Here is a 55898-nt window from a genome sequence, read left to right on the forward strand (position 1 = left end):
CGGACAGCGCGGTGGTGTCGCCCGCCGCGAGGTCGGCGTCGACGGGCGCGTCGACGGCCTCGAAGATGTACTCGTCCGCGTCTTCGTGGACGCAGGACAACGTCGCGTAGTCCGTGCCGATCGTGTCTCGGACGACGCTCAGCAGCGCCTCGATCTGATCGGCGAACGGCCGGTCGGGATCCGCGATCACTTCGTAGGCGTCCTGCAGCGCTCGTTCGCGGTCTCGGAACTGTGCCGTCCGGCGCGTGCGCTCGGTGTCGACACGTATCGAGACCGTCAGTCCCGTTTCGGAGGGATACGCACGACCGTCGAGGCGGGCGGCGAGCGACTCGGCAACGACCTCGAACGAGGCCGGTTCCTGCGTCCGCATCGCTCGCTCGTACTCGTCGCGGCGCGCTGAGCCGATCGCGTCGGGCACGGCCTCCCAGACGACCGTCCCGAGCACCTCCGCCTCGGGCCGCTCGAGCAACCGCTCGGTCCGTTCGTTGCAGAACGTCAGCCGCCACTCCTCGTCGACTGCGAAAACGGCGTCGGTGATGCGCCCGTAGACCGCTCTCGCGGCGTCACCGTCCTGCGGCCCGGGCGAGTCCGGTCGCTCGGCCATTTGCTACGGTCACGGGCTTGAAGCTGATAAGCTACCCGTCGCTCACGTCCCGCCAGTCCGGCGCCGTCGAGTACGTCGCGTCGGAGAGGTCGTCGAACGCCGAATAAACGACCTCGTTCAACGCCGGATGAACGTGGACCGGCCCCGCGACGTCGTCGACGGTCCCGTCGGCGCTGTCCATCGCGACGACGACCTCGTGGAGCAACGTTGCGGCCTGCGGGCCGACGATGTGACAGCCCAGAATCTCGCCGTCCGGCGCGGCGATCGCCTTCACGAAGCCATCGTCGGCCTCGAGGATCATCCCCAGCGGCGCGGCCCCGTAGGGCTCGGTCACAGTCTCGTACTCGCGGCCCTCGTCCTCGAGTTCCGCTTCCGTCTGTCCGACGCTCGCGACCCGCGGGCTGGTGAAGATCGCGTGGGGCATGGTCCGGTAGTCGACTTCTCGCCCCGCGTCGTCTCGCGGCGCTGCCGCTCGACTGTCCGAGGCGCGTGGCGCCTCGCTGTCCTCCAGCACGTTCGCGGCGACGACTTCGGACTCGTAGTCGGCCGCGTGCTTGAACGGCTGTGTGCCGAGCACATCGCCGAGCGCCCAGACCCCGTCCGCGGTCGTCTCGAGCCGATCGTCGGTCTCGACGTACCCGTCGTCGTCCGTTTCGACGCCGGTTTTCTCGAGGTCGAGCGTGTCGGTGTTGGGTCGGCGACCGGTCGCCAGCAGGAGGTCGTCACCGGCGAACTCGACTGCGTCGGCGTCGCTTTCGTCGTCCGCAGGGTCGGCGATTACGGTGACGCCGCCGGACTCGCTTCGGTCGACCGACGCCGCTTCGTAGCCGGTGTAGATGTCGCAGTAGGCCTCGAGCGACTCGGTAACGGCGGCGCTCACGTCGGCGTCTTCCCGGGGGACGAGCAGGTCGCTGCGGCCGACGATCGAGACAGTGGTACCGAGCGCGCCGAAGAAGTAGCCCAGTTCGGTACCGATGTAGCCCCCGCCGACGACGACGAGTTCGTCGGGCCGGTCGTCGAGGAAGAGGGCGTCGTCGCTCGTGAGGAAGTCGACGTCCTCGAGGCCGTCGATCGGCGGGATCATCGGCCGGCTCCCGACGGCGATGACGACGGTGTCGCCGCGTACCCGGCCGCCGTCTCCGCTGTCCGCTGTCCCACCGTCCGCACCGTCTCCGGCCGGCTCGACCGCGAGCGTGCGGTCATCGACGAACCGCCCTTCGCCGCGGTAGAGGGTGACGTTCTCGCTGTCTCGGAAGCTCGAGGCCTGATTGTCCGCCTTCTCGAAGACCGTGTCGTGAATCGACGACGTGATCTCGTCGTAGTCGACCGCGGCCAGCTCGGCGCGGACGCCGAACTCGTCGGCCCGTCGCAGTTCGTGGACGATATCCGCCCGGTGGATGAGCGCCTTCGAGGGGACACAGCCCCGCGTCACGCAGGCTCCGCCGAGCGGGCCCGGTTCGATCACGGCCGCCACGAGCCCCTGTCGGGCCGCCGCGGTGGCGACCTGGCTTCCCGATCCGCCGCCGACGACGACGATGTCGTACTCGTCCATACCGGTCTCGACCACGGACGACCGCGTAAAATTGGAGCCTGCTATTCGCACCGAAACGGCTCGTTCCCCGTCCGCCGAAATCGCCGCCGCGGCTGCCCCTCAGAGCCAGTCGTCGCCCGGATCGTCGTCCGTCGCTTCCCTATAGGACTCGACCGCCGCCGCGAGGTTCGCCAGCGCCTCTTCGGGCGTCTGTCCCTGACTCGAGACGCCGGTCACCTCGTCGTCGGCGATGTGGAGCCCGTGCTCGTTCTGTCGCATCGTCACGTTCGCGTCCTCGAGGGCCTCGTACTCCGAGGGGTCGACGTCTGCGTCCGAACTCATACGCGAGGGTTGTCGCGGTCGAGGGAAATACCCACCGACGCCGCTCGAGGGGCCGTCGCGTCGTCGGCCGAGGTCGTGCGATCGATCGCCCGAGTCGGGACGCCGGCGGTGCGTCGAGCGATCGAACCGGCATTCGCGTGTCGAACGTAGAAAAAGCCTTTAACGCCATCGCCCCGTAGACGGTGCAAATGGTACTCGACGATCTCGGGAGTTCTCTGCGGGGCACCCTCGACAAGCTCCGCGGGAAGTCGCGGCTCAGCGAGGAAGACGTCGAGGAGATCGTCAAGGAGATCCAGCGCTCCTTGCTCTCCGCCGACGTCGACGTCTCGCTCGTGATGGAGCTCTCGGACAACATCAAGGAACGCGCACTCGAAGAGGAACCACCCGCCGGCACCCCCGCGCGGGACTTCGTCCTCCGCATCGTCTACGAGGAACTGGTCGATCTCATCGGCGACTCGACCGAGCTGCCCCTCGAGGAACAGACCATCCTGCTCGCCGGGCTGCAGGGGTCCGGGAAGACGACCTCCGCCGCGAAGATGGCCTGGTGGTTCTCGACGAAGGGGCTTCGCCCGGCGGTCATCCAGACCGACACCTTCCGGCCCGGTGCCTACCAGCAAGCCGAAGAGATGGCCGAGCGCGCGGAGGTCGATTTCTACGGGAACCCGGACAACGACGACCCCGTCGAGATCGCCCGCAAGGGCCTCGAGGAGACCAGCGAGGCCGACGTGCACATCGTGGACACGGCCGGTCGCCACGCGCTCGAGGACGACCTGATCGACGAAATCGAGCAGATCGAGGACGTAGTCGACCCCGACACGTCGCTGCTCGTGCTCGACGCCGCGATCGGGCAGGGGGCGAAAGATCAGGCCCAGCAGTTCGACGAGTCGATCGGGATCGACGGCGTCGTCATCACGAAGTTAGACGGGACCGCGAAGGGTGGCGGTGCGCTGACCGCAGTCGACCAGACCGACTCCTCGATCGCCTTCCTCGGGACCGGCGAGGAGGTCCAGGACATCGAGCGCTTCGAGCCAGACGGTTTCATCTCGCGGCTGCTCGGCATGGGCGACCTCTCGCAGCTCGCCGAGCGCGTCGAGCGCGCCATGCAGCAGACCGACATCGAGGAGGAGGACTGGGATCCGGAGGACATGCTACAGGGCCAGTTCACCCTGAACGACATGCAAAAGCAGATGGAGGCGATGAACAACATGGGGCCGCTCGACCAGGTGATGGACATGATCCCCGGCTTCGGCGGCGGGATCAAGGACCAGCTCCCCGACGACGCGATGGACGTCACGCAGGAGCGGATGCGCACCTTCAGCGTGATCATGGACTCGATGACCGACGCCGAAAAGGAGTACCCGAAGGCCATCGGCGCGAGCCAGATCGAGCGCATCGCTCGCGGCTCCGGCACGAGCGAGGAAGAGGTCCGGGAACTGCTCCAGCAGTACAAGATGATGGAACGCACCATCAAGCAGTTCCAGGGCATGGGCTCCGACCAGGAGATGCAGCGCATGATGAAGCAGATGCAACAGGGCGGCGGTGGCGGCGGTGGCATGGGCGGGATGGGTCCGTTCGGGTAACTCCCTCGCCCGTCCGCCCACGCTCTTCGATTCTCTCGCGCTATTTCACGCGGTCGTCACCGATTCGACTGACATTCGCGCTGCCGCTACGTTAATGGATCTCTAGACGAACTCTCGAGTAACAATGAACCGTCGACAGTATCTGACTCGCGCCGGCGCGGCCGGCGCAACGACCGCTCTTCTCGCGGCCGGTGCCGGTTGTCTCGGCGACCTCACCGGATCGGACGGCGGCAACGGCGACGCCGACGTCGGTAGTCGCGCCGGCGTTCGCGCGCTCGACCGCGCCGCCGGCAAACTGAACGAGGCCGCCCAGTCGCTGAACGAACTCTCGCTCGAGGACCCCGAAAACGTCGAGTTCGACCCCTCGGAGCCGCGGACCAAGATTTCGGAGGCGCGCGACCATCTCGAGACCGCCGAGTCCGAACTGGGCGAGGACCGGCAGGCGGATATCGAGACGCTCCGGTCGTACGCCGACGCTCTCGAGGGGCTGGTCGCGGTGACCGCTACCGTCACCGACGAGACGATCGCCGACGACATCGACACCGTCACGACGGCGATCGAGGAACAGGGCGACCTCGAGACGGCGAACGAGACGGTCGACGACCGGTATGCCGAGATCTCGTCGGCCCACGAGCGGTTCGAGCAGGCGGAGACGACGATCGGAGACATCGACGGGGACCGACTCAGCGACCTGACCGGGGTCGATCTCGCGGATCTCGAGGAGGGGGTGAGCGCCCTCGGCACCGCCGTCGGTTCGCTCGAGACGCTCGCGGCGGCCTACGACTCGACGCTCGACACCGAGTCGGGCTACGGCGCGCTCGAGGCAGGGCGGACGAAGTTCGAGAACGGTGAGTACGCGGCGGCCCAGAGCGAGTTCGCCACCGCCGAGTCGACGTTTGCGGATGCACAGACGAATCTCGAGAACGGGACCGGGTCGGCCCCCGAGGGACTCGTCCAGTACTTCGAGACGGCGGCGTGCCAGACCACACATCTGACGACGGCAGCGGGGGCGTTCGCCGACGCCGCGGGGGCCGCAGCCGACGGCGACGCGGTCACCGCCAGAAGTCGGAAAAACGACGGCGAAGACGCCCTCGACGACGTCAATAGCTGTGCGAACTGACCTACTGCACCGCCGTCGCGTCGCGCTCGCGAGCCGCCGTCGGCGGGAGTTCGTCGACGAGGACGACCGCGTCCCCCTCGAGGACCGGAGTGTCGTCGCCGTCTAGCACGGTCGTCTCGATCCGGTACTTCGCCCGGCCGAGGTCCTCGACGACCTCGCAAACGGCGGTAGCGCGCTCGTCGATCGACAGCGGGGCGCGGAAACTGCTCTCCTGGGACAGGTAGATCGTCAGCCCCGGCAGTCTGGCGAGCGCGGCGCTGACGAGTCCGTTCGCGAGGACGCCGTGAACGATCCGCTCGCCGAACCGCGTTTCGGCGGCGTAGCCCGCGTCGAGGTGAACCCGGTTGGTGTCGCCGGTCACCTCCGCGAAGGCCTCGACGTCGTCCTCGGAGAGCGTCTTCGAGAATCGGGCGGTTTCGCCCACTGAGACCGTCGATTCGTCCGCACTGCGGTACTCGAACTCCCAGTCGTCGCGCTCGTACAGCGTGTCGGACCGAACCCGCCGACGCGCTGGTTCGGCCTCGTGGTGATCCGGTCTGTGGGCGAGATGGGGCACGTAGTATGAGAGCTCCGTCGTCGTGAGGATGCCCGCGAGCGTGCCGTGATCGTCGCCGTCCTCGACCACGGGCAGGTGTTCGATTTCGGACGACCGCAACAGTTCGACGGCGTCGACGATCGAGGCGGTCGGCGCGATACTCGTCAACGGAGTCGACATGACCCCCGATAGCTCGAGGTGGCCGAGGTCCCCCCGCTCGCAGAGTTCGGTTGCGAAGTCGCCCTCGGTGACGATGCCGACGGGTTCGCCGTCTCGGACGACGACCACCGAACTCACGCCCTCGCCGCGCATCAGCGTCGCCGCCTCGGTTGCGGTGGCGTCCGGTGCAGCGGTGGCGACGTCCTCGACCATGATCTCAGTGACGGGTATCGTGTCGCGCATTTGATATCCGTACGCCACCGAGGCCTACAATCGTTGGGGTCAGGTTCGACGTTCGGTATCGGTCCCCTTTCAGACCGATCTGAACAGCCGGCAAATGACACGGGCCACGAGAAGAGGCGGCGATGCGGGACCAGACGCCGTGTCAGGCGTCGACCGGCCGGCCGTCCTCGGTCGGCGGCGCGATGTGGTCGACGTACTCCTCGAGAGTCGGCTCGTCGACCCGCACGCGGACCGAGATTTCGCCGAGTTCGTCGGGCTCGCCCACCGAGAAGTTCACGCGATCCTCGAAGGCGGCCTGCTTTTTCAGCGCGAAGGAGAAGGTGTCACCCTCGCGGTTCGCGAAGAACTCCCCACGGGCGGTGTCGAGGATTTCCTGACGGTGGAGCAGATCCGAGAAGTGATCGAGCGCGTGGGCCTCGCCTCTCACCTCGCCGAACTCCTCCGCTATGTCGGCGGTGGGGAAAATGTTCGCTACGGCGTCGATCACGCGGCTCGTGACCTCCGTGTCGTAGACCGGTGCCGTGATCTCGACGTCGACGCGGTAAACCTCGCTCATGGTTCCAGTTCCGGATCCGCGGGTTTCCCGTCGTCGATTCCCTCCCGGATGATCGACCGAATCCGCTCGCGGAACGCCTCGAGCGAGTCGGTGTTCTCGACGACCACGTCGGCCCGCTCCATCGCGTCGTCCATCCCGAAGCCGCGCTCGCGCTCGTCGCGGGCGGCCAGCCCCTCGCCGCCGTCTTCCTCGCTCGCGTCTCGGCCGCGGTCATCGATCCGCTCGGCGCGGAGCTCGAAGGGGGCCTCGATGCTGACCAGCGTAAACGCGTCGCCGAACTCCTCCTCGAAGACGTCGACCTCTACGTCCGAGCGGAGGCCGTCGACCAGCACCGTCTCGTGGTTCTCGAGTCGATCCTCGATCATCGGCAGCGACCGCTGGGCGATCGCCGCCGGGCCGTTCTCCTCGCGCAGCGCCTGCGCGACCGTGCCGTGATCCTTCGCGGGATCGAGGCCGCGATCGGCCGTCTCCTGGCGGACGACGTCGCCCATCGTCACCACCGGGATCCCGTCCTCGCGTGCGACGGTGGCGGCCTCGCCCTTGCCGCTCCCGGGGAGTCCCACCGTTCCGATGACGTGCATCGAGGGAACGTACCGGCGAGACGTGCATAAGCGCTGTTGTTCGCCAGTCGTCCAGCGCCTCCGCCGCGTCGGCTTCGATCGCCGCTCTCCACCCCCTCGAGTCGTCACTCCCGTTCCTGTACAACGGTTTTAGGGCAGTCTTTGCGCCGTTGCAGTCCCGACGATGGAGCCCGTTCGCGACGGCATCGGTGTAATCGTCTCTCTGCGGACGAGATCAGCGCGATTCGCCTGGGTCAGACGAGTCCGCTTATGGGTGTGCTATTCCTCCCTCCTCGTGGCCAAAAGCATCGATCTGGTCGCTCTCGCCAACCTCAAACGTTCGAATTCGAAACGAGTGACTCAAATCCTGACTGATACGCGAAACGGACTCTCGCCGTTATATGCCAGTCCGTTGCGGGCTCGAGTGCCGCACTATGACAGACAAACGAATCACCAGGCGTCGACTCACGGCCGGACTTAGCACCGGACTGATCGCCGCAGTGGCGGGCTGTTCGGGCGGTGGCGGCTCCGAAGACGACTCCTCGAGCGACGGTTCGGACGACTCGAGCGGCGATACCGGCGGCACCGACGGTCTCGAGTCCGACGACTCCGGGAGCAACGAGTCCGACACCGGTGGCATGGGCAACGAGTCCGACACCGGTGGCATGGGCAACGAGTCCACCAACGAGACGAACGAAACCACGACCGATCCGACCACCAACGAGTCGGGCACCGACAACGAGAGCGGCGACGATTCGGAGGTCGAGTTCTGACGCCGGTCACGATCACCGCTCACGCCGTTCAGGGACGCTTCTCTTTTCTCCGCGGCCGGTCGGTATCGGGTACACTGTCTCGCGACGCTCTGCGTTCTGTACTAGTGAGTGGAGCGGGCTGTGGCCCGAAATCCACACCGCTTATGCCGTTCCGTCGTGGATTCGGACTCGAGGGCACGTAGCTCAGTCCGGAAAGAGCGTCGGACTTCTAATCCGACGGTCGTGGGTTCAAATCCCATCGTGCCCGTTCTTCCACAGGACGGTCAGATTCGATAGACAACGTGGGGGTCGGGGTTTATTTCACGCCGTTTGTGAATCGTGTTCGTCATTGCGCTAGACGGGGCTCAATTCTGTCTGGCGATTCCGGATGATACGATGTGATGCTGCGCCATAATACTTCGATCAGCCTGCGAGAACGCGATTGGGAAAATTATCCCCGATGGCTGTGTTGTAGAGGACTAGAGTAATCTCGTCACAGTGAGATTGAACCGCGAAAAACGAATGTTGGACTGCTTATCCGTCGTATTCGTAGGAAGTGATGACGTTATCACTCCCGTCGTACGTTCCAATCACTTGGATCGTTCCTGCACCGGTACAATTCACCTCTGCCGTAGCCCCTGCATTAGCAGCTAAGGAGGGGTCGGTAGATGCGCCGCAATCACTGGCGTTAATACTAAGACTATCAGCCCGTTCTACAGAGTTCACTGTAATAGTGACATTATCACTTGATGTATTCTCACTAAACTGAAGTCCGGCCTGTGCGTTCGCGCTCTGACCCTGACCCATGTCAAGGACGAACGCTGCAATCACGGCCGCAAGAATAACCGTAATTGCAACCATGAGGATTACGCCGATCACGGGCGATACGGCTCTCTCTTCTTCGGTACCTACCAGCTTGCTGCTGTAGTCTTTTAAATCCATTTTGGTATTATGATTATGGTTCGTAATCGTAGGTCGTAATGACGTTCTCACTACCGTCGTACGTCCCGATCACCTGGATCGTCCCTGACTCATTACAGTGGACGGTTTTTGTAGCACCAGCACTGGTACCAAGGGCAGTGACATTATCGCTGGTGCCTTGCTGACAGCCTGCCTGCTGAATGTCCAGCGAATCGGCACGTTCCACTGAGTTAACTGTGACATCCACACTATTTGATCCTTGATCAAACTGAATCCCGGCCTGGGCATTCGCACTCTGACCTTGCCCCATGTCAAGGACGAACGCAGCAATGACAGCCGCGAGAATGACGGTAATCGCAACCATCAGTATCACGCCAATAACGGGTGACACTGCGCGTTCATCATCTGTACCAACCAATTTCTTGCTGTAGTTTTTCAAGTCCATATTTGGCTCTTGTTCATCGACACCGGGCGTGAACGGTGAGAAAGCTTATTTACAGCCTCGGTGAACCGAGGCCTGCGGATCGGGGGATTGGAACCAACCTTGCCTCCCCGCTTTCTCGAGCCGTCATCGTCCGGCGTTACCAGCAACGAGTGAACCCCTCCCATATATACTTAAGGGAAGGTTAGAGTCACGAATATTGATAGCGCTTTCATACCTGATAATCAGCGGGTGCTATCCCGGTTCCAGCAACCGCTTGAAACGGTGCAGTCTTGCGGTTTTCTTGTTGCTTCGCGAAGCGATATGGATTTTACAGTTCAGGCGAAGTCTTTCTCATGCTAATCGACAATATGCTCGTGAGCGAACGAAATCTCGCGCGTACCTACCCGATAACAGGTGTAGATACCTGACCATCGGTCGAAGAACATCTCTATGCGAATACGAATAGCGGAGTCGATCGCGATGAACTGGTAGCGTGGTGACTGTATCAGTCGCACCAGAAGACCAGTCAGTCGCGAGTCGATCTCGCTGGACGACAGTCCGATCCCTTTCATTACTCAGTGGCTGACATCTCAATACGAATCGGTTCATGCGTCTGTGAAATCGCCGGCTCGAACTGAGGCATGAACGGTTGTCAGGTCGGTGTGGGAGTAGCCGGTCGTGCTCCTGCTCGCCTGACCCGGTTACCGGATCCGACGGCAGCCGAAAGTAATCGGTGTCTGATCAGTTCCGATACACTAATGTCGGCCACTAACGGTATATAGACCGTCGGCAGAGCCGATCAATGGCATCACAGGGGATCGGGGGACGCACCGATCATCGCCACGCACGCACGACGATCGCCATCCCCGCTGCCGACTGTGTACACCCTTTCCTGACACCCCACTCGTTCGATAGCGGCCGGTACGGCTCTCGAGTCGTCGCTCGCCCGGACGTAAAGCGGCAGCCGCCGTTGCGGGCTACCCTTTCAGGCCGACGATACAACCGTCGCCGACCATTCGGCCCGATCATGGACGAGACGAGCACCTACACCGGACCCGACGCGCCGTCGGTACCGGATACGTTCGCCGACCAGGCGCGTCGACGAGCGGAGACCGAGCGTGCGGCCGTCGAGTGGGCCGTCGGCGAACTCGAGTCGCTGATCGCCGCCGAGAGCGTCGATCTCGAGCCGCTGCTCGAGTACTCGCGCCGGAGTCGCGAGAGCATGCCGGACCGGCACGTGCGAGCCTACGAGGCGATGGCCGAGACGTTCGACGTCGACCCCGACGTGTACGAAGCGTACGCGTTCGCGTACAGCGACCTCTGTGACGAACTGGCCGACGAGCCGGCGGCCGATCCCTCGCGCGGGTGTACGAACGCGCTCGTCTCACCGCCCCGGACCGCCCGCGAGGGACCGCTCGTGCTCAAGAACCGCGACATCGCGGGACGGGGCGTCCGGCCCAAATCGATCATCGAGCAGCCGTCGATCGACGACTATCACGGCTTTCTCACGGTCGACACCTGCGGGACGATCATGTGCTACAAGGGAGTCAACGATCAGGGGCTGGTCGCGGCCAACACCTACATCGACGCCAACAGGGACGACGTCGAGCCCGAAGCGCAGTACCGGAACGGCACCGTCGTCCGGCGGGTGCTCGAGGAGTGCGCCACCGTCGACGAGGCTCGCGAACTGCTCGCGTCGATCCCGACGCGGCAGTTGATGGCGCAGACGCTGTTTCTGGCCGACGGAGACGAGGCCGCGTTGCTCGAGGTGAACCCCCTCGAAGAACGTATCGCGGTCGACGACGACGGCGGCGTCGTCCGAACGAACCACTTCGTGCTGTCGCGTTCGGACGCGACGGAGAGTTCGCGATGCCGGCGGAAGCGGGCAGCGGAACTGCTCGCAGACGTGGGTGACGAGATCGACCGCGAGTACCTCTGGCGGATCGCGCGGGATCACGCACACGGACCCGGAAACGACTCGATCTGTCGGCATCCCGAACCGGAGACCGACGAACACGCCTTCGGTCAGTTGACGACCGCGAGCGCGGCGGTGTTCGAGGGCGGTTCGCCGACGGTCGAGTTCGCGATGGGCAACCCCTGCGGGACCGAGGCGGCGCGGTGGTCGTTCGGCGACGAGATACCGAGCCCCCTTCGGACGGGCGGGCAGTGGCTCGAGCGGCGTCGATCGGACCGCGACGGCTCGCCGGTTCGGTAGCCACCGATCGTCCCGCCGCGGCCGGCCCCTCGAGTCGGAACCGTTGAGTGGTTGGCACGACGAGCCGACAGGTATGCGTAGTCGACTGTGGCTCCTCGTCGCCGATCCCGCGGCGTTTTTCGAGACCGCGTCGCCGTCTGCAGCGGCGTCGGCCGGCGTGCTCGCGGCTGTCGCGTTCACCTGTCTCGGGGTGTTCGGGCCGGTCCTCTCGCTACTCCGGTCCCCGATGATCCCCGACGAGGCGGTCTTCGACGCGTTTCCGCCGATCCGATACGCCACCGCCGACTGGGGCGTCTCCCTGCCCGGCGTCGTCGGCGTCCTTCTCGCGGTGCTGCTCGTCGGACCGATGCTGGTCTGGCTCGCGTTTACGGCGCTGTTTTACCTGCTCTCGTGGCCGGTCGCGGACGAACGTGGATTCGGCAACACCGCCGCGCTCGTCGCCTGGGGGTTCGCGCCGCAACTGGTCGCGAACGTCGTCGCGGTCGCCGTCCTCGCGGTCGCCTTCCCGGCGAACCCGACGGAGATCTGGAGACTCGGCGTGACGGTGCCCGCTCGAATCTACGCGTTCCCGCCCTCGTTCGATCCGCTGTTCGCCGCGGTGGCCGCCGTCGGCGTCGGCTGTACGCTCTGGTCGGGCTACCTCTGGGCTCACGCCCTCGCGGTCGCCCGCGGGCTGACGCTCCGTCAGGGAATCGCCGTCGTCATCGTTCCGACGGTACTCGCCCTCGGGCCGATCTAGATCCGTCAGACGCGGCGTGCTCGAGGTCGGCCTCGAGTCGGTCGGCGGCACGGAGTCGGAGCCGCTTCGCGCGACGGCCGGTGATCCGCGAGTCGGTCGCGCGGTCGGCGAGCGGGTCGTACGCCGAGGGCGTGAACCCGAGCCCGCGCAGATAGCGGCGGACTTCCGAGTCGTCGAGACCGTCGCGGATGGCCGCGTCGGTGATCGACTCGACGGCGTCGAAGGCGGGGAGGTGGACCGGTTCGCCAGCCGCGTTCGAATCGATGATCGCGTCCGACTCCGTGGGGCTGCCGGAATCGTCGACGACCGTCCCGCGGGTGTCCGCGCGAGTGACGACCGAACGTACCTCCGCTGCGAGTCGGAGTACCTGACTCGGCAGCGCCGCGTCGGGCGAGCGCCACTCAACCGTCGGCATCGCTTTTCGCAGTCGGACCGGGTTCCAGACCGCGTCGTAGGGCTCAAACTCGTCGTCGAACGTCTCCGGGTCGACGCCGCGCTCTATCGCGCGTTCGCGAAACGACCGATAGGCGTCCTCGAGCCGCCGCTCCCACTCGGCGACGCTGTCGACGTATGGTTGGAGCTGTCCCTGTTCGGGACAGGCCTCGTAACACGAGCGTCGGTAGAGGAACGGGCGGGCGCACTCGAGGATGCGTTCGCCGTGGTAGTGCGACGAGCTGTTGACCAGCGAGAAGGCCGGGTCGATCGCGGTCAGGGCGTTGAGCTGGGCGGCGACGTTCGACTGCTCGAAGTGGACGTGCGTTCCGGCACAGACGCGGGCGTCGTCGAAGGCCGGTCCGACGATCCGGCGCTGGAGGTCGGTGCTCTCTTTCTCGCGGTAGGGGATCTCGTCGGGGGAGGCGTACAGCGGCGTTGCGAGCGGGACGAGCCGCTTGTCTCGCTCGCGTGCCGCGTCGACGACGCGGCCGATCCGGCCGCGGAGCTCCTCGCGGAGCTCGATCATCGATTCGCAGGGGGTTGTCTTGATCTCGAGCATCGGCTCGACGAACTCCGGATCGACCTGATCCGAAACGTCGAGCAGTGTATCGGGTGCGACCAGATCGCCGTCCGTATCGACGACCCAGTACTCCACCTCGAGGCTGGTGTTCATGGATGAGTCTGTCGGAGCGTAGTGAATGGCCCTCGAGCAAGCCGTCACCGGGCCGTGACTGGCGAACGGAGGTCGGCGATTGAACGCCGATCGGGTAATCGCCACCGCGCCGTCCACCGATCGTTCTCCTGTGGATACGGTCGTAGGCTCGACTTACGCGAAGGGGTTGAGCCTGCGCGCGCAGGCCGTGACAGCCAGTTACAGTGTGAGCGGGCCGCGTTCCCCGAACGTCGCCGTTTTCTGATCCGGTTCCACTGGCGGTCTCCAGGCCACTGACACCAGTGTTACGTGGTTGCTTCGGGGTTGCTGCTAGATTGATATCTCTGCGGTAACATAGTGTAACTACATGAGCGACGAAACGACTGCGGACGATGCGAGCGTAATCGTTGTCGGCGGCGGCCCCGCCGGACTGAGTGCGGCGCTGTTCACCGCGAAGAACGGCCTCGAGACGACGGTCTTCGACAGCGACGGGACGTGGATGCACAAAGCGCACCTGTTCAACTACCTCGGGATCGGTTCGGTCGGCGGCAGCGAGTTCATGACGACGGCCCGCCAGCAGGTCGACGACTTCGGTGCCGACCGCCGGCAGGACGAGGAAGTGACCGCAGTCGACGAGTCCGGCGACGGCTTCGCAGTCGAAACCGACGAGGGCAGCTACGAGGCCGACTACGTCGTGCTCGCGACGGGCGCGAACCGCGACCTCGCCGAGGAACTGGGCTGCGAGCTGACCGAGGAAGGACCCGTCGAGGTCGGCGTCTCGATGGAGACGAGCGTCGACGGCGCCTACGCGACCGGCGCGATGGTTCGCGCCGAGGAGTGGCAGGCCGCCATCGCCGTCGGCGACGGGGCCGCCGCAGCACTCAACATCCTTTCGAGCGTAAAAGGCGAACACTTCCACGACTTCGACGTTCCCGCGGACGCCGAGCGCGTCTTCGGGGAGCACCTCGCGGAGTAGTCGCGGCGACGACCACGACCGATCGAATCGGTCCCGAATCGACCTGACTCACCATGTCTAACGAACCCACCAATCCAGTCACGCCGGAACTGCCCGACAGCCCCGTCCACGCGACGGGTACCGACCACATCACCATCTGGGGGAGCAACGAGGCCGATACGATCGAGTTCTACCGCGATCTGCTCGGCATGCCGCTGGTACTCCGCCAGCCGAACCTGGACGACCCCTCGCAGACCCACCTGTTCTTCGATACGGGCGACGGGCGCATCCTGACCTTCTTCGTCAGCGACGACCGCCCGTCGAATCAGCGCGGCCAGCGCGGCGGGATCGGATCCGTTCACCACCTCTGTTTCAGCATCGATCCCGACGAGTACGAGGACACGATGGACGCCCTCGAGGAGGCCGGCTACCACTACAACGTCTTCGACCGGGGCATCTTCCACTCGATCTACACTCGCGACAACAACGGGCTGGTGATCGAGCTCTCGACGGACAAGTACGAGATCCCCGACGACCGCCGCGGCGAGGTACTGGCGAAGGCCCAGGAGCTCCGCGAGGCAGACGGTGCGGAGTACGCCAAAGACGAGCACCTCCGCGAGGCAATCGAGGCCGTCGGCCTCGAGGTCGTCAAACACGACCTGCCCGACGCCAGCGCCGGCGTCGGTGGTGTCGAATGAGCGCCGGCGCCGACGTGGACGGCCCCCATCAGGGGCAGCAGCTCGTCACCGGCGGCACCGACCTCGAAGACGCCGAGGCGGCGCTCGTGCTCACCCACGGCCGCGGAGCGACGGCTCGAGGGATGATCCAGCTTGCAGACGAGGTGCATCGAGAGGGTGTCGCCTTCCTCGCGCCGCAGGCGGCCCGCCGGACCTGGTATCCGAACTCGTTTCTCGCACCCGTAGAGCGCAACGAGCCCGGCCGATCGTCGGGCCTGCAGGCGATCGGCGACGCCATCGAGCGGGCCAACGTCGCCGGGATCCCGACGGAGCGCGTCATGCTCGTCGGCTTCTCGCAGGGCGGCTGTCTCGCCAGCGAGTATCTCGCGCGCAACCCGCGCCGGTACGGCGGTCTCGCGGCCCTCAGCGGCGGGCTGATCGGCGAGGAACTCGACGACGAGTATCCCGGCGACCTCGAGGCGACCCCTGTTTTCCTCGGCTGTAGCGACGTCGACCCGCACATCCCCGAGGAGCGGGTCCACGACACGGCCGACGTCTTCGAATCGATGAACGCCGACGTGACCGAACGGCTCTACGAGGGGATGGGCCACGGCGTCAACGAGGACGAACTCGAGTTCGTCTCCGGGATGGTCGCCGACCTACTCGACTGACTCGGATCGGCGCGCACGCTCGAGGTTCAGACCGGCCATCTCGATCGACGGCTGTCAGCGGCACGATCTCCTGTTCCGCTCGATTTCCACTCACGGTGGCGCGCGCTGCATCGCGGTGAGCCACTGGCGTGTGAAAACCAAAATCGAGCGAAAAAGACGAGACGTCAGGGGTTGCCGAGAGCGGACTCGAGCGGTTACTCCGGCTTCAGGCCGCCGTCCTGAACGCGCATGACGGCCTCGCCGTCGGCGAGGTTCGGCGCGTCGACCAGTTTGACGATCCGCTTGTCGCCCTTGGACTTGCGCAGGTAGATCCGGAAGGTCGACTTGTGGCCCAGAATGTTGCCACCGATCGGCTGGGTCGGGTCGCCGAAGAACGAGTCGGGGTTCGACGCGACCTGATTCGTCACGATGACGGCGCAGTTGTAGAGGTTCCCAACCTTGTCCAGATCGTGGAGGTGCTTGTTGAGCTTCTGCTGGCGGTCCGCGAGTTCACCCCGGCCGACGTACTCGGCGCGGAAGTGGGCGGTCAGCGAGTCCACACAGAGCAGCCGAACGGGGTACTCCGAGTCCTCGTGTTCGCCCGCGAGTTCCTTGGCCTTCTCGGCGAGCAGCATCTGGTGGTTCGAGTTGAACGCCTTCGCGACGTGAATCTTCTCGAGGACGTCCTCGACGAGTTCGTCGACCGCGTCCTCGTCGTCGGCCGAGCCCTCGATCTCGCGGTCCTCGAGTGTCGCGTTGATGGCCTCGTCGGACAGCCCCCGAACCATGTCGTCGATCCGCTCGGGCCGGAAGGTGTCCTCGCTGTCCACGAAGATGGCGCTGCCGTGGAGGCCGCCGACTTCCTGGGGAAGCTGGACGTTGACGGCCATCTGGTGGGTAACCTGGGACTTGCCGGCTCCGAACTCGCCGTAGACTTCGGTGATCGACTGGGTCTCGATCCCGCCGCCGAGCAGGTCGTCGACCTCGTCGATGTGCCAGCGTAGCTTGCCGATCTCGTTTCGTCGCTCGAGGACGGTCGACCCGGTCTCGAAGCCGCCGATGTCGGCCGCGTCTCGGGCGGCGCGGACGATGTCCGACGCGGTGGACTCGCCGACGTCAGCCGTGTTCGACAGTTCGGACGGCGAGGCGACCGCCAGACTCTGGAAGGAGTCGAAGCCTGCGTCGTGGAGTTTGTCTGCCGTTGCCGGTCCGACGCCGGGGAGCGTCTCGAGATCTGCTTCGGGCATACTCCTCCGTAGTGCCGGACCCCCCATAAAGCCTCGTTTACAGGGAAGTGAAAGTGAAAGTGCCGGAGGGCGGCGGGAGAGTTCGGAGAGACAGTCTCGGACTTCGAAATGAAGGGGACGACAGCGATGCGAGGGCGGCCGCGAGCGAGGGCAAAGCGAGTTCAGCGGTCCCGGTCGCCGGTATCCCACTCGAGGCAGCGGAGCCGTCCGTCGTCGCTCCCGACGAAGAGTCGGCCGGGCGCGACCGCGGGCGTCCCCGCGATGGCGTCGTCGGCGCGGACGTTCCAGATCGGTTCGGCGTCGTCGACGTCGATTCCGTAGAGGGAGCCGCTGTCGTCGCCGACGCAGAGCACGTCGCCGACGACGACCGGACAGGAGCGGACCGGCCCGTCGAGTTCGATCCCCGTCCGCGAGAACAGCCAGCCGCGGAGTTTGCGCCGGCCGACGGTCGTGTCCGTGACGTGGACGTAGCCGTCGGCGGCCCCGACGAACGTCGTCTCCGCGGCCGCGAGGACGGTCGGTGACGTGGTGAACGCGGCCCCGATCTCGTAAGTGAACCACGTCTGCCCGGTGGCGGCGTCCAGCGCGAGCAGCGTCCCCGCGTCGTCGGCGACGTAGACTCGGTCCTCCGCGACGGTCGGTCCGACCGCGACCGCGCCGGCGGCGGGTGCGGTCCAGACCTCCTCGCCCGTCTCGGCCTCGAGCGCGAGCACCGTTCCGGCCGCGGTTCCCGCGAACGCCCGCTCGTCGATCCACCGCTGATCGGGTTGCTGCCGGTCGTCCGCGAGCAAGTCCGCATCAGCCGACTCCGAGAGCGGGGTCCGTGACGGTTGTGACGGGTCGTACTCCCGGCCGTCGGCGAGCGCCGGTCGGCCGACCACCGCCGACTCGGTCTCGTGGGTCCAGAGCTCCTCGCCCGTCTCGACCTCGAGCGCGGACAGTCCGACGGCGTGCCCGGCGTAGAGTCGGCCCTCGGAGAGCGACAGCGCAGACTCGAGATCCCCCGGAAGGTCGGCCTGCCATTCCTCGTCGCCGGTAGCTGGATCGAGCGCGCGGACGGTCCCGCCGGAAGTTCCCAGATAGAGCCGATCGCGGGTGACAACCGGCGTCGCTTCGGCCGCCGCCGTCGTCTCGACCGTCCACCGGCGGCGGCCCGTCTCGGCCTCGAGCGCGTAGCAGTTGCCGCCGTCCGTCCCGACGTAGACGGTATCGCGGTCGCAGACCGGCGATCCCGGCCGCCCAGCGAGGTCGGCCGTCCAGGTCTCGGTGACTCGGGACGGTCCCTCGAGGTCGCGCCGGAGCCCCGCGTTCGTCGGTCCGCCCTTGTGCTGGTTCCAGTCGGTCACTACGTGCGGCTACCGACCGAACCGGTATAACAGTGGGTGGAGACACCGTCCCCGCTCGAAGGGATGTCCAATACGGGAAAAGAACGTGTCACTCCCATCCAATCGACCGCAGGCTGTGGCGCGCGCTGGTGGTGGGCCGAGCGTCAGCGAGGACGACCACAGACACCGTGCGAGGGTCGAGCGAACGCCGAACGGCGGGAGCGAGTCGGTTGGGGAGGGCGTGGCCAACCCGTGTGTCCACGATAGCAGAACGCTTCGATTCACATCGTCTCGTTCGATCCGACTGTGATATTCACGCACCTACCGAACGGACGTCCGCGAGCTACCCGCTTCCGGACGCCGAATTGACTACCGACTCGTGATCGACCTGTGACTCACCGAAGGAAGGGAGAGCGGCAGGAGAAGGGGGAGCAACTGGTGTATGGCGCAGTTGTGATGATGTGGCTTCGATGGGTCCCTGCCGCGTACTTCGTCGTATGCGCCGAACCGCAATACCGGTGTTCCCAACACGATTTGGAAGTCCGCCGGTCGGGCCTAAACGCGAATACGGACAGCGCTCGCCGACCCGCTACTCCCAGGGGTGCGTGCCGCGCTCGCTGGGCCAGAGCGGATACCAGTACTCCTTCTCGCTCTCGATCTCGAGTTCGCCGTCCAAGGCCGACTCGAGGGTGAACTCCGCGCTCGAGTCGCGTTCCCGACCGCCTCGCGGGACGAACGGATAGAAGCGGCCGCGCCGGAAGGAGTAGATCCAGTACGCGGTGCCATCGCGGTCTCGATACGCGAACACCGCCGCCAGCAGCCGCGAACCGTAGCCGTGCTCGATGAACGTGTCGGCGGCGAAGTGCATGCTCGTGATCAGATCCTCGGGATCGTCGTCCTCGAGGACGACCCAGTGATAGCCGTGATCGTCCGCCGTGACCGAGAACTCGGTGCCCGTTTCCTCCTGGCCGGCCTCGAGGATCGCCTCGACCTCGTCGACGGCGTCCCGGAAGTCCCTCGAGTCGACGCCGGAGAAACAGAGCGCGCCGACGTCGATCGATTCGTAGCCCAGATCGGCCTCCATCGTGAGGTAGGCGGTGCTCATCCCGAAGAGGTCGTCGGGGTCGGCGTCGCGTCCGGCGTCGGTCTCGGCGCGCGAACCGAGGATGGCCCGGAGTCCGTCGAGTAGTCCCATAGATCCTGTGAGGGGGCTGATCCCTTAGAAGGTCTGCATCTCGCGCTCGAGTTCCCGGAGCTGCTCGACCCGCCGCTCCGTTGGGGGATGGGTCGAGAAGAGCCGGCCGATGACGCCGGACTTGATCGGGATGATGAAGAAGGCGTTCATCTCGGCTTCCTCGCGGAGGTCGTCTTTCGGGACCTTGTCCATCTCGCCCGAGATCTTCAGCAGCGCCGAGGCGAGCGCGGAGGGGTTGCCGGTGATGGCTGCAGCCCCGCGGTCGGCGGCGTACTCGCGGTACCGGGAGAGCGCCCGGATCAGCAGATAGCTGATGATCCAGACGACCAGCGAGACGAGGATGGCGACGATTATCCCGCCGCCGCCACCTTCACGGCCGCGGCCGTGCCCGCCGCCGAAGAACGCGCCCCAGCGGACCATCATGAACGCGATCGTCGAGAGGAACGACGCGATGGTCATCACCATCATGTCGCGGTTCTTCACGTGGGCGAGTTCGTGGGCCAGCACGCCGTCGAGTTCGTCCTGATCGAGCGTTCGCAGGATTCCCGTCGTCACGCAGACGGCGGCGTTCTTCTGGTTTCGTCCCGTCGCGAAGGCGTTGGGGACCTTCGAGTCAACGACCGCCACCTTCGGCTTCGGGAGATCGGCCTGCTGGGAGAGTCGCTCGATCGAGGCGTGGAGTTGCGGATACTCGTCAGCCGAGACTTTCTTCGCGCCCATGCTCTTCAGCGTGAGCGTGTCGCTGAAGTAGTACTGTACGAGCGAGAAGCCGCCGAAGAACAGCGCGAAGACGAGCAGTCCGCCGCCGACGTAGGCCGTGATCACGCCGGCGAAGACGATGTACAGCGCGAACAGCAGGAACATTGTCACGAACATTCGCGCGCGCAATCCCCAATCCGCCTGCCAGTTCATACCTGAATTGAGGGGCTCCGACGAAATAAGTGCCCTGTTGGGACGCTCGAGCGGAAATGACGAGGCGTGGCAATCTCCCGCATCGAGTCCATCGAGTCGAACCAGTACGGAGAGCAACTGTTTTCAGACCCACCCTCGAGTGTCAGTGCAGACGGAGCGAAAGACAGTGAGCAACGAGACCGAACCGGAGTCATCGCTAGAGGTGGCGGTTGCCGATGCACTCGAACGAGGGGACGGCACCGACCTCGCAGCACTCGTTCGTTCCCTGCCGTCGGCTCCGACCGAGACGCGCAAGACGTGCGTGCGGCGACTGAAAGACGCCGTCGCCCACGATCCGACGGTCGTGGAACCGGCGCTCGAACGGTGCGAAGACCTCCTTACGGACGGCGAGCGCTCGGTCCGCCTGACGACGGCGAAACTGTTCGTCGCGGTCGCCGAGCGCGATCCGGATGCGGTCGTTCCGATCGCTCCGGCGCTCTCGAGCCGACTTGCCGACGAAGACGAGTTCTATTACGTCCGGGCTCGGTCGGCGGAAGCGCTGGGATACCTCGCGCTCGAAAATCCAGCTGTCGCCGCCTCACCCGACGTGCTCGCCGACCTCCGTGTCGGCCTCTCGTTCGACGAACCGGAGGTCAGAGAGAAGTTAGCCAAGGCGCTCGAGTTCGTCGCACGAGGGGACCCGGGACGGCTCCGACACCACGTCGCGAGCCTCTCGGACCATCTCGACGACGAGAACGACCGCGTACGGTACCATCTCTGTACGGCGCTCGCCGTCGTCGGCTGCGAGTATCCGGAACCACTCGTCGACGGTCGGGCGGCGCTTTTGGCTCGCCTCTCCGACGAAAACGGCTTCGTCCGTGGCCGCGCCGCCGAAGCACTCGGGTTACTCGCGCGAGCGGACGGACGGGGCGCTACCGCTGTCGGAACTCGAGGCGATGAGCGAGGACGACCGGCCGTTCGTGACGAAGCGAGCCACCTTCGCGCTCGACGCCGTCGATGAGGGAACGACGGGAGACGAGATGTCCGACGGGGTAGGTACCCTCGACGCAGTCGGCGAATCGAGCGACGGAATCGCCGAGGAGATTACCGCATCCGGTGACGATGCCGAGTGTCCACTCTGTGGCGTTTCGCTCCCGGTGGAAGATCCACCGATGTGTCCGAACTGCGGCGCACCGTTCTGATCGACCGGTTTTGTCCGACCTCGAACACTATGGGGGGAGATTCGACCGATGGCAGCGCGTCTGCATCCCGTGATCGCTATCACTAACTACGAACGTGATCTCGACGTCATCCTGACGCGCAGCGGTCCGGAACGGCCACGTTCACGCGCAGGGGGACGCGTTCAGGGCCCCGTAGGTGAACCGATCAGTGCCGGAGTGGTTCTCGATTTGATATCAGTTCGCCGGGCTTCCTGAACCCCTTCGTTTCGCATGGAGACCGCGGGACGCGGTCACGTCTGACGGACCCGATTCCGACGATGTCTGACATATGTCTGACTGAAAGCAGCCCGGACGACCCCTCCGTTTCGCGTAGAACAACGCGACCGTCACGAACGGGAACCGATCACGACCCGCGAGCGAAACGGCTCGGGGTTCGTAGACGAGGAAGCAAAGTACGACGGGCAGAGCGGGCCCCTTAACTCCGCGAAGTCCCAATCGGGAGCAATGAGTGAGTCGCGTGCGTTCTGTCCCCGGTGCGGGGACGCGGTACCCGAGCGATCCGCGAGCGACGCGAACGATCCGTTGCGACCCGGCGCGGAGGTCGAACTCTGCGATTCGTGTTACTTCGAGGACTTCGACTTCGTGGACGCGCCGGATCGGATCGACGTTCGCGTCTGTTCGCGCTGCGGCGCGGTCCACCGAGGGAAGCGGTGGGTCGACGTCGGCGCGGAGGACTACACGGACATCGCGATCGAGGAGGTCAGCGAGGCGCTGGGCGTCCACGTCGACGTCGAGGACGTCGCCTGGCAGATCGACCCCGAGCAGGTCGACCAGAACACGATCAGGATGCACTGTTACTTCACGGGCGTCGTGCGCGGGACGCCGGTCGACGAGCAGGTGACGGTGCCGGTCAAGATCGCCCGCCAGACCTGTACCCGCTGTGGCCGGATCGCCGGCGACTACTACGCCAGCATCGTCCAGATCCGCGCCGAGGACCGCACCCCGACGACCGAGGAGACCGAGCGCGCCGAGGAGATCGCGAACCGAATCGTCGCCGATATGGAGGAAACCGGCGACCGCAACGCCTTCGTGACCGAAACCAGCGAGACCCCCGACGGGCTGAACATCAAGATCTCGACCAACAAGATCGGCAAGAAGATCGCGAACAAGATGATCGAGGAGTTCGGCGGCACCGTCAACGACGCCGAGACCCTCGTCACGGAGGACGAGGACGGCAACGAGGTCTACCGGGTCACCTTCGCCGTCCGCCTCCCACCGTACACGCCCGGCGACGTCATCGACCTCGAAGACGACGGCGGTCCAGTCATCGTCCGCAGTGCCCGCGGCAACCTCAAGGGCGTCCGCGCGACGACCGGCGAGCGCTACGAGGCGAGCTACGAGGAGGGGAACTCGCCCGAGGCGCGCAGACTCGGCACGCTCGAGGACGCCGTCGAGACGACGGTCGTCACCGTCGAGGACGACAATGCCGTGCAGGTGCTCGACCCCGAGACCTATCAGGCGAAGACAGTCGCGCGGCCGGACTACTTCGATCCGGACGCCGAGACCGTACCCGTGCTGAAGAGTCGCGCCGGACTGCACGTTCTGCCCGACGAGCGCGATGACTGAGGACGGAGAGGCGGACGATCGATCGGCGAACGCGGTGGACCGCGGACTCGAGCCCGCGGCCGACGACGTCCTCGAGCGAGCGGAGGCCGACGCCCCGCTGGCCGCGATCGTCGAGAAACCCCGTGCGGAGACGGCCATCGAGTCGTTGCGCGCCGAGGGCGTCTACGACGACACGCGCCGCGTGCGCGAAAACGGGGCCGACAGGGTCGCGCTCCCGGTCACCGAACCGCCGGCCGAGACGGCGGTCCTCGAGGTCGTTCGCCAGCTCGAGCCCGAACCCCGAAACCCGGCTCTGGAGGGCCTGCTGGCCGAGCGGGGCTGGAGCGAGGCGGCCCTCGAGTCCGCACCCGGCTCCTGGGCGGTGATCGGCTCGGTGATCCTCGTGACGGTGCCCGAAAACTGTCCCGACGAGACCGAACTGGGCGAAGCCCTACTCGAGGTACACGGCGAGGCCGACAGCGTGCTGGCCGACGAGGGGATCGCGAACGACGGCGCGGCCGGCACCCACCGCGAGCCCCGCACCCGGCTCATCGCCGGCCAGCGAGACACGGAGACGATTCACACGGAACACGGAACCAGATACGGGCTCGATCCCGCGAGGGTGATGTTCTCGCCCGGCAACCAGGCCGAGCGCGCCCGCATGGGCGAGATCGCGAGCGACGACGAGCACGTCTTCGACATGTTCGCCGGCATCGGCTACTTCACCCTCCCGATGGCGCGGGCCGGCTCGCGGGTGACCGCGACCGAGATTAACCCGACCGCGTTCCGCTACCTGCTCGAGAACGCCGTGCTCAACGACGTCGGCGACCGGGTCGACGCCTACATGACCGACTGCCGCGACCTCGCGGGCGACCTCGAGGCCGACCGCGTCGTCATGGGTTACTACGGCAGTTCGGACTCGGCCGGGACTGCGGCGGCAGACGAGGCGGCGGACCACGGCACGCGCACCAACGAGGCGGCCGACTTCCTCCCGGCCGCCCTCGAGGCGCTCTCCCCCGGCGGCGTCGTCCACTACCACGAGGCGACGCCCGAATCGTTGCTGTGGGACCGGCCGATAGAACGCCTCGAAGCGGCCGCCGACGAGGCCGGACGGGGACTCGAGGTACTCGAGAAACGACGGGTGAAAAGCCACAGTGCGGGCGTCGCGCACGTCGTGATCGACGCGCGGTTCGAGTAGGCGACGCTGGCTCGTTCCGACGGCGGCGCGCTCTCGTCGTGAAATTGATACTCCAGCAGCCACTGCCTGGGAGTATGAACAGGAATCAGCTCATCGCCCTCCTCTTCGCGTTCCTCATGATCTCTTCAGTGGTCGCCTATAGCGCGACGGCGTTCCTCTAGAGCGGGTCGCCGACCGCGAGCGATCAGCCGTCCGTGTCCCAGACGTCCGCGAGCGGGCTCGAGCGCGACGAGCGCTGCGATCGGCGCGACCGCGACGATCCACCGCCAGTACTCTGTCGACTGCTGGACCCGGTCCCGCTCGAGCTGCCGTTCGTTCCCGCGTTCGTCCGCGCGCTCGAACTCGAGGCGTCGCCCAGCGCCGCCTGCGGCTCGAACGGCGGGAGGTCGGGCTGGCTCATCCGGTCGACCTGTTCCTCGAACCAGTCGGGCATGTCCGTCCGGGCGCGCTCGAAGCAGTCCAGCAGGCTCGAATCGGCCAGATACGTCGCGCCGTAGTCGTCGGGCGCGCGGACGACCCGGCCGCAGGCCTGGATCACCGTGCGGAGCGTGGTCCGGTAGTACCACGCCCACTGGCCCTCCTCGAGCCGGTGGGCCACCCGCGAGTCGCCGGTGTTGAGAAACGGCGCTTTGCAGATGACCTGCCAGCGACAGAGGTCGCCCTTGAGGTCCAAGGCCTCCTCCATCTTCACCGAGAGGAAGACGTCGGGGTCGTCGCTGGCCTTCCAGGCCTCGAGGGCGGCGTCGCGGCCGTCGCGGTCGTGGGTCCGGATCCGGTCGCCGACGCCGAAGTCGTCGAGGAGATCGGCGAGTCGCTCCTGAATGCTGTAGGAGTGAGCGTGGATCAGCCCCTTCTCGTCGGCGTGGCGGGCCATCAGCCGGACGATCGTGCGAGCGATCTTCGGCGTCGTCTCCGACCGCTCCTCGTAGGTCATCTTCCCCTGCGTCACGTCGTACAACGGCCGGTTCTCGACGGGGAAGGTGTGCTCGACGTCGACCAGCGCGACGGTGTCGGGCTCGAGGCCGACCTGCCGGCAGAAGGCGTCCTTGTTCAGAATCGTCGCCGAGAGGAGCGCGAACTTGTTGCCCCGGTCCCAGACGGTGTGCTGGAGGTACTTCTCGGGGTTCATCGGCTTGATCGTCAGCGGACCACCCGGGGGATCGTCGCCGTCACCGCCGTCGCCAGCGTCGCTAGAACGCGGTTCGGACTGGTCGACCAGCCACGTCGTCGGGCTCTCCGGGTCGCGGAAGTCCGAGACGAACCACTCGAGTTCGCCGATGAGTTCCTGCAACCGGTCGCGCTCGCGCACTTCGCCGGGCGAGAGGGAGTCCTGTGCGAGGAGGTCGTCCTTCCGGCGTTCGCAGGTCCCTGCCAGATTCTCGGCGTAGCGGACGGCGCGCTCGATCGAGTCGACCTCGGGGACCCGGAGGTCGTCCCAGAACGGGACGGTCCGCGGTCCCAGTTGAATGGTCGCGTACATCTCGGCCCACTCGGCGAGGCCGTGGGCCTCGTCGACGACCACGACGTCGCGTTTGCGGAAGACCTCGCTGCCGGCGGTCTGCATGAAGTAGGCGAGCGTCATCGCCGCGATTTCGCGGTTCGAGGCGATCGCCCGGTCCGAGAAGTACGGACACCGGTGTTTGACCGAACAGTCGTACCCCCGCTCGCGCACGCAGGGGGCCTGGTTGACCGGCGTATTTCGCTCGTCGGGTAGAATACAGGTGTAGTTCGACTTCCCGCGGATGACGTTGAGGTCGGCAAGCAGGTCGTCGGCCGCCACGTCGTCCAACTGCGAGACCTGCGGCGTCGTGTAGTACGCGCCCGTGGCGTCGCTGGGGTCGCCCTCGTCCGCTCGGCGGGCACAGCCGGCCACGGCGCGAGCCAGCAGGGACTTGCCGCTCCCCGTCGGCGCGCGCACGAGGACGACGTCGTTGCCGGCCGCGAAGGCGTCGCGGATGTCGCGGAGGGCCTGCTCCTGTGCCCCGCGGTAGCTCGGCGCGGGGAACGCCTCGAAGATCCGCTCGGGATTCACCGTTCGATGCAGGGAGCGGCCGCATCCTAAACCCTGCGGACCGTCGCGTCGGATGCGACTCGAGCGATTCGCGCGCGGGCCGAAACGGCGCCGAAACCGCCGGCTACCACGCGGTATCGACCGCATACCCGGTATCTCAGTCCGGTAGCCGACCGATTACAAATACGAAATCCGCCGTCGCACTGACGTGCGGAAGGGTCGCTCAGCGGTAGAGCACCGCGGTGCCACCTGGTTCCGCGGCGGCATTTCGCCCCGTGGCGTTCGAATCCCACCCCTTCCGCTCGCGGCCGCGGTCCGCTGCGATCGCGTCGTGCCTACGCTCGTCGCGGCCGACCGCGCCGCCCGTCACATCGCCTCCACTCCCCGACTTCCGTCATTTTTCCGGTCCGGTTCGGCACCTCGAGGTTATGGCGTCCGATACCGCGAGGTCTCCCCGTCGACCCGCTCGAGTCGCTCGACGTCTTCGGCGGTCGGGTGATCCGGGATCGCCTCGATGCACGGATAGCACAGCAGGTGCGACGTGCCGTCCTCGAGTTCCAGCGTCATCGCGGTCCCGACGGTGCCGGCGTCGGTGCCGAACGACCAGAGGTTCGCGATCCCGCCCGAAACCGTGACCGTCCGGCCGCAGCCGTCACAGGAGGTCTTCGACATACGCGAGCGTGGGTTCCACAGGGAGAAAATCGTTCGCCCGGCCGCCGCTCTGCGCGGGCGGCCGAACGGCGAGCGCCCGCACAGCGGTTATACCTGCCAGCGGTGTACCGCCGCGCATGGAGGTGAACTGCGAGGGCTGTGCTGGCTGTTGCATAGACTGGCGAGGGCTGCTCGAGGACGGAGCCGACGCCGGCGACGACAGCGACGAGGAGTCGGCGAGGCGACACCGGCGACGACGCGCTCCGTTCGGCAGCGACGAGAAAACGACGCCGTCGCGGGAACCCCTCGACGGCGACCCCAGTTTCGTCCCGCTGACCCGCGACGAAGTACGGGCGTTCCTCGAGGTCGGGGCGGGCGACGCGCTCACCCTGCGGTTCTGGCACGCCCGGGACGAAGGCGAGGAGCCACGGTCTTCGGGAGCCTCGAGCGGCGATTCGCCGCGAGGGAGCGAAGGCGTCGAGATCGACGGTCACAGCGTCGCCGCCGTCGCGGGTCGGCCGGCGTTCTTCGTCGGCCTGCGGAAGCCGCCGAAGCCGGTCGCCCCCTTCGGCCGCGAGGAGCCGACGTGGCTCCCGACCTGTGTCTTTCTCGACCCGACGACGCTGCAGTGTCGGATCCACGACGACGACCTGTATCCCGACGAATGCAGCGCATACCCGGAATACAACCTCGCACTCGAGCAGGAGACCGAGTGCGAGCGCGTCGAAGACGCCTTCGGCGGCGACCGGCTGCTCGAGGCCGGACACGGCGATCCCGACGGGCTGTTACTCGGCTCACAGGCGATCGGCGCGAAACTGTTCTGTCATCCACGGCCGGCCGATCTCGAAGGGGTCGTCGAACGGGCCGCAGCGGGCGAACTGTCGAAACGGGACCGCGCAGAGCCCGTAGCGGTGGCCGCGGCCTCGAGCCCCGGCACGCTCGCGATCTCAGAACACCACTACGAGCGAGCGAAAGAGCGGCTGCTCGAGGGAGGAGGGGACGACGGCGGGGACGAATCAACGGCGATGGACGACGAGTCCTGGGTTGGGCCGGCGATCCGCGACTGGCAACGGCGCTGCCGGGAGGCCGGCGAGGAGATTCCCGCGCCGGAGGTCGCCGACGCCGTCGAGGTCGACCGCGGTGCACCCGAAACGCCGGGCTGGGATGGCTTCGAGTAACCCGGCAGTGCGCAACCCGACAGCGGCGCTGTCCAACCACAGGGAGCGAGCCGGGACGACGGTCGAACGGCCCGTTCGTCCTCCGGCCGCGCCGCTCGAGGGCGTTCCGGTTGTCGGAGAGGAACGGACGCCGAGCGGATCGTCACTCGGACTTGATCTGTTCGAACTGGTCCAGGAGGTCCTCCGCGGAGTCGCCGGAGTCGTACTCGACCTCCCCGTGATAGATCGTCCGCTCGTCGTCGAAATCCGTGTCGACCGTTGAGGCTTGTTGTTCACGGCGCTCGTGCTCATCCTCGTCATAGGCACCCATTGACATGGTAACTATACGCAAGATAGGGGACTGTCGATTATTAATGTAACGGTCCCTCATACCCCGGTTCCGGTCGGCCGCGAATCGCGTAAGACGTATGCACCCGCGCGCTCTAAGAGGAACCGTGGCACGGCCGCTTCGCTTTCGATACTCGCCCCAGTCCTGGAGCGATGGGCGAGTTCACAACGATATTCTCCAGCCCTTGCAGTCCAATATCGGGGCTCGCGCCGTCACGCCGTGGTTCAAGATCGGCGGGAACTGGCGATCACACCGGTTCGAAATGGACAACGGCGACGTCGCTCTCTTTGCGCGCACCGACGACGAGGCGTACTGGATGGGGAACACGGAAACGCCCTCCGCGCTGTGGAAGACCGACAAGTTCGGTTGGCGGGAGGTCCCCCACCACGTCTCGCGGTGGGCCAAACGGGAACTGACCGCGACGCTTCACGAGGAGGATGCCTGGCTCGCCGACTATCCGCACCTCTCGTGGTTCTTTCTGCCGGTGTTCATGTCCAAAGACGGGCGCGACTCCACCCGCTCGTTCTTCCGCGACCACGCCGCCGGCTTCCCCGACGCGAGCCGCGACGAGGCGACGCGCTTCTTCGAGGAGTTCCTCGCGACCGGCGTCTTAGACGAGTACCGACACGTCATGTCGGGTAAACTCGGCACCAGCAACCACGTCGACCGCGTCCGGATGAGCGCCGCGATGGCCGAGTTCATCGCCGCGAAGATCCTCACGGACGCGGGCTACGACGTGGTGCCCGAAATCGAGGTGACGACCGGGCACTCGCTGGATTTCCGAGCCGAAGCCGACGACACCAACGTCCTCGTCGAGGTCACTCGCCCGCAACCGCCCCAGAACCGCGCCGCGTCCAGCCCCGTGGCCGCCGTCCGCGACACCGCCGAGACCAAGACCAACGGCCAGCTGGCCGCACACGGCGGCGGCGCGACCCTGTTCGTCGACTGCTCGAGCTTCCGAGACGACGCCTGGGCGGCCGTCCGCGGCGAACAGCCGGACGTGCGCCACCGACCCGCCGTCGTGTATCGCGCCCGGCCGGACGGCCACGTCGAAGGCTACCGGAAAGGCGGGGTCCCCCTCGAGTTCGGCGATGCGATCGAATTTCTGGACTGATCGGCCAGACCGACAGTCGATAGCCGACGCCGCTCGACGAGACGGACCTATCAGCCGCTGAGAACGGGTCGCACGTATATGTAGGTCGATACCGAGAGCCATACGCATGCGCGCAGCTGTCCTCGAAGAACACGGAGAACCGCTATCGATCGAAGACGTCGACGCGCCGGAGCCGGCGCCGGACGGGGCCGTCGTCGAGCTCGAAGCGTGCGGCGTCTGTCGGAGCGACTGGCACGGCTGGCAGGGCGACTGGGGGTGGCTCGGCCTCGAGACCCAGCCGGGACAGATCCTCGGCCACGAGCCGGCCGGCCACGTCGTCGCCGTCGGCGACGAAGTCGAGAACGTCGCGGAGGGCGACCACGTGGCAGTTCCGTTCAACCTCGGCGACGGGACCTGTCCGCGGTGCCAGCGCGGCCACTCGAACATCTGTGAAAACGTGATGCCGCTCGGATTCATCGAGCAAGCGCAGGGCGCGTTCGCCGAACAGGTCCACGTCCCCGTTGCCGACCACAACCTCGTGGAACTCCCCGACGGCGTCTCGTCGGTCGACATGGCCGGCCTCGGCTGTCGGTTCATGACCTCGTTCCACGCGCTGGCCCACCGCGCGGACGTCGGCGCGGGCGACTGGGTATCGGTCCACGGCTGCGGCGGCGTCGGCCTCTCGGCGGTCCACATCGCCGACGCGCTCGGCGCCAACGTCATCGCCGTCGACCTCAAGGACGAGAAACTCGAGAAAGCCGAGTCCCTCGGCGCCGTCGAGACGATCAACGCGGAAGACGTCGGCGACGTCCCCGGCGAAGTCTCGGCGATCACCGACGGCGGCGCTCACGTCTCGATGGACGCCCTGGGCATCGCGACGACCAGCCAGAACTCCGTCTCGAGTCTCGACGCCCGCGGCCAGCACATCCAGGTCGGCCTCACGACCCAGGACGAACAGGGGATGATCTCCCTCCCGTCCGACGCGATGGTCATGCAAGAGATTGAGTTCATCGGCTCGCTGGGGATGCCGCCGACCCGCTACGACGAGATCTTCCGCATGGTCTCGACGGGGAAACTCGAGCCCGAGAAGGTGGTCTCCGAGACGATCGGTCTCGAGGACGTCAGCGACAAACTCGACGCAATGACGGACTTCGAGACGGTCGGCATTCCGGTCATCGACACCTTCTAACCAAACTTTTGCGCTGCGGGTGCGCCGAAGGCGCACCCTCGGCAAAACTTTGATGAAAAGCACGGCGTCACCCCCTCAGCTGCGCCGCTGGCGCGGCTTCGAGGGTTCCTTGGCCCGCTCGCTCCCTGCGGTCGCTCGCGGATACCAACAGTTGACACCTCCGCCTGTGGAAAATACAAGTGGCAGTACCGAGTGCGAGCGAAGCGAGCGCTCGGCTTTTTCATCGAAGTTTTTGCGCCGAGCGGTTCGCCGCAGGCGAACCCGAGGCGTAAAAAGTTCGGTTCTAGAAGGAAACTGCGTCGGGCGAGTACGGGCTCCCGACCGGGGTCGGGTCGCGGTCGCTGTAACCGACGCGGCCGACGGCCTTGTCGCTGACTGCGGAGTAGACGGCGAAACGCGCGTCTTCCGGATTTTCGAAGGTTTCGGACTCGAGGCGGGCGAGTACATCGCCGACCGTTTCGCTTCCGTTGGGAAGTTCGAGGGTGCGGTCCCCGTACTCCTCGATCAATTCCTCGGTCGTCGCGGGGTACTCGTGGTCGTCGATGACCTCGCCGGTGCCATTGAGCAGCATTACACCCGAACCTCCGTGAACGATAATTATAAACATTGTCCATCTATGTTTCCTAGTCACACTGTACACCTAAAGGTACTAGAATCACCCTAGAGATTCCGGGAAATCGGGTGCAGGGGCGGAGAAACGCCTTTAGGACCGGGGCCGTTCGGGTACGGTATGCCATATGCGGATTTACACGTCCACACGACGCGCTCGGACGGGAGCCTCACACTCGAGGCGGTCCCCGAGGTCGCGCGCCGCGACGGCGTGGAACTCGTCGCGGTGACGGACCACGACCGGGTCCAGCCGTTCGACGGGCCGGTCGTCGAGCGCGACGGCGTGACGCTGCTCCACGGAATCGAGCTGCGGGTCGGGACGGAGAGTGGTGAGCCGAGCAACGCGAGGCGATCCTCGCCGGATCTCGGATCCGGCGGCGGTCAGCGAATCGACCTGCTGGGGTACGGCCTCGAGCCGAGCGCGGAACTCGAGACCATCCTCGAGCGGATTCAGGAGAACCGCATCGAGCGCGGGCAGGCGATCGTCGACTGCGTCGAATCGCGCCTGGGGATCGATCTGGACGTGACGGTCGACGGCGGGTTCGGGCGGCCCCACATCGCGCGGGCGATCGAGGCCCATCCCGACGCGGAGTACGACTATCAGGCTGCGTTCGATCACCTCATCGGCTCCGACTGCCCGTGTTACGTACCACGAGAGGTACCGTCGTTCGAGCGAGGTCACGCGGCGCTCGCCGAATCCTGCCAACTCGTCTCGCTGGCCCACCCCTTACGGTACCGCGACCCAGAGAGCGCGCTCGCGCTGGCGGCCGACCTCGACGCCGTCGAACTGCGGTACCCCTACGGTCGCGAGGTCGACAGCGAGCCGGTCGAGCGGACGATCGAGCGCCACGACCTGCTCGCGACCGGCGGCAGCGACGCTCACGACGAGCGGCTCGGCGTCGACGGGCTCTCCCGTCGGGCCTACGAGCGCCTCGACCTTCCGACGGAGTCGGCCCGTAGTGACAACTGAAACGGGTATACACCGATCGGACAGTCCGCGGCTCTCGCTCTCGCTGCTCGCTCCGAACTGTGCGTCCGCCCTGCGATCGAGTGTGCAGTGACGTTCTGTGGCGACCATAACCGTTCGCCGATAGCGGAGGGTTCAATGCATTCTGGTTCCTACGGCTGCGTATGAACTGTCACTACTGTGACCGCGAGGCCGCCTTCGCCGCGGAGTCAGACGGACTCAAAGTCGGCCTCTGCGAGGAACACTTCCGCGAACGATTACAGGAGCTCGCGGAAGCCGACGGCCTCGAGAACCTGAAGGAGAAAGTCGACGTCGACCGCGCCGAGTAATTTTACGCCGTTCGTCCGGCGTCGACGTCGATTGCGTCGACGGGACAAACGTCGACGCAGAGCATACAATCGATACACTGCGCTTCGTTCGCGGGATCCGCTTTCTCTTCGCTCTCCGGATGGCCCGGCGTGTCGACCCACTCGAAGACGTCGACCGGGCAGTCCTCGAGGCAGGCCCCGTCCGCGATACAGAGGTCGAAATCGACCGCGACGTGGGTGCCGTGGATCCCGAGTTCCTCGGGCTCGTCGACGGGACCCCAGACGACGTGTCCCTCGTGTTCGTCGACCTGTTCGCGGTTCTCGTGGAACTGTGGGTCTATGGCCATTGCTAACAGATCAAACGAGGGACGTTTACTTAAAAGTACGTCTTCGCTACAGTCCGCGCGATGACGATTTCGATATCGATACACACGTTTTAGGCTCGCCGAAAAAATCGACACTCTCATATGTCATTAGGCGAGCCTAAAAATGATGCGAACGCGACGTGAGTGGTTGAAAGGAAGCGGTGCAACGGTCCTCTCGCTCGGTCTCGCCGGGTGTGCCAGCCCGTTCGGAGGGGAGCAGTCGGCGGAAAATAGTGAGACGACGAAGCCGGCAGCGCTCGGCGTCGCCGCCGAATGGAACGCGATCCGGGCCCGTGTCTGGGACGCGTTCGCGCTCGGCCGCGGCGGCCACGCCGACGCCGGCGCAACTGTTGCACAGAACGTCTTCGAACGGTTCGAGAACGCGTCGGGAGCGAACAACGCCCACGAGACGTTAGCGGAGACGGGCGAGGACAACTACGCCGAGTTCGAGGAGGCCCTCGGCGAACTCCGAACGGCCGGCCTCGAGGAGGGCGACCTCGAGCGCGCCCGCGAAGAGGCGGTGATCGCGAGCGGCCGGCTCCGAGCGGCCCAGCGGGCGCTCGCCGGCGACGATGTGGCGCAGGCGATGGACCTCCAGTTGGTCGCCGACACGCTCCGGAACGCCGTCGTACTCGCTTCGGCTGGCTCGTTCGATGCCGCCGCGACGGTCGCCTCGGTGACGGGAACCCGATTCGAAGAATCGAACGTCTACGAGACGCTCGAGGGAGCAGACGGCGACGCGGCCGGGCGACTCGCGGCCGCGATCGACGGCGTCGTCAGTGCGGCGGAAGGCGAGGACGCCGAGGCGGTGCGCTCGAGCGCGAGCGACGGACTCGCGGCCGCGCTCGACGGCTCGTACGCGATCGCGCCGTCGGAGGCGGCCGCGGGTGCGGGCCACGTCGCGACGTTCCAGGCGCAGGGTTGGGACGCCGCGGCCCTCGCGAGCCTGGGCGGGCCGTCGACGGCGTTCGCCCACGCGGCCGCGCTGACCGTCTACCGACTGCGCGTGCGAGACGCCGCGTGGCTCTACGAGCGCGGACGGGTGGCCGCGGCCAAGCGGATCGTCGAAAACGTATTCGCCCACTTCGAGGGGGCCCGCGCACACGAGGCGCTCGAAGAGGCCAGCGAGGACGCCTACCAGGAGTTCGAACACGACGGGCTGGAAGCGCTTTCGACGGCCATCGAGAACGACGACGCGGAGGGCGTCGGCAGTGCGGTCGAGACGATCGACGACGCGCTCGTCACCGGGATCGAGACACTTGGCACCGGCGTCGAACCCGCGCTGCTCGAGGCAGGCTACGTCAAAGCGCGCATCGAGGACGCCTACGAGCGCTACCGGCTCGGCGAGAACGCGGTCGCCGCCGAGACCGCCCGCGGGCTGTTCGAGACCTTCGAGGCCAACGAGGCCGATTTCCACGAGACGCTCGAAGAGACCAGCGAATCGCTCTACCACGCCTTCGAGGAAGAACACCTGAATGGCCTCATCGGGGCCTTCGAGAACGACGACGCGACGAGCGTCGACGAGCACGTCGCAGGGATCCGCGAAACGTTACTCGAGTTCGAGACGACCGCGGGCACGACGGCGCAGGTCAGCGCCGTCGAGAGCGGCTACATGGCCGCGCAGGTGTTCGATGCTGGCGTCCTCGCCGTCCTCGGCGAGACCGGACGCGCCGAAGCCGTCGTCCAGGCGGCGTTCCAGCACTTCGAGGGCGGCGCGGGCGGCTTCCACGAGGCGCTGGAGGAAGCCGATCACGACCGCTACGAGTCCTTCGAGGGCGCGCTCGAAGCGGCGGGCAGCGCCGCGGGGCGCGGCGGCGACGTTGCGTCGGCGAGCCGCGAGTTCAACGCGGAGGCGATCGAGGCGATATATGCCGTGGTCGCTGCGGCGGGTGGCTCGTTCAACGGTGCAGCGACGGCGATCGGCCAGGACACGTTCGCGCGGTTCGAGGAGGCGCGCGTCCACGAACTGCTCGAGGACGCCGACCACGAGGCCTACGAGGGGTTCGAGGCGGCCCTGAACGACTACATCGGCGCGCTCGAGGCGGGATCGGGCGTGAGCGGGGCCGCCGAGACGTTCGCGACGGCGGCGCTACGGGCACAGTTCGCGGTCGCCGGCGCGCCGGACGCCGCACCCGTCGGCGACACCGATTCCGGCGAGGGCGAGAACGAGCCCGACCTGGCCGGCGGTCCGAACGTCGTCGGGGGCGTTCCCGACGACGCCGACCACGTCGTCGACATGACGGCGGTAGCGTTCGAGCCGGCCGAACTCACCGTCGAAGCGGGCGACACCGTCGCCTGGAAACACGCGGGTGGCGAGCCCCACTCGGTGACGGCGTACGAGGACGAGATTCCGGGCGGTGCCGCGTACTGGGCTTCGGGCGGCTTCGAGAGCGAGTCGGCCGCTCGCGAGGGCTGGGAGAACGGGACCGGTGCGATCCAGTCGGGCCAGTCGTACGTCCACACCTTCGAGACGATCGGTGAACACGGGTACGTCTGTATCCCCCACGAGAACGCCGGCATGGTCGGCACGATCGTCGTGGAGTAGCGGCCTCGAGCGGTCGTCGCCATCGCACGAAACGGGTGGCGATCGCTCGCCCGGAGTCAGCCGTCCTCGTCGCGGTCGGTGAGGCGGTTGTCGAGCAGTTCGCGCATCCAGACGGCGAAGCCGTGATCGCGGCCGTAGGTCCAGACGGCCATCTCGTTGACCACGTCGGGCAGATCGCTCTCCTTGATGCCGGCCGCGACGATGGATCGTTTGTCCACTAGGAGCAACTGGGCCGGCCACTCGTCGTAGACGTCGTTCGTCTCCTCGAGGTCCGACGCGACCGCGATCTCCGCGCTCGGGGCCGCGTTCGCGAACTCCACGCGGGCGTCCGCTGTCGGCACTTCGACGTAGACGCTGGCGCCGCGGTCCGCGGCTGACTCGAGCGCCACGAGAATCTCTCGATCCGCAACCTCGGGAGCCGGGACGAGGTAGTGGACGGTGTCTTCGGCTTCCTCGAGGAAGGTGACGACGCGCTCGGTGACGTGTTCGCGCTGTGTGATCGCCCACATCCCCTCGTCGTCCGGCGAGTCGGGCTCCTCGAGCTGACCGAGGGCGTTCTCGGCGGCGTTGATCCGGGAGTCGTAGTCCTCACGGATCCGCCGACACGCCGTGTCGACCGGGACGGCCTTGTACTCGCGGGGCTCGGTCTGCTGGACGCTGACCAGTCCCTTTCGATCGAGTCGCTCGATGGTGTCGTACACTCGCGAGCGAGGGATGTCCGCGACCTGGCTGATCTCCTTGGCAGTCCCCTTCGAAATGCGCGTGAGCGCGACGAAACACCGAGCCTCGTACTCCGTCAGTCCCAGTTCCTCGAGCGCCCCGACCGCTTCCTCGGCGTCGGACATAGCGGCCGTACGATCAAGAGTCGGGAAGGACTGAGGCCTTCTGGCGCCACGCCGTTATAAGACGGGCGCTATCGGCGGTCGATCACTCGAACGGCCGAAACGAGGTTCCACCGCAGGGACAGCCGTCGGCGCTCCCGATCGGCCGGGTCCCGCTCGAGGAGATCCAGACCGCCAGCGCTCTGCCGCAGTCCGTACACCGCGCTGCGCCCTTCTGTCGTGACTGTGCTGCCATCGGTCGATATCCGCCAGCAGCGCGTATAAACTGGTCGTGAGTGATCCCGGAGTACACGACCGCATACTTCAGTTGTAACAATAGCCAAGCCGCCCCGATCAGGCACCGTTGCGAGCGGGAGAGACGATTCGACTGCCGAACCGCTCGAGGGTCCCTCCGCGAGGCAAAGGCGTATGGGCGCAGGTGCAGACGGTGTGAGTACTCATGGCACTCGAGACGGAGACACGGACGAACGCCCTCGCAGCGACGGACGTGTCCGCGGGGCGACTCACGGCGCTGGCCGATCGGGTCGGCTGCGACGGCACGGAAACGATAGACGTGCGAGCGCCGGCGACGGATACCTCGATCGGGGAGGTGCCGGACTGCGGCGAGACCGACGTCGAGCGGGCCGTCGACCGGGCTCGAGAGGCGCAATCGTCGTGGGCCGAAACGCCGGTCGACGAGCGCCGCGAGATCCTCGATCGATTCGGCGACCTCGTCCTGCAACACCGGGCGGAGCTGCTCGATATCCTGCAACTCGAGACGGGCAAGTCCCGCCGCCACGCCGTCGAGGAGGTCCTCGACGTCGCGATGACCTGTTCGTACTACGCCGATCGCGGCGATTCGGCGCTCGGGGAGGATCGCCGGCAGGGCGTCTTTCCGCTCGCGACGACCGCCCGCGTGACCTACGAGCCGGTCGGCGTCGTCGGTGCGATCTCGCCGTGGAACTACCCGCTCACGCTCTCGCTGACCGACGTGCTGCCCGCGCTGATCGCGGGCAACGCCGTCGTGCTCAAACCCGACGAGAAGACGCCGTACACCGCGCTCGCGCTGGCGGACCTGCTCGAGCGCGCCGGTCTTCCGGAGGGCTGTTTCGAGATCGTCACCGGGCGCGGCGCGACCGTCGGCCCGGCGCTGATCGACCGCGTCGACTACGTCTCTTTCACCGGGAGCACCGAGACGGGCCGGCTCGTCGCCGAACAGGCGGGCCGCAACCTGATCGACTGCTCGCTCGAGCTCGGCGGGAAGAACCCGCTGATCGTCCTCGACGACGCCGATATCGAGGAGGCCGCCCGCGGTGCGGTCCAGGCCTGTTTCGCGAACGCCGGCCAGCTGTGTCTCGCCGCCGAGCGCATCTACGTCGCCGACTCGATCGCCGATGAGTTCCGCGAAGCCTTCGTCGATGCAACGAAGGAGCTCACCCTCGGGACGGGCTTCGACTTCGAGGACGACGTGGGATCGCTGATCGACGGCGACCAACTCGAGCGCGTCGAGGCTCACGTCGAGGACGCGCGCGAGCGGGGGGCGACGGTGCTAACGGGCGGCGAGCGCCGACCCGACGTGGGGCCGTTCTGTTACGAACCGACGATCCTGACGGACCTCGAGCCCGAGGCGACGGCCGCCTGCGAGGAGACCTTCGGCCCGGTGGTCGCGGTCGAGTCGGTCCCGAACGTCGCGACGGCGATTCGGAAGGCCAACGACTCCGAGTACGGGCTGAACGCGAGCGTCTGGACCGGGAACCGAAAACGGGGCGTCGCCGTCGCCCGCGAAATCGACTGCGGCACCGTCTGCGTCAACGACGCCTACATCTCCGGCTGGGCGGCCGTCGACGCGCCGATGGGGGGCTTCGGCGACTCCGGACTCGGCCGCCGCCACGGACCCGAAGGGATCAGGCGCTACCTCGAGTCCCGAACGGTCGCGACCTCTCGGATCGGCCCGCTGGATGCCCCGCCGGGCGTGCCGACCGCGTGGTACGCCCGCGGAATGTTCGCGCTGACGCGTCTGCAGCGACGATTGCCGACCGTCGCGAGCGTCAAGCGGCGGCTCCGGGACGCTGGGCTCTGACGGATCGCTTCCGGAGCGAGTCGCTTTTGCGGCTCCCGTCGAATACCAGCGTATGGATCTCACACATCGCCCCCGGCGGCTCCGCCAGGACCGGGTCCGCGGGCTCGTCAGCGAGACGAGCCTCGAGCCCGCCGATCTCATCGCTCCGGTGTTCGTCGACGCGACAGCCGACGAGCGGGTGCCGATCGAGTCGATGCCCGGCCACGAACGGGTGCCGATCGAGGAGTCCGTCGCCCGCGTCGAGGAAGTCCTCGAGACGGGCGTCGAGGCGGTCATGCTGTTTGGGATTCCGGAGTCGAAGGATCCCGAGGGAAGCCGCGCCTGGGCCGAAGACGGCGTCATTCAGGAGGCTCTCCGACGAATCACGAGCGAGACCGACGCCTACGTCGTCACCGACGTCTGCCTCTGTGAGTACACCGACCACGGCCACTGCGGCCCGCTCGAGGAGGAACTACGGACCGACAGCAGCGTCGTCGAGGCGGACGGGCCGGCCTGCGAACCGACGATGACCGTCGACAACGACGCGGCGCTCGAAGCGCTGGAGAAGATCGTCACCTCCCACGCCCGTGCGGGCGCGGACATGATCGCGCCGAGCGGGATGATGGACGGGATGGTCGGCGTCATCCGGTCGGCGTTGGACCGCGACGGGTTCGAACACGTTCCGATCATGAGTTACGCGGTCAAGTACCAGAGCGCCTTCTACGGCCCGTTCCGGGACGCCGCCGACGGCGCGCCCGCGTTCGGCAACCGGCGACACTATCAGATGGATCCCGCGAACGCCCGCGAAGCACTTCGGGAGGCCCGTCTCGACGCCGAGCAAGGTGCAGACGTGATGATGGTCAAACCCGCCCTGCCGTATCTGGACATCGTCAGCGCCGTCCGCCGGGAGTTCGACCACCCCGTCGCCGCCTACAACGTCTCCGGCGAGTACGCCATGCTCCACGCCGCCGCCGAGAAGGGATGGCTCGAACTGGAGGACGTGGCGCTCGAGTCGCTGCTCTCGATCAAACGTGCGGGTGCAGACCTCATTCTGACGTACTTCGCGGAGGATGTCGCAGAGCGACTCGCCGCGGACCGACGCCGATAGACGGCAGCCACTGTTTCTCGGGACTACTGACGGTGCTCCGAGGCATCGGCCACTGCCGATGCAGTCGCCAGTGCGGACGAGGTAGCTCGATCGCTTTCGGCAGCATTCGGACGAACGTCCATCCGCCCGCGTCTGTACCACAACGACTGGCAACATCTGCCGCGCGCGAGCGATATCGGGCCTTCGACGGCACCATTTCGGCACTGTACGGTGGTATATTCGAAGCGCTCCGGTTTTTCCAGCTTTACAAAGAGAGAATATATAACCACGGCTCGAAAAATCCGTAAGATCGTATTGCCTTATACACATTAGTTCCCCTCTAGATTTGCTCGGTTGTTCCTATTACCTGGACTATTTTAGACGATCGTCAACGCTAACCCTTATATGAAGCTAGTCCATCGGGTTCAGACGTGATTCAGAAGACAACCATGAGCTCGAACGGTTCAGACGTGGACAAACGTCTACAACAAACGGATGGCGGTAGAAACGGTATGGGGGTGGGCGAATGATGGAACCGACGCTGTTGCAGACGATGTCGGATCTGGAGGTCCTCGCAGAGGGAATTAACCTCGTGTGGGTGCTGATGGTGACGTTCCTGATCTTCTTCATGCACGCCGGCTTCGCCATGCTCGAGGCGGGACAGGTGCGCTCGAAGAACGTGGCGAACCAGCTGACGAAGAACCTGCTGACCTGGTCGGTCGGTGTGACGGTGTTCTTCCTCATCGGCGTGGGCGTCGATGGGCTCGTCGCCGGTAGCGGGTTCGCACCCGGATTCGATGTCGCGGAGGTCAACGAATGGACCGGCTGGCTGTTCGGCGCCGTCTTCGCGATGACGGCCGCAACGATCGTCTCCGGGGCGGTGGCCGGCCGTGCGAAGCTTCGCGCGTACGTCACGTACACCTTCCTGCTGGCCGCGGTGATCTACCCCGTCGTCACCGGTCTCACGTGGTCGGGCGGACTGCTCTCGTACAACGGCGTGCTGTTCGACGACTTCGCCGGCGGGATGATCGTCCACGGGATGGGCGGCATCGCCGGACTCACCGCCGCCTGGATGCTCGGACCGCGCCTCGACCGCTACAACGAGGACGGCTCCGCGAACGTCATTCTGGGTCACTCGCTGACCTTCGCCGTGCTCGGGACGCTCATCCTCGCGTTCGGCTGGTACGGCTTCAACGTCGGCACCGCCGCGCAGGTCATCTCGGTTACTGAAGAAGGACTAGCGCTCGGTGACTTCGCCTACGTCGGTCGCGTCGCGATGACGACGACGGTTGCAATGGCCTGCGGTGCGATGGGTGCCGGGCTCGTCGCCTGGCTCAAAACTGGAAAAGTCGACACCCTGTACGTCGCGAACGGACTGCTGGCCGGCCTCGTCGGGATCACCGCGATTCCCCACGCGTCGACCTGGTGGGGGGCGTTTCTCGTCGGCGGACTCGCCGGTGCGCAGCTCCCCATCGTCTTCGACGTCGTCGAGAACTACCTGAAGATCGACGACGTCTGCGCGGTCTTCCCCGTCCACGGTTCGGCCGGCATCCTCGGAACGCTGCTGCTACCGGTCGTCGCCGCTCCCGAATATATGAGCGGAATCAGCGGTAGCCGCGTCGACGTATTCGTCGCGCAACTCCTCGGCGTCGTCGTCATCGCCGCCTGGACGATCGCCGCGACCGCCGTCGTCTGGGGTGCGCTCAAGGCGATCGGACAGGCCCGCGTCACGCCCGAACACGAGCGTGACGGTCTCGACGTCTCCGAACACGGCGTCGACACCTACCCCGAGTTCGGTCAGCCCGACGTCGCCACCGACGGTGGGTCCAGCGAGATCCTCCGCACGGACGGCGGTGCACCGAACGGCGGCGAGATCAAGATGGTCACCGCGATCGTGCGTCCCGACCGCCTCGGGGCGATCAAGCAGTCGCTGGCCGAAGCCGGCGCGCCGTCGCTGACCGTCACCAACGTTTCCGGCCGCGGCTCCCAGCCCGCGAAGAAGGGCCAGTGGCGCGGCGAGGAGTACACGGTCGACCTCCATCAGAAGGTCAAAATCGAGTGCGTCGTCGCGGACATCCCGGCCCAGGAAGTCGTCGACGCCATCCGCGAAGGCGCCGAGACCGGCGAGCCCGGCGACGGCAAGATCTTCGTCATGCCCGTCGAGGGCGCGACGCAGATCCGTACCGGTAAGACCGGACCCGACGCCGTCTGAGCGCGAGACGTAGTCGATTACCGGCGGCTCGAGGACGGGGCCGACGTGCAGCGCGCTCCGTCCGAAACGTCGATCGTCGTCCGCGTTGGCCGCAGCCGAGTCCGGCTCGGCCGTTTCTCGCCGTTTTCATCGCCTCGAGCGGCGGGGCTCGAGTCCCGCTGTCGACGTTCCGCCGGGGCTCGAGCCCGGACACGTTCGGCCGCCGGACGGCGGTTCGCGAACGGACCTCGGTACTACTTTGCCGTCCGAATCCCAAGCCCCGCGTATGACCGAGGATAACTCACGCGCGCTGTACGATCGGGCGCTGTCGGTGATGCCCGGCGGCGTCAACTCCGCGGTTCGCGCGGCGATCGAACCGTATCCGTTCTTCGTTCGCAAAGGCGAGGGCGGCCACGTCATCGACGCCGACGGCAACCGATACATCGACTGGGTGATGGGACTGGGGCCGCTGCTGCTGGGCCACGACCTCCCCGAACCCGTCCGGGCTGCCGTCCAGCAGAACGCGAGCGAGGGGCCGATGTACGGCACGCCGACGGAGGTCGAGGTCGACCTCGCGGAGTTCGTCGTCCGCCACGTTCCGAGCGTCGAGAAGATCCGCTTCGTCAACTCCGGGACGGAGGCGACCGTCTCCGCCGTGCGCCTCGCGCGGGGGTACACCGGCCGGAACAAGATCGTCGTCATGCAGGGCGGCTACCACGGCGCACAGGAGTCGACGCTGGTCGAGGGCGACGCGGAAAACCCGAAACCGTCCTCCGCGGGGGTCCCGCAGTCGTTCGCCGAGCACACCCTCCCGGTCCCGTTCAACGACGAGGACGCGATGCGCGAAGTCTTCGACGAACACGGAGACGACATCGCGGCCGTCCTCACAGAACCCATCCTGGGCAACTACGGCATCGTCCATCCCGAAGACGGGTACCACGAGTTCCTCCGCGAGATCACCGACGAGCACGGCTCGCTCCTGATCTTCGACGAGGTCATCACCGGCTTCCGCGTCGGCGGGCTGGGATGTGCGCAAAGCGAGTTCGGCGTCACGCCCGACCTGACGACCTTCGGCAAGATTATCGGCGGCGGCTTCCCCGTCGGCGCGATCGGCGGCCGCGCCGAGATCGTCGAGGGGTTTGCCCCCTCCGGCGACGTCTTTCAGGCCGGCACCTTCTCGGGCCACCCCGTCACGATGGCCGCCGGCCTCGAGACCCTGAAATTCGCCGCGGAAAACGACGTCTACGACCACGTCAACGGGCTGGGCGATCAGTTGCGGAGCGGGCTGACCGACATCGTCGCCGACCAGGCACCCAGCTACACCGTCACCGGCACCGACAGCATGTTCAAGGTAATCTTCACGCGGGACGGGCCAGGGCCGGACTCGCTCGAGGAGCAGTGCGAAGCGGGCTGCCGGCAGAACCCGACCTGCCCGCGCTACGACTACTGCCCGAAGAACGCCGCCGACGTGAAAAACGCCGAGACCGAGCGCTGGCGGCGCATCTTCTGGGGTCAGATGAAAGACCAGGACGTCTTCCTCTCGCAGAACCAGTTCGAGTGCCAGTTCGTCAGCTACGGCCACACCGAGGAAGACGTCGAGGAGACGCTCGAGGCGTACAAGGAAGCGCTGTAGACGACCCCGCGCGCTACATCACCAGGAGCGCGGTCGTCGGCGTTTTTTCGACCGGATCGTGGGATCGGGCACTCGAGGCCGCCGGGAGTTCGACCGCGAAGCGGCTGCCGGCAGGACCGGTCTCGACGAGTTCGACGGGCCCGCCGTAGCGGTCGACCAGTTGGCTAACAAGATAGAGTCCCAGCCCGTGGGTACTCCCGCGGCTTTCGGTCCGATCGAAGAGCGACTCGAGTTCCGAGTCGGGAATTCCGGGACCGTTGTCTGCGATTTCGAACCGGACGGTGTCGGGGCCCGGTTCGACCGTGACCTCGATGCGGGGCGTCTCGGCGTCGTTGTGTTCGACCGCGTTCGAGAGGAGATTACCGAACACGCGGGCGAGCAGGTCGTCGGCGCGAACGAAGACGTCGGGGATCGACGCCGCCACCTCGAGGGACTCCCGCCTGTTGGACAGTTTGTCGACTTCGTCGGCCAGCACGCGGGACGCGTCGACGGCCTCGGGCTGGTAGCTCCCTTCGGTCGTCCGCAACAGCACGCGGACGTCGTCGATCACCGTCGACATCGCCTCCGATTCGTCGATAACGATCTCGATCCAGCGACGGCTCCGTTCGTCCAGATCCGATTCCCGTTCGAGAACGCGAGACGCGTAGCCGTTGATGATCGTCGCGGTGTTCAACACTTCGTGGCGGAGGACGCTGTCGAGGTAATCGAGGTAGTCGCGCTGTTCCGCGGACGTGTTCCGATCGGAGGGCCGCTCGCTCGGCGGTCAGGGTGCGCTCGCGGCCTTCGATGCAGCCGACGAGCAGCCCGGTTCCGACGCCGAACGCCACGGCCCACCGGACCCGCGCCGCGACCAGGGCCCACGAGTCGATCGGAAAGACGGCCATGAGCGCGACGTTGACGCTCAGAAACGAGACGAGACCGCCTACCGACCACCACGCGATGCGCGGATATCGCGCCGGCGAGAGCGGGGACGAACGGAGCCAGCGGCCGGCGTACGTGATCCCGGCGAGAAAGGGAATCGTCGTAACGACACCGACCAGAAACTCGCCATCAGTCACGGCGGCCGAGACGATCGTCGCTCGGAGAACGATTTCGGCGAGCAACGCGAACGCCAGTCCCGCACTGAACAACGTCAAGTGCGTCGGCAGTCGCTCCGCGGCGGGCGTTTCGGCGTTCTCGACTCGCTGCATACCCCGTTAGTACCCATCGGCGCGGTTAGTCGTTCCGGCCATCTGTCCGCGAACGGTCCTAAAACGTCCGTATTCGAGCTCGAAAGAAAATCGATCCGCGTCTCAGTCGTCGTCGCTGACCGGCTCGACGGAGCCGCGGTCGGGGACGAGCCGATCGGCGATGACGTGATCGCGCGTTTCCTCGGCGGTCGCCTTCCGCTGGAAGAGCAGCTTCGCGGCCACGTCCCAGGCGAAGATGACCGCGCCGAGGATCAGCAGCGTGTCGCCGGGCATGCGCAGCCAGAACAGCGTCTGGACGAGTCCGCCCTCGTAGAACTCGAGGGCCCGGGAGGCCGCATAGCCCTGCGTGAACCCGACCTCGAGCTGGAGGAAGCCGATCGGGAGCAAGGAGAGGAAGATCATCAGCGCGAGCCCGACGTTACAGCACCAGAACGACCAGCGCAGACGCCGGTCGCTCCAGCGCGCTTCGCTGGTGGTCAGCCGGAGGATGTAGACGGCCATCCCCATCGCGAGCAGGCCGAACGCGCCGAACATCGCACCGTGGGCGTGGGCCACGGTGAGGTAGGTCCCGGTCTCGTAGTAGCTGATGATCGGGAGGTTGATGAAGAAGCCGATCACGCCGGCTCCGAAGAAGTTCCAGACCGAGGAGGCGACGATGAAGTAGAACGCCATCCGGTAGGGGAAGTCTTTCCCGGCGGAGTCCATCGCGCGATACTGGCCGAGCGCCTCGTAGAGGATGAACAGCAGCGGAATGAACTCGAGCGTCGAGAAGACGCTGCCGATGGGGAGCCAGACCTCGGGGAGGCCGGCCCACCAGTAGTGGTGGGAGACGCCGATGATGCCGCTGCCCATGACGAGGGCGGACTGGAAGATGACGGCCTTCTCGGCGGCCTTCTTCGAGAGGAGGTTCATCGAGACCAGCGTCAAGGCGATGACGACGAGGATGAAGAACTCGAAGACGCCCTCGACCCACATGTGGACGACCCACCAGCGCCAGAACTCCGTCACCACGATGTTCGTCTTCGGCGTGTAGAGGAAGCCGGCCATGAACAGCAGGCCGATCGAGCCGCCCGCGTAGACGATCATGTGGGCCAGCCCGTAGCGGGGTTCGCGATCCAGCAGCGGCTTGAACCCGCGGGCGACCAGGGCGGTCCAGCCGACGAAGCCGACCAGCAGGCCGACCTGCCAGACGCGACCGATTTCGAGGTACTCGAGGCCCTCGTTGCCGAGCAGCCACCAGAGCTGATCGCCGAAGAAGTTGTTCGTCCCGAGCCAGATGCCGGCCAGACCGCCGACGACGATGACCAGTAGCGCGCCGAGCAGTCCCTTGACGTACAGCGCCTGTTTTGGCGGTTCGCGGCCGGTCAGCAGCGGCGCGAGAAACAGGCCCGCGCCGAGCCACATCGTGGCGATCCAGAGGATGCCCAGATCGACGTGCCAGGCCCGCGTGATCGACCAGGGGAGCCACTGGAGGATGTCGAAGCCGATCGCCTCGCTGAGGCCGAAGAAGCCGTCGCGCTCGACGTAGTAGTGGGCGAGGAGCCCGCCGAGGAACGTCTGCGCGACGAACAACAGCGCGCCGATGAAAACGAATCTAGTGCTCAGGAGTTGGCTCGGCGTCAGATCGATCTCCTTCGGGTGGGGGATCGAGACGTTGCGGGATTCGGGTTCGGGGATCTCGACCGACTGGTAGAGCCAGATGGCGATCCCCGCGCCGCCGACGAGCAGCACCAATGCGATGACGCTCCAGGTCATGATAGCGCCGCCGGCGTCGTTGCCCGCCGCTGGTGAGTACGGCCAGTCGTTGGTAAAGGAGACGGACGAGCCGGGGCGATCAGTGTGGGAGATCCAGGCGGTCCAGAGCGCGAAGTCGGCGAACTGTTCGGCCTCCTCGGCGCTCGGCACCTGTCCCTCGGGGATCCCGCGCTCGCGGTCGCCCTCGTGGTAGCGCTCGACGTAGTCCTCGCGGACCTGCTCGTGGGCGTACACCTCGGCCGCGGAGTACTGCACCTGCGAGCCGTACTCGCTCGACTGCAGTTCCTGTCGGACTCGCTCGTCGATGCCCGCCTGCGTCGTGGCGTTAAGTACCGTGTAGTTCTCGCCGTGGCGCTCCTGTGCGTAGTACTCGCGCATGTACTCCGTCTTCAACTCGAGCGCGTTAGCGGTGTAATCGGTGTCGTAGTAACTGCCACGGCCCAGAACCGAGCCCTGGTTCATCAAGCCGTTCTCCTGAAAGACTGCCTTGCCGTCCCGGACGTCCTCGCCCGTCGCGATCGTCTCGCCGTCCGGCCCGACGATAGTGTCGGGGATGTCGGGCGAGTTAGCGTAGGAGAGCCACGCGCCGCCGCCCATGACGACGAGGTTCACGACGAAGATCGTCGCGAGGAACGTCGCCAGTTGCTTTCGTTTCACTTGCATGACGGCTACGACTAAGCCCGAGACGACCGTCAAACGACCCCCCTTTTCCTATCGACTGGAAGAAGGGGCGAACGTGTTCGCGGCTGGCGTTAGGGTCGACACGCTCGTAGCTCCCCTTCGACTCGAGCGGGGCGGACCGGTGACTGCGCGTTCGCGCTGCTCGCTGGGAGAGCTCTCGCCCGGGTCGCGGACCCGTCTCAGTCGGCCGCAGTGACGATATCGGACCTGTAGCTCGCGATCGCCTCGAGGACGGCCTCGCGGTCGTCGTCGGCGACGTCGAACTCGGCGAGTGCGTCGTCGAGATGGGTTGCGATCGCCTGGAAGTCCGACGGCGTGATGCCCATGCTCGCGTGGGCGGCCGCCATCTCCTCCCCAGAGTACTCGACGGGACCGCCGGCGACCGAACTGATGAACTGGGTCTGATGGGCGCGCTGTTTCTCCATATCGACGTCGTCGAAGTAGCCAGCGACCTGTTCGTCCGCCATAACGCGGTCGTAGAATTCGTCGACGACGGCCGCGATCGCGTCTTCGCCGCCGAGTCGCTCGTACAGTGAATCCGTCATCGAGCCATATGTCCTCGCTTCAGATAAATAAATACTAGCCCGTGTCCATCACGCAAAAAATACGAGTGTGATTGTCACACGTATTATCGGGCGAGAAATATCGGCAATCGACTCGAGAGGCTGCCGCTCTCACGTCAGCGAGGAACAGGGTCGACACACGCCGGGCAAGCGTGCGCTTTTCATACCCCAGGCTCCGACTGACGCCTATGAGAACGCGCGGGACGTTGCGACTGGCGACGAGGGGATCCGCACTCGCCCGGCGGCAGGCCTCACTGGTGAAGGAGTCTCTGGAGGACCGCCGGTACGAGGTCGAACTCGTCACCGTCGAGACGACGGGTGACCAGATCAGAGACGAGTTGATCCACCGCCTCGGGAAGACGGGGGCGTTCGTCCGCGAGCTGGACGAGCGCGTCCTCGAGGGGGACCTCGACGGTGCGATCCACTCGATGAAGGACATGCCGACCGAACAGCCCGCGGAACTCGTGACCGCCGCGGTCCCCGAACGGGGCCGCCCGGGCGACGCCCTCGTCACGCCCGACGGAAAGACGCTCGAGGAACTGCCCGCCGGCGCGACCGTCGGCACCTCGAGTCTGCGACGGCGCGCCCAACTACTGTCCGAACGCGACGACCTCACCGTCGAGCCGCTGCGGGGGAACGTCGATACGCGCCTCGAGAAACTGCTCGCGCCCGCGCTGCAGGAAGAACACCAGCAGCGATCGGAAGCGGACAAGGAGCGCAAAGGGAATACAGGTAACGAAGACTTCGAGCCCGAGTACGACCGAGACGTGGACGAGTGGTTCGACGACCTCTCGGAGCTGAAAAAGCAGGCGCTGGGCCGTGAGGTCGAGACGGAGTACGACGCGATCGTCCTCGCGCAGGCGGGCCTCGAGCGCAGCGGGCTCACCCACCACGTCGACTATCGGGAGCTTCCCACCGGGACGTTCGTCCCCGCGCCCGGGCAGGGAGCGCTGGCCGTGACCGCGCCCGACGGGGAGACGGCCCGCGACATTCAGACGGCGATCGACCACCCGCGGAGCCGCGTCGAGACGACCGTCGAACGGACGATTCTCGCCGAACTGGGCGGCGGCTGTATCGCCCCGGTCGGCATCTACGCGGTCGTGCAGGGCGAGTACGTCCACGCGACCGTCAGCGTCTTCGATCGTGACGGCGACGAGTCGGTGACTGCCAGTCGCGACCTGCCGGTCGAGGCTCACGCCGAGGCCGCTCGCGAGTTTGCGCGGGACCTCGCGGACCGCGGCGCGGACGAGTTGATCGAAGAAGCGCGTAAAGACGCGGACGACGAGAGCGACGACGGTATCTCCGAGGAAGATAAACCCGAGGGGAAGTAGCTAGCGAGTAACGAATGTCAGGACCCGATATCGATGCCGAACCCGGCACCGTCTATCTCGTCGGCAGCGGCCCCGGCGACCCCGAGCTGTTGACCGTGAAAGCGAAGCGCCTGCTCGAGGCCGCGGACGTCGTCCTCCACGACAAGCTCCCCGGCCCGGAGATCATCGACCGGCTACCGGAGGACCGCCGCGAGGACGTCGGCAAGCGCGCCGGCGGCGAGCGCACGCCCCAGTCGGAGATCAACGAGCGGCTGGTCGAACTCGCCCGCGAGGGCAAGTCCGTCGTCCGGCTCAAGGGCGGCGACTCGTTCGTCTTCGGCCGCGGCGGCGAGGAGGCCGAGTATCTGGCGGCCCACGAAGTCCCCTTCGAGGTCGTCCCCGCGGTCACCTCGGCGATCGCCGCGCCCGCGGTGGCCGGCATCCCCGTCACGCACCGCGATCACGCCTCCTCGGTCTCGTTCGTCACGGGCCACGAGGACCCGACCAAGGCGGAGTCGGCAGTCGACTGGGAGGCCCTGGCCGCGACCGGCGGCACCATCGTCGTCCTGATGGGCGTCGGCCGCCTGCCCGACTACACGGCAGCGCTTCTCGAGGCCGGCATGGCCCCCGAGACGCCGGTCGCGCTCGTCGAACGGGGCACCTGGCCCGGCCAGCGGGTCGCGACCGGCACCCTCGAGACGATCGTCGACGCCCGCGACGAGGCCGGCATCGAGCCGCCGGCCGTGACGGTGATCGGCGACGTCGCGGGGACGCGAGAGTCAGTGGTCGACTTCCTACAGAACGACTACGGCGCGGCTGAGGGTGAGAAGTGATGAGCGACGCGCCCACCGTCGCCGTCTTTCGTCCCGACGACGACCGCCTCGAGCGGGCCGCGACGCTGCTCGAGGATTTGGGTGCCGAACCGATCCCCGACCCGATGCTCGCTGTCGAGCCGACCGGCGCGACGCCCCGAACCGACGCCGACTACGTCCTCTTTACGAGCAAAACGGGAGCCGAACTGGTCTCCGAGGCTGGCTGGAAACCGAGCGACGAAACTGTCTGCGCGATCGGCCCCGCGACGGCCGACGCGCTCCGCGCGGAGGGATACGCGGTCGACCTCGTCCCCGAGGAGTTTACCTCGAGCGGGCTCGTCGCGGCGCTTTCGGACGCCGTCGGCGGTGCGCGGGTCGAGGTCGCCCGTAGCGACCACGGCAGCCAAGTGTTGCTCGATGGGCTCGACGACGCGGGCGCATACGTCCACGAGACGATTCTCTACCGGCTGGTCCGACCCACGGAAAGCGGCAAGTCGGCCGCGATGGCCGCCGAGGGGGATCTCGACGCCGCCTGCTTTACCTCGTCGCTGACCGTCGAGCACTTCCTCGCGGCCGCCGCCGAGGCGGGCGTTCGGGAGGCGGCGCTCGAGGGACTCGACGACGCCGTCGTCGGCGTCATCGGTGAGCCGACGGCCGAGACCGCCGCCGAACACGGGCTCGCGGTCGACGTGGTGCCCGAGGAAGCGACCTTCGAGGCGCTCGCGCGGGAGACGGTTACGACGATCACCGACGAGTAGGTCGGCGGCTGACGGCTAGTTCTCGAGCAGCCGAGCCGCGAGCAGGACCGGCAGCGCGAACCCAAACGCGTTGACGCTCCCGTGCCAGCGGATCATCTCCGGGATCGATACCAGCGAAGCAGTGCCGGGAAACGCCGAGGAGGCGAACGCGAGCGCCAGCGCCATCGTCCAGCACAGCGATAGCGCGGCGACGGAAAACAGCGCCCCCGGGAGCCGCGGGACCGCCGGGACGACCGCGCGGAACACGAGCAGCGCGAACCCGACCACGGCTGCCGAGAACGCAGCGGCAGCCACCGCCTCGAGCACCGGCGAGAAGGTGATGCCCACCGCGATCAAAAGGACGCCAGCGGCGATGACGGCCGTCACGGCGGCCGCCGCTCGTCCTGCAAGGGTCGGCGGGTACTCACCCTCGTCGGTCGCCACGATACGGCCGGTGAAGCCGACGATCAGCGGCAGCGCGAACCCGGCATAGTGGAAGTGGACGCCCGTCAGGAGGACGATGATCGGCGCGAAGCGTAGACTGATTTCGGCCGCGTGCAAGCAGAGGAAGACGGCGGCCACCGGAACGTAGAGAAGGGAGGCGTCGATCGCGAGCTCCGGCAGCGGGCCGGGACCGCGAACCAGCAATCGCCGGAGTCCGACCAGCGCGATCGACCCGGTGACGGCGAGCCACGGGACGGTGAGCGCTACCGCGGCCAGGGTTCCCCTCGGCGCGGCGAGTCCGGCGACGACGGCCACCGCGGCGGGGAACTGGCTGCCGACGGCGACCGTATAGAAGGACACGGAGCCGTCGCCGGCCCGCGACTCGAGCAGGCCAAGGCCCAGCGGCACGACGACGAGCGTCGCGAGAGCGACGTACAGTTCGACGGCTGACAGTGGGAACGGCCCGCCGATCGTCCCGACCGACAGCACCAGCCACCCGCCACCGCCGACCAGCGCGCTCAGGTCGGTTACGCGTCGGCCCGCGACGGTCGGTGACTGACTCGAGTGCCCCGTTCGAGCGGGGGTCGCTTCGAGATCGGTCACGCGTTCTCACCCGGCAGGTCGACGCCACCGTGAGTAGCGGAGGTCGTCGCGTCGCGATCGACGGCCCGGAAGTCGCTCTCGAACGTGCCCGTGTAGCCGAAGACCGTCCCGATCAGCGAGTTGGTGATTTCGGCCGCCACGCGGAATCGGGCGCTCTCGGCGTCGTACCAGTCGCGGAGGCGACCGTCGATCGACAGGCGGTCGGGGAGAGCGACGTAGGTATCGCCGGCCCGGAGCCATTGCGTTCCGATCGAGAGGGCCAGCGCACCGTCGTCGGCGCGTACGCGGAGGTCCGCGGCGACCAGGCCGCGGCGGCCGAACAGGTCGGTGATACAGCCTCGAGCGGGGTTCCACCGCAGCGTGTCCACGAACTCACGCGGCGGATCGGTCTCGAACGTTCGGTGGAGGAACAGCGCCTCGTTCCCGGCGTCGTCGACGAACGCCTCCGTAGTGATCCTGAAGGGAACGTCCGTCCCGCCCTCGGGAAAGAGGAAGTCGTCGATCGTGCCGAGCCACAGTACCGGCAGCGCGAGCGTACTCCGCTCGAGGTCGTCCATCCGGCCGACGCCGACCGCCTCGCGGTCCTCACCGCTCTCGAGGCCGTAGCGCTCCCGTACGCGGGGATGGAGAGTATCCCAGTCATCGCCGACTGCGCGCTCGAAGAGTCCGGTCACGGTCGTCCCTCCGCGACTGCGGTGGATCGATCGCCCGTACCTGAAGTCGAGACCATCTATCGCTCACCTCTCGACTGGTCGATATACGCCGACAGCGTTCGGAGCGAGTCCGGATCGACGCCGAACGCCGCGAGAGCGTCGTCGGTCGTCGTGTTGTCCGACTGCAGCGCGCGATACTGATCGCGGCCGAACGGGATCCAGGGGAGCGGATCGACGGCTCGCGCCGCGATTCCGGCGAGCGCCATCGGGATCGGGACGACGACGCCACCGCCGCGGATCGTCGTGACCGTCTCCGCGAGCGTGAGTCGCTCCGGACCGCCGATCTCGTAACACCGGTCCGCGTGACGATCGTCCTCGAGTCCGTCGGCGATTAGCGGGGTGAGATCCTCGACCCAGATGGGCTGCAGTCGCATCCGGCCGCCGCCCGGTAGCGGCGTCACGAGCGGCGGCACCATCCGCTCGACGAACGGCACGAACGCACAGCCGTCGCCGAAAACGACCGATGGGCGGTAGATAACGTACTTGAGGCTCGAGTCGCGGACGACGCGTTCGGCTCGCCGCTTGGCCCGGAAGTACGCCGTCTCCACGCCGTCGTCGACGCCCAGCCCGCTCAGCTGGACGAATCGCTCGACGCCAGTCTTCTCGCTCGCAGCGACGAGATGGCGCGTGCCGTCGTAGTGGACCGCCTCGTGGCTCCGGCCGCGAGGCTGGACGTGGGAGGGAAGCGCCACGAGGTTGACGACGGCGTCGTGGCCGGCAATCGCGGCTGTGAGATCCGGCTCGGTCACGTCCAGCGCCGTCGTCTCGACACCGTCGGGAAGCCTAGCCGCGTCGGGTGACCGCGAGGCGGCCGTCACCGCGTGCCCGCGGTCGACCAAGACGTGACAGAGAGATCGACCGACGAATCCAGCGCCGCCGGCGACCAAGACGCGCATACCGGCCACTTTTGTCACAGATCCTTAATTTTACCGCTAGTGTGCCGATAGCTATCGATTCGAGAGCGACCCCCGACGGACTATTTGCGCCTAGAAGTCGAAGAGGCGACCAATGCGCAAACTCGAGCCCGCTCGATCGATCGTGAACCGAGACGCTCGCGAGGAGAGACGGGCACAGCCATCGGAACGATGAGCGGAAGGCGACGGTTTCTGGTAGCGGCGGGAACGACGATGCTCGGTAGCCCCGCGGTCACGGCCGATCGAGTTGCGATCGGCGAACACGACCGCCACGGAACGACGATCGGCTTCATCGGGGATACGATGCTCGGGCGCGGCGTGGACGAGCGATACGGCCGGAGCGGCGCGGACCCGGCGGCCGTCTGGGGCGATCTCCGCTCTCGACTGCGATCGCTGGACGGCGTCTGCTGTAACCTCGAGTGTTGTCTCTCGACGCGGGGCGACCGATATCCCGATCGAACCTACTACTTCCGGGCCGACCCCGAGTGGGCCGTCCCCGCGCTCGAGGCCGGGAACGTCCGGTTCGCGTCGCTGGCGAACAACCACATGCTGGATTTCGGACCGACGGCGCTGATGGATACCCTCGACGTGCTCGACGACGGGGGCATCACGCATGCCGGCGCGGGCGAACGCCCGGACGATGCCCGAGCCCCGTCGATCGTGTCGATCGGCGACCTCGACGTGGCAGTGGTCTCATTTTCGGATCAGAGCGCCGAGTACGCTGCAACCGAGGACCGCGCGGGAACCGCATACGTCGAGTGCGATTCGACGAATCCGGAGACGCGGCAGATCGTCACCACGGCCCTCGAGCGAGCCTCGGCGCGAGATCCCGATCTGCTCGTTGCGTCGCTCCACTGGGGGCCGAACTGGGTCGAGGTTCCGGACGAAACCTATCGCGAGTTCGGACGCTGGCTCATCGAGGAGGGAGTCGCGATCGTCCACGGCCACAGTGCGCACGTCGTCCAGGGGATCGAACCGTACGAGGGAGGCGTCATCCTACACGATACGGGTGATTTCGTTGACGATTATACCGTGAAAGAGGAACTGTGGAACGATCGAAGCTTTCTCTTCGAGGTCGAGATCGACGATGGCGACCCCACGGCCGTTCGGCTCGTTCCCGTCGTGATCGACGACGAAGCGGTCCGCCGTGCGGATCCGTGGGAAGCGGCCTGGCTCCGGAAGACGATCGCGGAGCGCTCGGCACCGTTCGACCCGAGCTTCGAATACGACGATCAAGAGGTGATCGTCCCCCTTTGACGAGGGCGGGTCCGCACCTTTATCCCGAAAGGCGCCCCACCTATTTTCGATGGCAGGGCCGGTTCCCGAACTCGAGGATCGCGCGACCGCGTGCGCGGAACGATTGTGCGAGGCCGATCGCGTGCTGCTCGCCTCGCATATCGACGCCGACGGACTCACCAGCGCCGCGATCGCCGCGCAGGCGCTCGAGCGGGCGGAAATCCCGTTCGAGGCGATCTTCGAGAAGCAGCTCGACGAGGACGCGATCGCGGACATCTCGGCGACCGACTACGAGACGGTTCTCTTTACCGACTTCGGGAGCGGCCAGCTCGATCTCATCGGCGACCACGAGGACGCGGGCGATTTCACCCCCGTCATCGCGGATCACCACCAGCCCGCCGACCGGGAAACGGAGTACCACCTCAACCCGCTGCTGTTCGGGATCAACGGCGCGTCGGAGCTGTCGGGAGCGGGCGCGAGCTACGTGCTCGCGCGGGCGCTCGCGGAGGTCGCCAGCACTCGAGGTGCTGCTACCGACGGCGGGACCGTCGCCGAACCCGCGGGGACGACGGTCCGCGCCGACAACCGCGATCTGGCCGCCCTCGCAGTCGTCGGCGCGGTCGGCGACATGCAGGCCTCCGGCGGTGAACTCCACGGCGCGAACGCGAAAATCGTCGACGAAGGCGTCGAGGCCGGCGTCCTCGAGACGGGGAAGGATCTCGCGCTCTACGGGAAACAGACCCGGCCGTTGCCGAAACTGCTCGAGTACGCCACCGACGTCCACATCCCCGGGATCTCGAACGACGAGAACGGCGCGCTGCGATTCCTCGACGGGCTGGATCTCGAGTTGAAACGCGACGGCGAGTGGCGGCGCTGGGCCGGCCTGACGAACGACGAAAAGCAGACCGTCGCCAGTGCACTCGTCCGGAAAGCGGTCTCGAGCGGCGTCCCGGCGTCGAAGATCGAGGGACTGGTCAGCACGGCCTACGTCCTGAGCGAGGAGCCCGTCGGCACCGAACTCCGGGACGCCAGCGAGTTCTCGACGCTGCTCAACGCGACCGCCCGCTACGAGCGCGCCGACGTCGGACTGGGCGTCTGCCTCGGCGACCGGGAGGGGGCGCTCGAGCGCGCCCGACAGCTCCTGCGCGAACACCGGCGGAACCTCTCTAACGGGATCGATCTCGTCACCCGCGAGGGGGCGACCCAGGAGGAACACGTCCAGTGGTTCCACGCGAGCGACGAGATCCGCGAGACCATCGTCGGCATCGTCGCGGGAATGGCGATGGGGAACCAGGGGATCAGCCGCTCGAAGCCGATCGTCGCCTTCGCGGAGAAGAACGAAGAGGAGGTGAAAGTCTCGGCCAGAGGCACCCACTCGCTCGTTCGCAAGGGACTGGATCTGTCGGCCGTGATGGGCGAGGCCTCCCGCGCTGTTGGCGGCGACGGCGGCGGCCACGACGTGGCGGCGGGCGCGACTGTACCCAAAGGTGAGGAAGCGGCGTTCATCGAACGCGCCGACGAAATCGTCGGCGAACAGCTCTCCTGACACGACACACGCACGATCGAACCGACGGAACCCCTACAGCTCAGTAAACCAGGGGTGTATCCACTCC

The 55898-nt window shown here is 66.6% G+C and carries 54 protein-coding genes and 2 tRNA genes (1 of these 56 cut by a window edge); 30 read left to right on the plus strand and 26 right to left on the minus strand.

The window, feature by feature from the left end:
• From NDO75_RS13835 to NDO75_RS13845, 3 genes are all read right to left on the minus strand, one after another.
• A protein-coding gene (locus tag NDO75_RS13835; RefSeq protein WP_310907040.1) for an ATP-binding protein crosses the window boundary here: on the minus strand, window positions 1-604 show its start. Its footprint begins 977 nt before the window's first position; only the first 604 of its 1581 coding nucleotides appear in the window; it begins with the start codon at window positions 602-604; the stop codon falls past the left edge of the window.
• A gap of 31 nt (window positions 605-635) precedes the next feature.
• Window positions 636-2156, minus strand: a complete 1521-nt coding sequence (locus NDO75_RS13840; RefSeq protein ID WP_310907041.1) for a dihydrolipoyl dehydrogenase — start codon at window positions 2154-2156, stop codon at window positions 636-638.
• 99 nt (window positions 2157-2255) lie between these two features.
• A complete protein-coding gene (locus NDO75_RS13845; protein ID WP_310907042.1) occupies window positions 2256-2477 on the minus strand; it encodes a hypothetical protein in 222 nt (73 codons plus the stop codon).
• Between the two features lie 188 nt (window positions 2478-2665).
• Here NDO75_RS13845 and NDO75_RS13850 point away from each other — a divergent pair, with 188 nt between their 5' ends.
• Complete coding sequence (locus tag NDO75_RS13850) at window positions 2666-4057, plus strand: signal recognition particle protein Srp54 (RefSeq protein WP_310907044.1); 1392 nt, start codon at window positions 2666-2668, stop codon at window positions 4055-4057.
• Between the two features lie 124 nt (window positions 4058-4181).
• On the plus strand, window positions 4182-5177 hold the full coding sequence (locus tag NDO75_RS13855) for a hypothetical protein (RefSeq protein ID WP_310907045.1): 996 nt from the start codon (window positions 4182-4184) through the stop codon (window positions 5175-5177).
• A gap of 1 nt (window position 5178) precedes the next feature.
• On the opposite strand, the gene NDO75_RS13860 is transcribed toward NDO75_RS13855, so the two are convergent.
• The 3 genes from NDO75_RS13860 to NDO75_RS13870 all read right to left on the minus strand — a co-directional run bounded on the left by NDO75_RS13860 (window position 5179) and on the right by NDO75_RS13870 (window position 7251).
• Window positions 5179-6114: a CBS domain-containing protein gene (locus tag NDO75_RS13860; RefSeq protein ID WP_310907047.1), complete on the minus strand. Its 936-nt coding sequence runs from the start codon at window positions 6112-6114 to the stop codon at window positions 5179-5181.
• Between the two features lie 142 nt (window positions 6115-6256).
• A complete protein-coding gene (locus NDO75_RS13865; RefSeq protein WP_310907048.1) occupies window positions 6257-6670 on the minus strand; it encodes an RNA-binding domain-containing protein in 414 nt (137 codons plus the stop codon).
• On the minus strand, window positions 6667-7251 hold the full coding sequence (locus NDO75_RS13870) for an AAA family ATPase (protein ID WP_310907049.1): 585 nt from the start codon (window positions 7249-7251) through the stop codon (window positions 6667-6669). Before NDO75_RS13870 ends, NDO75_RS13865 begins: the two co-directional genes overlap by 4 nt.
• A gap of 413 nt (window positions 7252-7664) precedes the next feature.
• On the opposite strand from NDO75_RS13870, the gene NDO75_RS13875 reads away from it, so the two are divergent.
• Together NDO75_RS13875 and NDO75_RS13880 are read left to right on the plus strand one after the other, a co-directional pair.
• Window positions 7665-8003: a hypothetical protein gene (locus NDO75_RS13875; protein ID WP_310907051.1), complete on the plus strand. Its 339-nt coding sequence runs from the start codon at window positions 7665-7667 to the stop codon at window positions 8001-8003.
• Between the two features lie 172 nt (window positions 8004-8175).
• Window positions 8176-8250 (plus strand) — tRNA-Arg (locus NDO75_RS13880).
• Window positions 8251-8516: 266 nt separating this feature from the next.
• Here the strand turns inward: NDO75_RS13880 and NDO75_RS13885 are convergent.
• Complete coding sequence (locus tag NDO75_RS13885) at window positions 8517-8924, minus strand: type IV pilin N-terminal domain-containing protein (protein WP_310907052.1); 408 nt, start codon at window positions 8922-8924, stop codon at window positions 8517-8519.
• A 13-nt stretch (window positions 8925-8937) separates the two neighbouring features.
• Complete coding sequence (locus NDO75_RS13890) at window positions 8938-9348, minus strand: type IV pilin N-terminal domain-containing protein (protein ID WP_310907053.1); 411 nt, start codon at window positions 9346-9348, stop codon at window positions 8938-8940.
• Between the two features lie 1006 nt (window positions 9349-10354).
• Between NDO75_RS13890 and NDO75_RS13895 the strand changes: the two genes are divergently transcribed.
• Both NDO75_RS13895 and NDO75_RS13900 read left to right on the plus strand, forming a co-directional pair.
• Window positions 10355-11542 (plus strand): C45 family peptidase, encoded by a 1188-nt coding sequence (locus NDO75_RS13895; RefSeq protein WP_310907054.1) that lies wholly within the window; start codon window positions 10355-10357, stop codon window positions 11540-11542.
• A gap of 73 nt (window positions 11543-11615) precedes the next feature.
• On the plus strand, window positions 11616-12281 hold the full coding sequence (locus NDO75_RS13900; RefSeq protein WP_310907055.1) for a YIP1 family protein: 666 nt from the start codon (window positions 11616-11618) through the stop codon (window positions 12279-12281).
• Here NDO75_RS13900 and NDO75_RS13905 read toward each other — a convergent pair.
• A complete protein-coding gene (locus tag NDO75_RS13905) occupies window positions 12244-13389 on the minus strand; it encodes a glutamate--cysteine ligase (RefSeq protein ID WP_310907056.1) in 1146 nt (381 codons plus the stop codon). The two genes, NDO75_RS13900 and NDO75_RS13905, sit on opposite strands and share 38 nt — an antisense overlap.
• 346 nt (window positions 13390-13735) lie before the next feature.
• Here NDO75_RS13905 and NDO75_RS13910 point away from each other — a divergent pair, with 346 nt between their 5' ends.
• The 3 genes from NDO75_RS13910 to NDO75_RS13920 are packed head-to-tail and all read left to right on the plus strand — an operon-like array spanning window position 13736 to window position 15671.
• Window positions 13736-14344 carry an NAD(P)/FAD-dependent oxidoreductase gene (locus NDO75_RS13910; RefSeq protein WP_310907058.1) on the plus strand — a complete coding sequence of 203 codons (609 nt, stop codon included), beginning with the start codon at window positions 13736-13738 and terminating at the stop codon, window positions 14342-14344.
• A gap of 53 nt (window positions 14345-14397) precedes the next feature.
• A complete protein-coding gene (locus NDO75_RS13915) occupies window positions 14398-15021 on the plus strand; it encodes a VOC family protein (RefSeq protein ID WP_310907059.1) in 624 nt (207 codons plus the stop codon).
• Entirely contained in the window at window positions 15018-15671 is a 654-nt protein-coding gene (locus tag NDO75_RS13920) for a dienelactone hydrolase family protein (protein WP_310907061.1), read from the plus strand. Before NDO75_RS13915 ends, NDO75_RS13920 begins: the two co-directional genes overlap by 4 nt.
• 194 nt (window positions 15672-15865) lie before the next feature.
• On the opposite strand, the gene radA is transcribed toward NDO75_RS13920, so the two are convergent.
• The 4 genes from radA to htpX form a co-directional block, all read right to left on the minus strand.
• Entirely contained in the window at window positions 15866-16897 is a 1032-nt protein-coding gene (gene radA / locus NDO75_RS13925) for a DNA repair and recombination protein RadA (RefSeq protein ID WP_310907062.1), read from the minus strand.
• Window positions 16898-17058: 161 nt separating this feature from the next.
• Complete coding sequence (locus NDO75_RS13930) at window positions 17059-18243, minus strand: PQQ-binding-like beta-propeller repeat protein (RefSeq protein ID WP_310907063.1); 1185 nt, start codon at window positions 18241-18243, stop codon at window positions 17059-17061.
• A gap of 568 nt (window positions 18244-18811) precedes the next feature.
• Window positions 18812-19417, minus strand: a complete 606-nt coding sequence (locus tag NDO75_RS13935; RefSeq protein WP_310907064.1) for a hypothetical protein — start codon at window positions 19415-19417, stop codon at window positions 18812-18814.
• Between the two features lie 24 nt (window positions 19418-19441).
• Entirely contained in the window at window positions 19442-20329 is an 888-nt protein-coding gene (htpX, locus tag NDO75_RS13940) for a zinc metalloprotease HtpX (protein ID WP_310907065.1), read from the minus strand.
• A gap of 166 nt (window positions 20330-20495) precedes the next feature.
• Between htpX and NDO75_RS13945 the strand changes: the two genes are divergently transcribed.
• From NDO75_RS13945 to NDO75_RS13960, 4 genes are all read left to right on the plus strand, one after another.
• A complete protein-coding gene (locus tag NDO75_RS13945) occupies window positions 20496-21329 on the plus strand; it encodes a HEAT repeat domain-containing protein (RefSeq protein ID WP_310907067.1) in 834 nt (277 codons plus the stop codon).
• Window positions 21265-21510 (plus strand): hypothetical protein, encoded by a 246-nt coding sequence (locus tag NDO75_RS13950; RefSeq protein ID WP_310907069.1) that lies wholly within the window; start codon window positions 21265-21267, stop codon window positions 21508-21510. The genes NDO75_RS13945 and NDO75_RS13950 overlap by 65 nt, the downstream gene beginning before the upstream one ends.
• Before the next feature lie 483 nt (window positions 21511-21993).
• Window positions 21994-23115, plus strand: coding sequence for a 60S ribosomal export protein NMD3 (locus NDO75_RS13955; RefSeq protein WP_310907071.1), 1122 nt, complete (start codon window positions 21994-21996; stop codon window positions 23113-23115).
• A complete protein-coding gene (locus tag NDO75_RS13960) occupies window positions 23108-24292 on the plus strand; it encodes a class I SAM-dependent methyltransferase family protein (RefSeq protein WP_310907072.1) in 1185 nt (394 codons plus the stop codon). The genes NDO75_RS13955 and NDO75_RS13960 overlap by 8 nt, the downstream gene beginning before the upstream one ends.
• 184 nt (window positions 24293-24476) lie before the next feature.
• On the opposite strand, the gene NDO75_RS13965 is transcribed toward NDO75_RS13960, so the two are convergent.
• Window positions 24477-26324, minus strand: a complete 1848-nt coding sequence (locus NDO75_RS13965; RefSeq protein ID WP_310907074.1) for an ATP-dependent DNA helicase — start codon at window positions 26322-26324, stop codon at window positions 24477-24479.
• A gap of 191 nt (window positions 26325-26515) precedes the next feature.
• Between NDO75_RS13965 and NDO75_RS13970 the strand changes: the two genes are divergently transcribed.
• Window positions 26516-26604, plus strand: a tRNA-Gly gene (locus NDO75_RS13970).
• Window positions 26605-26729: 125 nt separating this feature from the next.
• Here the strand turns inward: NDO75_RS13970 and NDO75_RS13975 are convergent.
• Complete coding sequence (locus tag NDO75_RS13975; RefSeq protein ID WP_310907075.1) at window positions 26730-26975, minus strand: hypothetical protein; 246 nt, start codon at window positions 26973-26975, stop codon at window positions 26730-26732.
• 116 nt (window positions 26976-27091) lie between these two features.
• Between NDO75_RS13975 and NDO75_RS13980 the strand changes: the two genes are divergently transcribed.
• On the plus strand, window positions 27092-28132 hold the full coding sequence (locus tag NDO75_RS13980; RefSeq protein WP_310907077.1) for a YkgJ family cysteine cluster protein: 1041 nt from the start codon (window positions 27092-27094) through the stop codon (window positions 28130-28132).
• A 142-nt stretch (window positions 28133-28274) separates the two neighbouring features.
• Here the strand turns inward: NDO75_RS13980 and NDO75_RS13985 are convergent, their stop codons facing one another.
• On the minus strand, window positions 28275-28448 hold the full coding sequence (locus NDO75_RS13985; protein WP_310907079.1) for a DUF5786 family protein: 174 nt from the start codon (window positions 28446-28448) through the stop codon (window positions 28275-28277).
• A 118-nt stretch (window positions 28449-28566) separates the two neighbouring features.
• Here NDO75_RS13985 and NDO75_RS13990 point away from each other — a divergent pair, with 118 nt between their 5' ends.
• Window positions 28567-29574, plus strand: a complete 1008-nt coding sequence (locus NDO75_RS13990; protein WP_310907081.1) for a DUF5784 family protein — start codon at window positions 28567-28569, stop codon at window positions 29572-29574.
• Window positions 29575-29680: 106 nt separating this feature from the next.
• The gene (locus NDO75_RS13995; protein ID WP_310907082.1) at window positions 29681-30742 is read left to right on the plus strand and encodes a zinc-dependent alcohol dehydrogenase family protein; all 1062 of its coding nucleotides are present in this window, start codon (window positions 29681-29683) and stop codon (window positions 30740-30742) included.
• 283 nt (window positions 30743-31025) lie between these two features.
• Here NDO75_RS13995 and NDO75_RS14000 read toward each other — a convergent pair whose 3' ends face one another.
• Window positions 31026-31313 (minus strand): DUF2795 domain-containing protein, encoded by a 288-nt coding sequence (locus NDO75_RS14000; RefSeq protein ID WP_310907083.1) that lies wholly within the window; start codon window positions 31311-31313, stop codon window positions 31026-31028.
• A gap of 159 nt (window positions 31314-31472) precedes the next feature.
• On the opposite strand from NDO75_RS14000, the gene NDO75_RS14005 reads away from it, so the two are divergent.
• Together NDO75_RS14005 and NDO75_RS14010 are read left to right on the plus strand one after the other, a co-directional pair.
• Complete coding sequence (locus NDO75_RS14005; RefSeq protein ID WP_310907084.1) at window positions 31473-32321, plus strand: PHP domain-containing protein; 849 nt, start codon at window positions 31473-31475, stop codon at window positions 32319-32321.
• Between the two features lie 161 nt (window positions 32322-32482).
• A complete protein-coding gene (locus NDO75_RS14010; protein ID WP_006110911.1) occupies window positions 32483-32647 on the plus strand; it encodes a DUF6757 family protein in 165 nt (54 codons plus the stop codon).
• Window positions 32648-32649: 2 nt separating this feature from the next.
• Here NDO75_RS14010 and NDO75_RS14015 read toward each other — a convergent pair whose 3' ends face one another.
• Window positions 32650-32973 carry a ferredoxin family protein gene (locus NDO75_RS14015; protein WP_310907086.1) on the minus strand — a complete coding sequence of 108 codons (324 nt, stop codon included), beginning with the start codon at window positions 32971-32973 and terminating at the stop codon, window positions 32650-32652.
• A gap of 142 nt (window positions 32974-33115) precedes the next feature.
• On the opposite strand from NDO75_RS14015, the gene NDO75_RS14020 reads away from it, so the two are divergent.
• The gene (locus NDO75_RS14020) at window positions 33116-35536 is read left to right on the plus strand and encodes a DUF5059 domain-containing protein (RefSeq protein ID WP_345784905.1); all 2421 of its coding nucleotides are present in this window, start codon (window positions 33116-33118) and stop codon (window positions 35534-35536) included.
• Window positions 35537-35592: 56 nt separating this feature from the next.
• On the opposite strand, the gene NDO75_RS14025 is transcribed toward NDO75_RS14020, so the two are convergent.
• Both NDO75_RS14025 and NDO75_RS14030 read right to left on the minus strand, forming a co-directional pair.
• Complete coding sequence (locus tag NDO75_RS14025; protein WP_310907090.1) at window positions 35593-36381, minus strand: helix-turn-helix domain-containing protein; 789 nt, start codon at window positions 36379-36381, stop codon at window positions 35593-35595.
• Between the two features lie 82 nt (window positions 36382-36463).
• The gene (locus tag NDO75_RS14030; RefSeq protein WP_310907091.1) at window positions 36464-36613 is read right to left on the minus strand and encodes a hypothetical protein; all 150 of its coding nucleotides are present in this window, start codon (window positions 36611-36613) and stop codon (window positions 36464-36466) included.
• Window positions 36614-36817: 204 nt separating this feature from the next.
• Here NDO75_RS14030 and NDO75_RS14035 point away from each other — a divergent pair, with 204 nt between their 5' ends.
• The 4 genes from NDO75_RS14035 (at window position 36818) to NDO75_RS14050 (ending at window position 43327) form a co-directional block, all read left to right on the plus strand.
• Window positions 36818-38437: a succinic semialdehyde dehydrogenase gene (locus NDO75_RS14035; protein WP_310907093.1), complete on the plus strand. Its 1620-nt coding sequence runs from the start codon at window positions 36818-36820 to the stop codon at window positions 38435-38437.
• 52 nt (window positions 38438-38489) lie between these two features.
• Complete coding sequence (gene hemB, locus NDO75_RS14040) at window positions 38490-39524, plus strand: porphobilinogen synthase (protein WP_310907094.1); 1035 nt, start codon at window positions 38490-38492, stop codon at window positions 39522-39524.
• A 508-nt stretch (window positions 39525-40032) separates the two neighbouring features.
• On the plus strand, window positions 40033-41715 hold the full coding sequence (locus NDO75_RS14045; protein WP_310907532.1) for an ammonium transporter: 1683 nt from the start codon (window positions 40033-40035) through the stop codon (window positions 41713-41715).
• Between the two features lie 265 nt (window positions 41716-41980).
• On the plus strand, window positions 41981-43327 hold the full coding sequence (locus NDO75_RS14050) for a glutamate-1-semialdehyde 2,1-aminomutase (RefSeq protein ID WP_310907095.1): 1347 nt from the start codon (window positions 41981-41983) through the stop codon (window positions 43325-43327).
• Window positions 43328-43340: 13 nt separating this feature from the next.
• Here NDO75_RS14050 and NDO75_RS14055 read toward each other — a convergent pair whose 3' ends face one another.
• Window positions 43341-44000 carry a HAMP domain-containing sensor histidine kinase gene (locus tag NDO75_RS14055; protein ID WP_310907097.1) on the minus strand — a complete coding sequence of 220 codons (660 nt, stop codon included), beginning with the start codon at window positions 43998-44000 and terminating at the stop codon, window positions 43341-43343.
• Between the two features lie 113 nt (window positions 44001-44113).
• On the opposite strand from NDO75_RS14055, the gene NDO75_RS14060 reads away from it, so the two are divergent.
• Window positions 44114-44527, plus strand: coding sequence for a hypothetical protein (locus tag NDO75_RS14060; protein WP_310907098.1), 414 nt, complete (start codon window positions 44114-44116; stop codon window positions 44525-44527).
• 92 nt (window positions 44528-44619) lie between these two features.
• Here the strand turns inward: NDO75_RS14060 and NDO75_RS14065 are convergent, their stop codons facing one another.
• Both NDO75_RS14065 and NDO75_RS14070 read right to left on the minus strand, forming a co-directional pair.
• A complete protein-coding gene (locus NDO75_RS14065) occupies window positions 44620-46935 on the minus strand; it encodes a cbb3-type cytochrome c oxidase subunit I (RefSeq protein WP_310907100.1) in 2316 nt (771 codons plus the stop codon).
• 197 nt (window positions 46936-47132) lie between these two features.
• The gene (locus NDO75_RS14070; RefSeq protein WP_310907101.1) at window positions 47133-47498 is read right to left on the minus strand and encodes a group 1 truncated hemoglobin; all 366 of its coding nucleotides are present in this window, start codon (window positions 47496-47498) and stop codon (window positions 47133-47135) included.
• Window positions 47499-47704: 206 nt separating this feature from the next.
• On the opposite strand from NDO75_RS14070, the gene hemC reads away from it, so the two are divergent.
• From hemC to NDO75_RS14085, 3 genes are read left to right on the plus strand one after another with little or no spacing between them, the layout of a single operon-like run.
• On the plus strand, window positions 47705-48847 hold the full coding sequence (hemC, locus tag NDO75_RS14075) for a hydroxymethylbilane synthase (RefSeq protein WP_310907102.1): 1143 nt from the start codon (window positions 47705-47707) through the stop codon (window positions 48845-48847).
• 14 nt (window positions 48848-48861) lie between these two features.
• Entirely contained in the window at window positions 48862-49659 is a 798-nt protein-coding gene (gene cobA / locus NDO75_RS14080; protein WP_310907104.1) for a uroporphyrinogen-III C-methyltransferase, read from the plus strand.
• Window positions 49659-50396, plus strand: coding sequence for a uroporphyrinogen-III synthase (locus NDO75_RS14085; protein ID WP_310907106.1), 738 nt, complete (start codon window positions 49659-49661; stop codon window positions 50394-50396). Before cobA ends, NDO75_RS14085 begins: the two co-directional genes overlap by 1 nt.
• A gap of 15 nt (window positions 50397-50411) precedes the next feature.
• Here the strand turns inward: NDO75_RS14085 and NDO75_RS14090 are convergent, their stop codons facing one another.
• The 3 genes from NDO75_RS14090 to NDO75_RS14100 are packed head-to-tail and all read right to left on the minus strand — an operon-like array spanning window position 50412 to window position 53031.
• The gene (locus NDO75_RS14090; RefSeq protein WP_310907107.1) at window positions 50412-51422 is read right to left on the minus strand and encodes a YndJ family transporter; all 1011 of its coding nucleotides are present in this window, start codon (window positions 51420-51422) and stop codon (window positions 50412-50414) included.
• Complete coding sequence (locus NDO75_RS14095; RefSeq protein ID WP_310907109.1) at window positions 51419-52096, minus strand: DUF4166 domain-containing protein; 678 nt, start codon at window positions 52094-52096, stop codon at window positions 51419-51421. The genes NDO75_RS14090 and NDO75_RS14095 overlap by 4 nt, the downstream gene beginning before the upstream one ends.
• Before the next feature lie 56 nt (window positions 52097-52152).
• Complete coding sequence (locus NDO75_RS14100; protein WP_310907111.1) at window positions 52153-53031, minus strand: complex I NDUFA9 subunit family protein; 879 nt, start codon at window positions 53029-53031, stop codon at window positions 52153-52155.
• Window positions 53032-53220: 189 nt separating this feature from the next.
• Here NDO75_RS14100 and NDO75_RS14105 point away from each other — a divergent pair, with 189 nt between their 5' ends.
• Both NDO75_RS14105 and NDO75_RS14110 read left to right on the plus strand, forming a co-directional pair.
• The gene (locus NDO75_RS14105) at window positions 53221-54306 is read left to right on the plus strand and encodes a CapA family protein (RefSeq protein ID WP_310907113.1); all 1086 of its coding nucleotides are present in this window, start codon (window positions 53221-53223) and stop codon (window positions 54304-54306) included.
• Window positions 54307-54355: 49 nt separating this feature from the next.
• Window positions 54356-55831, plus strand: coding sequence for a DHH family phosphoesterase (locus NDO75_RS14110; RefSeq protein ID WP_310907114.1), 1476 nt, complete (start codon window positions 54356-54358; stop codon window positions 55829-55831).
• Window positions 55832-55898: the final 67 nt, after the last annotated feature.

It is taken from the genome of Natrinema sp. 1APR25-10V2 (assembly GCF_031626495.1).
Lineage (GTDB): Archaea > Halobacteriota > Halobacteria > Halobacteriales > Natrialbaceae > Natrinema.

Coding starts and splice junctions, on each gene's coding strand:
- NDO75_RS13840 (WP_310907041.1), bottom strand. CDS start 2,156: ATGGACGAGTACGACATCGTCGTCGTCGGCGGCGGATCGGGAAGCCAG.
- NDO75_RS13845 (WP_310907042.1), bottom strand. CDS start 2,477: ATGAGTTCGGACGCAGACGTCGACCCCTCGGAGTACGAGGCCCTCGAG.
- NDO75_RS13850 (WP_310907044.1), top strand. CDS start 2,666: ATGGTACTCGACGATCTCGGGAGTTCTCTGCGGGGCACCCTCGACAAG.
- NDO75_RS13855 (WP_310907045.1), top strand. CDS start 4,182: ATGAACCGTCGACAGTATCTGACTCGCGCCGGCGCGGCCGGCGCAACG.
- NDO75_RS13860 (WP_310907047.1), bottom strand. CDS start 6,114: ATGCGCGACACGATACCCGTCACTGAGATCATGGTCGAGGACGTCGCC.
- NDO75_RS13865 (WP_310907048.1), bottom strand. CDS start 6,670: ATGAGCGAGGTTTACCGCGTCGACGTCGAGATCACGGCACCGGTCTAC.
- NDO75_RS13870 (WP_310907049.1), bottom strand. CDS start 7,251: ATGCACGTCATCGGAACGGTGGGACTCCCCGGGAGCGGCAAGGGCGAG.
- NDO75_RS13875 (WP_310907051.1), top strand. CDS start 7,665: ATGACAGACAAACGAATCACCAGGCGTCGACTCACGGCCGGACTTAGC.
- NDO75_RS13885 (WP_310907052.1), bottom strand. CDS start 8,924: ATGGATTTAAAAGACTACAGCAGCAAGCTGGTAGGTACCGAAGAAGAG.
- NDO75_RS13890 (WP_310907053.1), bottom strand. CDS start 9,348: ATGGACTTGAAAAACTACAGCAAGAAATTGGTTGGTACAGATGATGAA.
- NDO75_RS13895 (WP_310907054.1), top strand. CDS start 10,355: ATGGACGAGACGAGCACCTACACCGGACCCGACGCGCCGTCGGTACCG.
- NDO75_RS13900 (WP_310907055.1), top strand. CDS start 11,616: ATGCGTAGTCGACTGTGGCTCCTCGTCGCCGATCCCGCGGCGTTTTTC.
- NDO75_RS13905 (WP_310907056.1), bottom strand. CDS start 13,389: ATGAACACCAGCCTCGAGGTGGAGTACTGGGTCGTCGATACGGACGGC.
- NDO75_RS13910 (WP_310907058.1), top strand. CDS start 13,736: ATGAGCGACGAAACGACTGCGGACGATGCGAGCGTAATCGTTGTCGGC.
- NDO75_RS13915 (WP_310907059.1), top strand. CDS start 14,398: ATGTCTAACGAACCCACCAATCCAGTCACGCCGGAACTGCCCGACAGC.
- NDO75_RS13920 (WP_310907061.1), top strand. CDS start 15,018: ATGAGCGCCGGCGCCGACGTGGACGGCCCCCATCAGGGGCAGCAGCTC.
- radA (WP_310907062.1), bottom strand. CDS start 16,897: ATGCCCGAAGCAGATCTCGAGACGCTCCCCGGCGTCGGACCGGCAACG.
- NDO75_RS13935 (WP_310907064.1), bottom strand. CDS start 19,417: ATGGGACTACTCGACGGACTCCGGGCCATCCTCGGTTCGCGCGCCGAG.
- htpX (WP_310907065.1), bottom strand. CDS start 20,329: ATGAACTGGCAGGCGGATTGGGGATTGCGCGCGCGAATGTTCGTGACA.
- NDO75_RS13950 (WP_310907069.1), top strand. CDS start 21,265: ATGAGCGAGGACGACCGGCCGTTCGTGACGAAGCGAGCCACCTTCGCG.
- NDO75_RS13955 (WP_310907071.1), top strand. CDS start 21,994: ATGAGTGAGTCGCGTGCGTTCTGTCCCCGGTGCGGGGACGCGGTACCC.
- NDO75_RS13960 (WP_310907072.1), top strand. CDS start 23,108: ATGACTGAGGACGGAGAGGCGGACGATCGATCGGCGAACGCGGTGGAC.
- NDO75_RS13975 (WP_310907075.1), bottom strand. CDS start 26,975: ATGTCGAAGACCTCCTGTGACGGCTGCGGCCGGACGGTCACGGTTTCG.
- NDO75_RS13980 (WP_310907077.1), top strand. CDS start 27,092: ATGGAGGTGAACTGCGAGGGCTGTGCTGGCTGTTGCATAGACTGGCGA.
- NDO75_RS13985 (WP_310907079.1), bottom strand. CDS start 28,448: ATGTCAATGGGTGCCTATGACGAGGATGAGCACGAGCGCCGTGAACAA.
- NDO75_RS13995 (WP_310907082.1), top strand. CDS start 29,681: ATGCGCGCAGCTGTCCTCGAAGAACACGGAGAACCGCTATCGATCGAA.
- NDO75_RS14000 (WP_310907083.1), bottom strand. CDS start 31,313: ATGCTGCTCAATGGCACCGGCGAGGTCATCGACGACCACGAGTACCCC.
- NDO75_RS14005 (WP_310907084.1), top strand. CDS start 31,473: ATGCCATATGCGGATTTACACGTCCACACGACGCGCTCGGACGGGAGC.
- NDO75_RS14010 (WP_006110911.1), top strand. CDS start 32,483: ATGAACTGTCACTACTGTGACCGCGAGGCCGCCTTCGCCGCGGAGTCA.
- NDO75_RS14015 (WP_310907086.1), bottom strand. CDS start 32,973: ATGGCCATAGACCCACAGTTCCACGAGAACCGCGAACAGGTCGACGAA.
- NDO75_RS14020 (WP_345784905.1), top strand. CDS start 33,116: ATGATGCGAACGCGACGTGAGTGGTTGAAAGGAAGCGGTGCAACGGTC.
- NDO75_RS14025 (WP_310907090.1), bottom strand. CDS start 36,381: ATGTCCGACGCCGAGGAAGCGGTCGGGGCGCTCGAGGAACTGGGACTG.
- NDO75_RS14030 (WP_310907091.1), bottom strand. CDS start 36,613: ATGGCAGCACAGTCACGACAGAAGGGCGCAGCGCGGTGTACGGACTGC.
- NDO75_RS14035 (WP_310907093.1), top strand. CDS start 36,818: ATGGCACTCGAGACGGAGACACGGACGAACGCCCTCGCAGCGACGGAC.
- hemB (WP_310907094.1), top strand. CDS start 38,490: ATGGATCTCACACATCGCCCCCGGCGGCTCCGCCAGGACCGGGTCCGC.
- NDO75_RS14045 (WP_310907532.1), top strand. CDS start 40,033: ATGGAACCGACGCTGTTGCAGACGATGTCGGATCTGGAGGTCCTCGCA.
- NDO75_RS14050 (WP_310907095.1), top strand. CDS start 41,981: ATGACCGAGGATAACTCACGCGCGCTGTACGATCGGGCGCTGTCGGTG.
- NDO75_RS14060 (WP_310907098.1), top strand. CDS start 44,114: ATGCAGCCGACGAGCAGCCCGGTTCCGACGCCGAACGCCACGGCCCAC.
- NDO75_RS14065 (WP_310907100.1), bottom strand. CDS start 46,935: ATGCAAGTGAAACGAAAGCAACTGGCGACGTTCCTCGCGACGATCTTC.
- NDO75_RS14070 (WP_310907101.1), bottom strand. CDS start 47,498: ATGACGGATTCACTGTACGAGCGACTCGGCGGCGAAGACGCGATCGCG.
- hemC (WP_310907102.1), top strand. CDS start 47,705: ATGAGAACGCGCGGGACGTTGCGACTGGCGACGAGGGGATCCGCACTC.
- cobA (WP_310907104.1), top strand. CDS start 48,862: ATGTCAGGACCCGATATCGATGCCGAACCCGGCACCGTCTATCTCGTC.
- NDO75_RS14085 (WP_310907106.1), top strand. CDS start 49,659: ATGAGCGACGCGCCCACCGTCGCCGTCTTTCGTCCCGACGACGACCGC.
- NDO75_RS14100 (WP_310907111.1), bottom strand. CDS start 53,031: ATGCGCGTCTTGGTCGCCGGCGGCGCTGGATTCGTCGGTCGATCTCTC.
- NDO75_RS14105 (WP_310907113.1), top strand. CDS start 53,221: ATGAGCGGAAGGCGACGGTTTCTGGTAGCGGCGGGAACGACGATGCTC.
- NDO75_RS14110 (WP_310907114.1), top strand. CDS start 54,356: ATGGCAGGGCCGGTTCCCGAACTCGAGGATCGCGCGACCGCGTGCGCG.